The organism is Emticicia fontis, assembly GCF_054779675.1.
This window is the reverse complement of the sequence record NZ_BAAGXU010000007.1, coordinates 1-57,671: the sequence shown is the minus strand read 5'-3', so window position 1 is coordinate 57,671 and position 57,671 is coordinate 1. Positions and strand designations below refer to the sequence as shown.

51 protein-coding genes (1 of these 51 running past the window's edge) are annotated in these 57,671 nt (G+C 39.9%); 27 read left to right on the top strand and 24 right to left on the bottom strand.

Going from position 1 to position 57,671, the window contains the following annotated elements; genetic code table 11:
* The 3 genes in view from mgtE to ACYVFA_RS05555 are tightly spaced (at most 38 nt apart) and all read left to right on the top strand, a layout consistent with a single transcriptional unit that may run on beyond the window.
* Nucleotides 1-228, top strand: partial view of a magnesium transporter gene (gene mgtE / locus ACYVFA_RS05565; protein ID WP_460470818.1) — the 3' portion only. 1,128 nt of this gene lie to the left of the window's left edge; only the last 228 of its 1,356 coding nucleotides appear in the window; its start codon lies off the left edge, out of view; the stop codon is at nt 226-228.
* 5 nt (nt 229-233) lie between these two features.
* The gene (gene dtd, locus ACYVFA_RS05560; protein ID WP_460470817.1) at nt 234-686 is read left to right on the top strand and encodes a D-aminoacyl-tRNA deacylase; all 453 of its coding nucleotides are present in this window, start codon (nt 234-236) and stop codon (nt 684-686) included.
* 38 nt (nt 687-724) lie between these two features.
* Entirely contained in the window at nt 725-1,351 is a 627-nt protein-coding gene (locus ACYVFA_RS05555; RefSeq protein ID WP_460470816.1) for a hypothetical protein, read from the top strand.
* Here ACYVFA_RS05555 and ACYVFA_RS05550 read toward each other — a convergent pair whose 3' ends face one another.
* Together ACYVFA_RS05550 and ACYVFA_RS05545 are read right to left on the bottom strand one after the other, a co-directional pair.
* Nucleotides 1,352-2,716, bottom strand: coding sequence for an aldehyde dehydrogenase family protein (locus tag ACYVFA_RS05550; RefSeq protein ID WP_460470815.1), 1,365 nt, complete (start codon nt 2,714-2,716; stop codon nt 1,352-1,354).
* A gap of 146 nt (nt 2,717-2,862) precedes the next feature.
* Nucleotides 2,863-3,468: an FMN-dependent NADH-azoreductase gene (locus tag ACYVFA_RS05545; RefSeq protein ID WP_460470814.1), complete on the bottom strand. Its 606-nt coding sequence runs from the start codon at nt 3,466-3,468 to the stop codon at nt 2,863-2,865.
* 124 nt (nt 3,469-3,592) lie between these two features.
* Between ACYVFA_RS05545 and ACYVFA_RS05540 the strand changes: the two genes are divergently transcribed.
* The 3 genes from ACYVFA_RS05540 (at nt 3,593) to scpA (ending at nt 6,911) form a co-directional block, all read left to right on the top strand.
* The gene (locus ACYVFA_RS05540) at nt 3,593-3,964 is read left to right on the top strand and encodes a winged helix-turn-helix transcriptional regulator (RefSeq protein ID WP_460470813.1); all 372 of its coding nucleotides are present in this window, start codon (nt 3,593-3,595) and stop codon (nt 3,962-3,964) included.
* Between the two features lie 318 nt (nt 3,965-4,282).
* Nucleotides 4,283-4,582: a COG3415 family protein gene (locus ACYVFA_RS05535; protein WP_460470812.1), complete on the top strand. Its 300-nt coding sequence runs from the start codon at nt 4,283-4,285 to the stop codon at nt 4,580-4,582.
* 187 nt (nt 4,583-4,769) lie between these two features.
* On the top strand, nt 4,770-6,911 hold the full coding sequence (gene scpA / locus ACYVFA_RS05530; RefSeq protein WP_460470811.1) for a methylmalonyl-CoA mutase: 2,142 nt from the start codon (nt 4,770-4,772) through the stop codon (nt 6,909-6,911).
* 179 nt (nt 6,912-7,090) lie between these two features.
* On the opposite strand, the gene ACYVFA_RS05525 is transcribed toward scpA, so the two are convergent.
* The gene (locus ACYVFA_RS05525; RefSeq protein ID WP_460470810.1) at nt 7,091-8,395 is read right to left on the bottom strand and encodes a TolC family protein; all 1,305 of its coding nucleotides are present in this window, start codon (nt 8,393-8,395) and stop codon (nt 7,091-7,093) included.
* Between the two features lie 377 nt (nt 8,396-8,772).
* Between ACYVFA_RS05525 and ACYVFA_RS05520 the strand changes: the two genes are divergently transcribed.
* The 4 genes from ACYVFA_RS05520 (at nt 8,773) to ACYVFA_RS05505 (ending at nt 12,021) form a co-directional block, all read left to right on the top strand.
* Complete coding sequence (locus ACYVFA_RS05520; RefSeq protein ID WP_460470809.1) at nt 8,773-9,183, top strand: hypothetical protein; 411 nt, start codon at nt 8,773-8,775, stop codon at nt 9,181-9,183.
* Nucleotides 9,184-9,396: 213 nt separating this feature from the next.
* Entirely contained in the window at nt 9,397-10,266 is an 870-nt protein-coding gene (locus ACYVFA_RS05515) for an aldose 1-epimerase family protein (protein WP_460470808.1), read from the top strand.
* Nucleotides 10,267-10,402: 136 nt separating this feature from the next.
* On the top strand, nt 10,403-11,167 hold the full coding sequence (locus tag ACYVFA_RS05510) for an alpha/beta fold hydrolase (RefSeq protein WP_460470807.1): 765 nt from the start codon (nt 10,403-10,405) through the stop codon (nt 11,165-11,167).
* A 116-nt stretch (nt 11,168-11,283) separates the two neighbouring features.
* Nucleotides 11,284-12,021: a PP2C family serine/threonine-protein phosphatase gene (locus ACYVFA_RS05505; protein ID WP_460470806.1), complete on the top strand. Its 738-nt coding sequence runs from the start codon at nt 11,284-11,286 to the stop codon at nt 12,019-12,021.
* A 36-nt stretch (nt 12,022-12,057) separates the two neighbouring features.
* Here the strand turns inward: ACYVFA_RS05505 and crtD are convergent, their stop codons facing one another.
* On the bottom strand, nt 12,058-13,542 hold the full coding sequence (gene crtD, locus ACYVFA_RS05500) for a 1-hydroxycarotenoid 3,4-desaturase CrtD (RefSeq protein ID WP_460470805.1): 1,485 nt from the start codon (nt 13,540-13,542) through the stop codon (nt 12,058-12,060).
* A gap of 212 nt (nt 13,543-13,754) precedes the next feature.
* Between crtD and ACYVFA_RS05495 the strand changes: the two genes are divergently transcribed.
* The 3 genes from ACYVFA_RS05495 (at nt 13,755) to lpdA (ending at nt 18,121) form a co-directional block, all read left to right on the top strand.
* Nucleotides 13,755-14,918 (top strand): sigma-54-dependent transcriptional regulator, encoded by a 1,164-nt coding sequence (locus ACYVFA_RS05495; RefSeq protein ID WP_460470804.1) that lies wholly within the window; start codon nt 13,755-13,757, stop codon nt 14,916-14,918.
* Nucleotides 14,919-14,999: 81 nt separating this feature from the next.
* Nucleotides 15,000-16,685: a hypothetical protein gene (locus ACYVFA_RS05490; protein WP_460470803.1), complete on the top strand. Its 1,686-nt coding sequence runs from the start codon at nt 15,000-15,002 to the stop codon at nt 16,683-16,685.
* 35 nt (nt 16,686-16,720) lie between these two features.
* Entirely contained in the window at nt 16,721-18,121 is a 1,401-nt protein-coding gene (gene lpdA, locus ACYVFA_RS05485) for a dihydrolipoyl dehydrogenase family protein (protein WP_460470802.1), read from the top strand.
* Between the two features lie 156 nt (nt 18,122-18,277).
* On the opposite strand, the gene ACYVFA_RS05480 is transcribed toward lpdA, so the two are convergent.
* Both ACYVFA_RS05480 and ACYVFA_RS05475 read right to left on the bottom strand, forming a co-directional pair.
* The gene (locus ACYVFA_RS05480; protein WP_460470801.1) at nt 18,278-18,991 is read right to left on the bottom strand and encodes a hypothetical protein; all 714 of its coding nucleotides are present in this window, start codon (nt 18,989-18,991) and stop codon (nt 18,278-18,280) included.
* Between the two features lie 61 nt (nt 18,992-19,052).
* Nucleotides 19,053-20,780 (bottom strand): IlvD/Edd family dehydratase, encoded by a 1,728-nt coding sequence (locus tag ACYVFA_RS05475; RefSeq protein ID WP_460470800.1) that lies wholly within the window; start codon nt 20,778-20,780, stop codon nt 19,053-19,055.
* 119 nt (nt 20,781-20,899) lie between these two features.
* Here ACYVFA_RS05475 and ACYVFA_RS05470 point away from each other — a divergent pair, with 119 nt between their 5' ends.
* Nucleotides 20,900-22,201: a DUF937 domain-containing protein gene (locus ACYVFA_RS05470; RefSeq protein ID WP_460470799.1), complete on the top strand. Its 1,302-nt coding sequence runs from the start codon at nt 20,900-20,902 to the stop codon at nt 22,199-22,201.
* A gap of 188 nt (nt 22,202-22,389) precedes the next feature.
* Here ACYVFA_RS05470 and ffh read toward each other — a convergent pair whose 3' ends face one another.
* Complete coding sequence (ffh, locus tag ACYVFA_RS05465; protein WP_460470798.1) at nt 22,390-23,706, bottom strand: signal recognition particle protein; 1,317 nt, start codon at nt 23,704-23,706, stop codon at nt 22,390-22,392.
* A 184-nt stretch (nt 23,707-23,890) separates the two neighbouring features.
* Here ffh and ACYVFA_RS05460 point away from each other — a divergent pair, with 184 nt between their 5' ends.
* On the top strand, nt 23,891-24,427 hold the full coding sequence (locus ACYVFA_RS05460; protein ID WP_460470797.1) for a P-loop NTPase family protein: 537 nt from the start codon (nt 23,891-23,893) through the stop codon (nt 24,425-24,427).
* A gap of 250 nt (nt 24,428-24,677) precedes the next feature.
* Here ACYVFA_RS05460 and ACYVFA_RS05455 read toward each other — a convergent pair whose 3' ends face one another.
* The 3 genes from ACYVFA_RS05455 to ACYVFA_RS05445 all read right to left on the bottom strand — a co-directional run bounded on the left by ACYVFA_RS05455 (nt 24,678) and on the right by ACYVFA_RS05445 (nt 26,570).
* Complete coding sequence (locus ACYVFA_RS05455) at nt 24,678-25,676, bottom strand: permease prefix domain 2-containing transporter (RefSeq protein ID WP_460470796.1); 999 nt, start codon at nt 25,674-25,676, stop codon at nt 24,678-24,680.
* The gene (locus ACYVFA_RS05450) at nt 25,664-26,002 is read right to left on the bottom strand and encodes a PadR family transcriptional regulator (RefSeq protein ID WP_460470844.1); all 339 of its coding nucleotides are present in this window, start codon (nt 26,000-26,002) and stop codon (nt 25,664-25,666) included. Before ACYVFA_RS05450 ends, ACYVFA_RS05455 begins: the two co-directional genes overlap by 13 nt.
* A gap of 193 nt (nt 26,003-26,195) precedes the next feature.
* Nucleotides 26,196-26,570: a winged helix-turn-helix transcriptional regulator gene (locus ACYVFA_RS05445; RefSeq protein WP_460470795.1), complete on the bottom strand. Its 375-nt coding sequence runs from the start codon at nt 26,568-26,570 to the stop codon at nt 26,196-26,198.
* A 288-nt stretch (nt 26,571-26,858) separates the two neighbouring features.
* Between ACYVFA_RS05445 and ACYVFA_RS05440 the strand changes: the two genes are divergently transcribed.
* A complete protein-coding gene (locus tag ACYVFA_RS05440; protein WP_460470794.1) occupies nt 26,859-27,212 on the top strand; it encodes a DoxX family protein in 354 nt (117 codons plus the stop codon).
* 151 nt (nt 27,213-27,363) lie between these two features.
* On the opposite strand, the gene ACYVFA_RS05435 is transcribed toward ACYVFA_RS05440, so the two are convergent.
* The 6 genes from ACYVFA_RS05435 to ACYVFA_RS05410 all read right to left on the bottom strand — a co-directional run bounded on the left by ACYVFA_RS05435 (nt 27,364) and on the right by ACYVFA_RS05410 (nt 38,784).
* The gene (locus tag ACYVFA_RS05435) at nt 27,364-29,049 is read right to left on the bottom strand and encodes a RagB/SusD family nutrient uptake outer membrane protein (protein WP_460470793.1); all 1,686 of its coding nucleotides are present in this window, start codon (nt 29,047-29,049) and stop codon (nt 27,364-27,366) included.
* A gap of 12 nt (nt 29,050-29,061) precedes the next feature.
* Entirely contained in the window at nt 29,062-32,109 is a 3,048-nt protein-coding gene (locus ACYVFA_RS05430; RefSeq protein ID WP_460470792.1) for a SusC/RagA family TonB-linked outer membrane protein, read from the bottom strand.
* Nucleotides 32,110-33,047: 938 nt separating this feature from the next.
* Entirely contained in the window at nt 33,048-35,375 is a 2,328-nt protein-coding gene (locus ACYVFA_RS05425) for a penicillin-binding protein 1A (RefSeq protein WP_460470791.1), read from the bottom strand.
* 381 nt (nt 35,376-35,756) lie between these two features.
* Entirely contained in the window at nt 35,757-37,055 is a 1,299-nt protein-coding gene (locus ACYVFA_RS05420; RefSeq protein WP_460470790.1) for a zinc-binding metallopeptidase family protein, read from the bottom strand.
* A 21-nt stretch (nt 37,056-37,076) separates the two neighbouring features.
* Complete coding sequence (locus ACYVFA_RS05415; protein WP_460470789.1) at nt 37,077-38,042, bottom strand: glycosyltransferase family 2 protein; 966 nt, start codon at nt 38,040-38,042, stop codon at nt 37,077-37,079.
* 13 nt (nt 38,043-38,055) lie between these two features.
* Nucleotides 38,056-38,784: a tRNA1(Val) (adenine(37)-N6)-methyltransferase gene (locus ACYVFA_RS05410; protein ID WP_460470788.1), complete on the bottom strand. Its 729-nt coding sequence runs from the start codon at nt 38,782-38,784 to the stop codon at nt 38,056-38,058.
* 190 nt (nt 38,785-38,974) lie between these two features.
* Between ACYVFA_RS05410 and ACYVFA_RS05405 the strand changes: the two genes are divergently transcribed.
* Both ACYVFA_RS05405 and ACYVFA_RS05400 read left to right on the top strand, forming a co-directional pair.
* Nucleotides 38,975-39,715, top strand: a complete 741-nt coding sequence (locus tag ACYVFA_RS05405) for a hypothetical protein (protein ID WP_460470787.1) — start codon at nt 38,975-38,977, stop codon at nt 39,713-39,715.
* Between the two features lie 240 nt (nt 39,716-39,955).
* Nucleotides 39,956-40,240: a helix-turn-helix domain-containing protein gene (locus ACYVFA_RS05400; RefSeq protein ID WP_460470786.1), complete on the top strand. Its 285-nt coding sequence runs from the start codon at nt 39,956-39,958 to the stop codon at nt 40,238-40,240.
* A gap of 27 nt (nt 40,241-40,267) precedes the next feature.
* On the opposite strand, the gene ACYVFA_RS05395 is transcribed toward ACYVFA_RS05400, so the two are convergent.
* Both ACYVFA_RS05395 and ACYVFA_RS05390 read right to left on the bottom strand, forming a co-directional pair.
* Nucleotides 40,268-41,683 (bottom strand): pyridoxal phosphate-dependent decarboxylase family protein, encoded by a 1,416-nt coding sequence (locus ACYVFA_RS05395; protein ID WP_460470785.1) that lies wholly within the window; start codon nt 41,681-41,683, stop codon nt 40,268-40,270.
* A 22-nt stretch (nt 41,684-41,705) separates the two neighbouring features.
* On the bottom strand, nt 41,706-42,191 hold the full coding sequence (locus ACYVFA_RS05390) for a GNAT family N-acetyltransferase (RefSeq protein WP_460470784.1): 486 nt from the start codon (nt 42,189-42,191) through the stop codon (nt 41,706-41,708).
* A 103-nt stretch (nt 42,192-42,294) separates the two neighbouring features.
* On the opposite strand from ACYVFA_RS05390, the gene ACYVFA_RS05385 reads away from it, so the two are divergent.
* Both ACYVFA_RS05385 and ACYVFA_RS05380 read left to right on the top strand, forming a co-directional pair.
* On the top strand, nt 42,295-43,203 hold the full coding sequence (locus tag ACYVFA_RS05385; RefSeq protein WP_460470783.1) for a LysR family transcriptional regulator: 909 nt from the start codon (nt 42,295-42,297) through the stop codon (nt 43,201-43,203).
* Nucleotides 43,204-43,299: 96 nt separating this feature from the next.
* Nucleotides 43,300-43,542, top strand: a complete 243-nt coding sequence (locus tag ACYVFA_RS05380) for a hypothetical protein (RefSeq protein ID WP_460470782.1) — start codon at nt 43,300-43,302, stop codon at nt 43,540-43,542.
* Nucleotides 43,543-43,735: 193 nt separating this feature from the next.
* Here ACYVFA_RS05380 and ACYVFA_RS05375 read toward each other — a convergent pair whose 3' ends face one another.
* The gene (locus ACYVFA_RS05375; RefSeq protein WP_460470781.1) at nt 43,736-44,365 is read right to left on the bottom strand and encodes a hypothetical protein; all 630 of its coding nucleotides are present in this window, start codon (nt 44,363-44,365) and stop codon (nt 43,736-43,738) included.
* Between the two features lie 222 nt (nt 44,366-44,587).
* On the opposite strand from ACYVFA_RS05375, the gene aspS reads away from it, so the two are divergent.
* Both aspS and ACYVFA_RS05365 read left to right on the top strand, forming a co-directional pair.
* Nucleotides 44,588-46,339: an aspartate--tRNA ligase family protein gene (gene aspS / locus ACYVFA_RS05370; protein ID WP_460470780.1), complete on the top strand. Its 1,752-nt coding sequence runs from the start codon at nt 44,588-44,590 to the stop codon at nt 46,337-46,339.
* 101 nt (nt 46,340-46,440) lie between these two features.
* The gene (locus ACYVFA_RS05365; RefSeq protein WP_460470779.1) at nt 46,441-46,986 is read left to right on the top strand and encodes a hypothetical protein; all 546 of its coding nucleotides are present in this window, start codon (nt 46,441-46,443) and stop codon (nt 46,984-46,986) included.
* A 55-nt stretch (nt 46,987-47,041) separates the two neighbouring features.
* Here the strand turns inward: ACYVFA_RS05365 and ACYVFA_RS05360 are convergent, their stop codons facing one another.
* The 3 genes from ACYVFA_RS05360 to ACYVFA_RS05350 form a co-directional block, all read right to left on the bottom strand.
* Complete coding sequence (locus tag ACYVFA_RS05360; RefSeq protein WP_460470778.1) at nt 47,042-48,085, bottom strand: MlaD family protein; 1,044 nt, start codon at nt 48,083-48,085, stop codon at nt 47,042-47,044.
* A gap of 4 nt (nt 48,086-48,089) precedes the next feature.
* Nucleotides 48,090-48,845, bottom strand: a complete 756-nt coding sequence (locus ACYVFA_RS05355) for an ABC transporter ATP-binding protein (RefSeq protein WP_460470777.1) — start codon at nt 48,843-48,845, stop codon at nt 48,090-48,092.
* A gap of 168 nt (nt 48,846-49,013) precedes the next feature.
* On the bottom strand, nt 49,014-49,799 hold the full coding sequence (locus tag ACYVFA_RS05350) for an MlaE family ABC transporter permease (protein ID WP_460470776.1): 786 nt from the start codon (nt 49,797-49,799) through the stop codon (nt 49,014-49,016).
* Nucleotides 49,800-50,051: 252 nt separating this feature from the next.
* Here ACYVFA_RS05350 and ACYVFA_RS05345 point away from each other — a divergent pair, with 252 nt between their 5' ends.
* Together ACYVFA_RS05345 and ACYVFA_RS05340 are read left to right on the top strand one after the other, a co-directional pair.
* Complete coding sequence (locus ACYVFA_RS05345) at nt 50,052-50,513, top strand: (2Fe-2S)-binding protein (RefSeq protein ID WP_460470775.1); 462 nt, start codon at nt 50,052-50,054, stop codon at nt 50,511-50,513.
* 4 nt (nt 50,514-50,517) lie between these two features.
* On the top strand, nt 50,518-52,695 hold the full coding sequence (locus ACYVFA_RS05340; protein WP_460470774.1) for a xanthine dehydrogenase family protein molybdopterin-binding subunit: 2,178 nt from the start codon (nt 50,518-50,520) through the stop codon (nt 52,693-52,695).
* 113 nt (nt 52,696-52,808) lie between these two features.
* Here ACYVFA_RS05340 and ACYVFA_RS05335 read toward each other — a convergent pair whose 3' ends face one another.
* Together ACYVFA_RS05335 and ACYVFA_RS05330 are read right to left on the bottom strand one after the other, a co-directional pair.
* Nucleotides 52,809-53,180: a SnoaL-like domain-containing protein gene (locus ACYVFA_RS05335; protein WP_460470773.1), complete on the bottom strand. Its 372-nt coding sequence runs from the start codon at nt 53,178-53,180 to the stop codon at nt 52,809-52,811.
* 42 nt (nt 53,181-53,222) lie between these two features.
* On the bottom strand, nt 53,223-53,966 hold the full coding sequence (locus ACYVFA_RS05330) for an isocitrate lyase/PEP mutase family protein (RefSeq protein WP_460470772.1): 744 nt from the start codon (nt 53,964-53,966) through the stop codon (nt 53,223-53,225).
* Between the two features lie 200 nt (nt 53,967-54,166).
* On the opposite strand from ACYVFA_RS05330, the gene ACYVFA_RS05325 reads away from it, so the two are divergent.
* From ACYVFA_RS05325 to ACYVFA_RS05315, 3 genes are all read left to right on the top strand, one after another.
* Entirely contained in the window at nt 54,167-55,159 is a 993-nt protein-coding gene (locus tag ACYVFA_RS05325; RefSeq protein WP_460470771.1) for a GlxA family transcriptional regulator, read from the top strand.
* 407 nt (nt 55,160-55,566) lie between these two features.
* Entirely contained in the window at nt 55,567-56,628 is a 1,062-nt protein-coding gene (locus ACYVFA_RS05320) for a saccharopine dehydrogenase family protein (RefSeq protein WP_460470770.1), read from the top strand.
* A 1-nt stretch (nt 56,629) separates the two neighbouring features.
* Nucleotides 56,630-57,562, top strand: a complete 933-nt coding sequence (locus ACYVFA_RS05315; RefSeq protein WP_460470769.1) for a DUF1338 domain-containing protein — start codon at nt 56,630-56,632, stop codon at nt 57,560-57,562.
* Nucleotides 57,563-57,671 lie beyond the last annotated feature (109 nt).

Below are 57,671 nucleotides of genomic sequence, written 5' to 3'. Positions count from 1 at the left end.
GGAGCTTATATTTACCTGATTGGTGAGCCAAGACTTTTTCTGGTGGTTTGTTTCTCATTGATATCAGTGGTGGTACTTGCCTCATTTATGGGTACTGTTACGCCTCTTTTTTTAGATAAAATTGGGGTCAATCCGGCAGTAGCGTCCGGGCCATTTATCACTACCGCCAACGATATTATTGGCATTGGTACTTATTTACTAATCGCAAATTTATTGCTACACCTCTAAACCTTATGATTGCAGTTATACAACGCGTAAGCCAGGCATCAGTAACGATTGACCATGTGATAAAAGGACAAATTGGCATTGGCTTTATGATTTTACTAGGAATTACGCACACCGATACACAGGAAGATATTGAGTGGTTATCAAAGAAAATTGTGGGGCTACGGGTATTTGGTGATGCCGAGGGGAAAATGAATTTAGACATTTCAGCCGTTGACGGGAATATCTTATTGATTAGCCAGTTTACCTTACACGCCAGTACCAAAAAAGGTAATAGACCCTCATTTATTGAAGCGGCCCGCCCAGAAGTGGCCATTCCACTTTATGAAAAAATGATTGCGCAGTTGACACAAGATTCAGGCAAACCCATTGAAACCGGAGAGTTTGGGGCTGATATGAAAGTATCATTATTGAACGATGGCCCTGTGACGATAATTATTGATACGAAGAATAGGATTTGATTAGAATTCGTTAAATTTGATAATAATTAAGAAAGATAATGGTTGAGATTTCAGAAAAAACGAGGAGCAAAGCGAGCGGTATCAAGATACCTGCAATACTTGTGCGCGATGAAATCGATGGTAAAAAGTATTATCGGAAAGGTTATAAAGATGTTTTAGCTGGTACAAAGACAATTGATGATATTATGGGCGCTAGGGTATTTCAGGCATTTATTGTGAGTTTCATAGGTACTTATCTGAATGGCTTGCTTCCTAAAAACTGGTATGCGCTGACAGGAGAATCAGGTGTTAACTTATCTAAGAAAAACAACCTGTCTACCGATATTGCGATTGTAGATATTAATGAAATCGGGAATATATTCTCAACCAAATATCTGGATATTGCTCCTAAGGTAATTTTAGAAGTAGACGTAAAGATTGATTTGGAAAAAGGGAAAGATTATGATTATATACAGCGAAAAACCAAAAAACTATTAGAATTTGGCGTTGAAAAAGTATTCTGGATTCTTACTTCTCAACGGCAAGTGATTGTAGCCGAAAAAGAAAACCCAACCTGGAGTATCATTAACTGGCAAACAAAAATGGAGGTATTTGAAAATATTTCCTTTTCTATCGAACAAATTCTTGCTGAAAAAGGCTTTCAAATACCTCCTGTTGAGGAGTAATCATCCCCTCAAATGCCAGGCCTTAGGCTTCACAAACGCCCTGATACCAGCGTGTGAAAGCGTTGCACCAAAACCGGAATTCTTACGGCCACTCCATGGTAGGGGAGCTGATACACGGTCGCAGCAGTTCCAGTAGCCTGTTCCGGCGTTTACTTGTTTTAATATTTTTTCTGCGCGTTTTTTATCTGCTGTATACACTGCCGCTGTTAAACCATATTCAGTATCCTGCATCAGTTTGGTGGCCTCTTTGTCGTCCTTTACTTTCATGATACCAATGATTGGCCCGAAAGATTCATCTTTCATTACACTCATTTTATGATTCACGTCTGCCAGAACTGTCGGCTCAAAGAAATACCCTTGTCCGGTAATGCTTTTACCACCAACCAAGAGTTTTGCCCCTTTTTTCAAGGCATCCTGCACCTGATTTTCCAGAAATTCTAATTGTGAATGACGGCTCAAAGCACCAATATAAACTCCCTCTTCTTTCGGCTGACCAATCTTATAACCATTCACCTCTTTCACAAATTCTTCTACATATTGGTCATAGACTTTTTCATGCACATAAATCCGCTCAACGGCGCAGCAACTTTGTCCGTTATTATAAAAAGCGCCATCGGCTGTCCCCGCGGCTACTCCCTGAATATCTGCTACGTCATCCGCCACATACAATGGGTCTTTGCCACCTAATTCTAATTGACAAGGCACCATTTTATGGGCTACTTTTTCATAAATAGAAAGTCCGGTACGATAAGAGCCCGTAAAGAAATAGCCATCTAAAGGCATTTCTAATAATAGTTCGCCTACCTCTCTGGCTCCAATGGCCACCTGAAAAACATCTTCAGGTATACCTGCTTTTTTTAGATATTTCTCAATTTTTTGTCCGGTCAGGGTAGAAAATTCAGACGGTTTATAGAAAACAGCATTACCTCCGATTAAAGCAGGAATGAAAACATTGACACCTACCAGGAAGGGATAATTCCAGGCAGAAATATTGCAGATAACGCCTAATGGCTCATAAGAGATCCTTTCAGTGAGGTTATCCTGACGGGTAACTATTTCATCTTTCAGGTATTTCTGCGAATTTTCTACAAAATATTTTATTCTGGCTCTGGCACCATTCACCTCATTGCGGGCTTGTTGCAAGGGTTTGCCCATTTCAGAAGTAAGCGTGGCGGCTAGTTCTTCTATATTTTCAGCTAATAATTCAGAAAATTGCGCAATGATACTGATGCGTTTTTTGAGTGGCGTTCTCGCCCATGCTTTCTGTCCTTTTTGCAGGGTTTTTAGTTTTGCCTGAAGACTCTCAGCGTTATCTTCAACCAGAGTTGTAATAATTTCTTCGGTAGCCGGATTTATAATTTGCATATACTCTTATGAAACAAATGGATTGTGGGTGATATTAATGAAGCAAATCTACAAAATAATATTAAATGACCCTATGACTTGAGTAAGGCTTAATTTGGGTTTTGCCGCTTGAATATCCCACAAACCATATTGCTCCTCTATAATACCTAATCAATCGCTATACTTTCAACACCTTTGGCAAAAGCAGTTTCTTTGATGCCCTCAATTCTTAAACCTTCGGCACGAATAAAGGTAGTGTCTGTGATGCCCAGAAGCCCAAGTAAAAATTTCAGATAGGGACTCACAAAATCAAACGACTGAAACTCTCCGGCTGAATAAACACCACTGGATGAAGTGGCAATATATGCCTTTTTGTTTTTCAGGAAGCCTTCAGGTCTTCCCTGTTCATTATACCTGAAAGTAATTCCTGGTCTTACAATATGATCCAGATAGGCTTTTAGCGTGGAGGGAATGGCAAAATTATAGAAAGGTGCGCCAATTACATAGATATCTGCCTCCTGCATTTCAGCAATCGCTTCATCTGAAACTTTAATGGCCTCAGCTTGCTCAGGAGAATGGTTTGTAGCAGGCGTAAACCACGAACCTATTTGCATCTGGTCTAAATGCGGAAAAAGGTTTGTGGTCAGGTTTCGTTCCTTTATGATGCTATCAGGGTATTTTGCCTGAATTTTTTCGATGATGGCATTGCCTAATTTTTTGCTGACAGATGCTTCGCCCTGTGGGCTAGAGATAATGTGCAGTATTTTTTTCATGAGTTTTGTTTTCTTTGGTTTAAGAATAATTTTTTTGATGCCGCAAACTTATGTATATTTGCTAATAAAAAGTTAGTAGTAAACAAAAGGTTAGTAGTAATAATTTTATTAGTATTTCAGAAAAATGGGAGAATTATTAGCTAAAACAGTCGCATTTAGTGAACTGCAATGCGGTAAAAATCTGGATGCCGCAGAAGATGCCTTATATGTAGTTGGCGGAAAGTGGACATTGCGGATAATGATTGCTTTGTTAAGTGGGCACACAAGATTCAACGTTCTGCAACGCACGCTGAAAGGTATTTCGGCCAGAGTACTTTCTGGTGAATTGAAAGACCTGGAGATAAATGGTCTGGTGAAAAGAGTGGTTGACGCCAACCAAAAACCTGTGGTAGTAGAATATATCCCAACTGAGTATAGCACCTCGTTAAAAGAGATTATTTCTTCTTTAACAGATTGGGGAATCAAGCATAAAAAGAAAATTACTTCTGAGGAATAATCTGATTTTAAAATATGATAAAAAAGAAGGTTGTCTGACAACCTTCTTTTGTTTTTAATCGTATAGATTAGAATAATAATGGCTTGGTAATGAGTGTATTATGTATTCTAACAGCTACATCATTCAAAAAAACTCAAAATAAATTTTAACTATTTTTAACAATCTCACAGCGTTCGTAAACTTTTAACCGTCTTATGTTTTAAAGAGTCTGCCGCAGTTTGGTTGTGGCTTGTGAAGAACAGGAAGGAAGACGAGTGTGGCAGATTTTACCTAAGAAAAAGCAATACTTCATTTAACCACAAACTAAACGTTTTGCTTATGCGATACGTAAGAAAAATAACTCCCGATCAGGTGGAGTTCTTGAGAGAAGTGTCTCGTCGGAGTAGAAATTACCGGGAACGTGAGCGGGCAAAAGCCATACTTTTAAGTTTTAAAGGGTACAACGTAACGACATTGTCAGACATTTTTGAGGTAAGCCGGGCAACCATCACAAATTGGTTGGACGCTTGGGAAGCAAGAGGAACGAAAGGTTTGAAAGATTTACCCAAGCAATCGCATAGTGTTCCTTTAGGGGAGGTGAGTAGAGCAGCAAGAACGAAGGAGCTTATTTATCATTGAGAAACTTTTGAAACAAATCTACTTCTATTTTATTAAAGTTTGTTCCTATTAGGGGCAAACTTTTTTTGTTTTCTAAGGCTTCGAATTCAATAAATTCTATTGTTTTATTTTCAAAAATGGGGATATTTACCAGACAATTGTATCCATTCTATGGCGGCACAATTTTTTAAATTGTATTCAACAAACTATGAAACCTGATTTTTCCAAAATCAATCTTTTTGAAAAAAAGGAAACAACTCCCGAACCAATCGGGACTAATACCCCCGTTTTCAAAACAGCCGAAGGGATAGCTATTAAGCCAAGGTTTACGGCCGCAGATATTCAGAATGCTGAACATCTGCATTTTTCGGCCGGAATACCTCCATTCTTAAGAGGACCATACAGCACCATGTATGTGATGCAGCCCTGGACAATCCGCCAGTATGCAGGTTTTTCAACAGCTGAGGAATCGAACGCTTTTTATCGCAGAAATCTGGCTGGGGGACAAAAAGGTTTATCAGTCGCCTTTGATTTAGCTACGCACAGAGGCTATGATTCAGACCACCCGCGAGTAGTGGGGGATGTTGGAAAAGCAGGGGTTGCTATTGATTCGGTGGAAGATATGAAGATACTCTTCGACCAGATTCCACTCAATGAAATGTCAGTTTCCATGACCATGAATGGAGCGGTGCTTCCTATCATGGCCTTTTATATTGTAGCGGCTGAGGAGCACGGGGTAAAGCCCGAACAACTCTCAGGCACTATTCAGAATGATATTCTGAAAGAGTTTATGGTGCGTAATACGTATATCTATCCGCCGGAGTTTTCGATGCGCATTGTGGGAGATATTTTCTCTTATACTTCGCAGTTCATGCCTAAATTCAATTCTATTTCTATATCAGGCTATCATATTCATGAAGCAGGCGCACCTGCTCACCTGGAATTGGCTTATACACTCGCTGATGGTCTCGAATATATTCGCACAGGCATTGCCGCCGGAATGGATATTGACGATTTTGCGCCGAGGCTATCCTTCTTCTGGGGCATAGGCATGAATCATTTCATGGAAATTGCCAAGATGCGTGCAGGCCGATTACTATGGGCAAAAATCGTGAAGCAATTTAATCCGAAAAATGCTAAATCTTTAGCCTTACGCACCCATTGTCAGACTTCCGGTTGGTCTTTAACCGAGCAAGACCCTTTTAATAATGTAGCAAGAACGGTCATTGAAGCAATGGCAGCTGCTTTGGGGCATACACAATCTTTACACACCAATTCATTGGACGAAGCCATTGCGTTACCGACTGATTTCTCGGCACGTATTGCCCGTAATACGCAATTATATATTCAGCATGAGACGGAAATCTGTCGGGTAGTTGATCCTTGGGGAGGTTCCTATTATGTTGAATACCTGACCAAAGAACTGGTAGAAAAAGCGTGGGCTTTGATTGAAGAAGTAGAAGCATTAGGCGGCATGACCAAAGCCATTGAGACTGGATTACCCAAAATGCGTATTGAGGAAGCGGCAGCCCGAAAGCAGGCCAGAATTGATTCGGGTAAAGATGTGATTGTGGGGGTAAACAAATATAAAACCGATACCGAAACGGATATTGAATTGCTGGAAGTAGATAATCAGAGTGTAAGACAAAAGCAGATAGAAAGGTTGGATAGAATAAAAAGAGAACGAAATAACGAGGAGGTAGAACAGATTTTAAATAAAATTACAGAGGTAACAGCCAATGCAACCGCAACAAAAGAAGATAATTTGCTGGCGTTGGCAGTAGATGCAGCTCGTAAACGTGCTACTCTGGGCGAAATATCTTATGCTATGGAAAAAATTGTGGGTCGTCATAAAGCCACTATCCGCTCTATTGCGGGGGTGTATCAGTCGGAGGTTTCTGATGATGAGAATTTCAGAATTGCCAAAGAAATGGCTGATAAATTTGCTGAACTGGAAGGCCGCAGACCAAGAATCATGGTAGCAAAAATGGGACAGGATGGCCACGACAGAGGTGCCAAGGTAATAGCCACCAGCTTTGCCGATTTAGGTTTCGATGTAGACATTGGCCCTTTATTCCAGACCCCACAGGAAACAGCCCAACAAGCGGCCGAAAACGATGTGCATATTGTAGGAGCATCCAGCCTGGCTGCGGGGCATAAAACCTTAGTGCCTCAACTGATAGAGGAACTCAAAAAACTAGGCAGAGAAGATATTATGGTAATAGCCGGAGGGGTGATTCCCCCACAGGATTATCAGTTTCTCTATGATGCAGGTGTAAAAGGTGTTTTCGGCCCTGGTACCGTTATCTCTATTGCTGCGCAGAAGATTTTGAAGGAGTTGATGGAATAATGAATAGTCATTCCATATTTCTAGCCTCATTTTATTTAGATTCATAAAATAAACGTTCTATGGAATGCCTGAATTGGTAGAGACAGGGACTGGGCGTCTCCGCATTGCCCTGTCTCTATTTTTGTAGGTCTTTAGAAGTAGTTTTAGAAACGATTGCCTAATAATGATGTGAAAAACTTCTACAAATTCCCACTAGCTTTCTTATACCGCACACTGGCAATCAGAAAATTGTAAATACTTGATAAGTATTGATTCTCAGCGCTTTGGAGGGCGTATTCGGTGTTTTTCAGGTCTGATAAGAGAATGACCCCTTTTTCGAAACGGAATTTGTCCGTTTCTAAAATCCTTTGGGCCAACGCTATATTTTTTCTGGCTTCTTCCAGATTTAGTTTTGATTGCTGTAAAGTATTCCACGTACTTTTCGATTCATAACTGAAATCGTTTCTCAATCGCTCTGCATTCAATGTATTGATCTGCTGACGTACTTTAAAATCGTTGGCCGCTAATCGGGCTTGGCGGCCGTCGAAAATCGGAACATTGATACGGATGCCTATATAATTGGCTGGGAACCAGGTGTCTTTCTCGAAAGGATTAAACGCCTCTGATAACTGGAAATAAGAATAGTTGGCATAGGCCGAGACACTTGGTTTATTTCTTGCCAGTTGCTTTTGCACATTCAGTTGATTTAATCGCAGATTCAGTTCTTCGGCCTTTATCTCTGTGCGTTTCTCAATATTCGATTGATTTTCAATGATTTGTGAATAGTTGAAGATAGCTTGTAAATCTTCTATGGGTTCAACCTTATCTGTTGTGTTTAATTGATATTGCAGGGCAATTAAGGCAAGGTCATAGTCCTGCTGATTTTTTGTCTGAGCCAGTTTGGCATTGCTGACATCTAATTCCAGTTTATCCAGGTCATTTTTCAGAATAGCTCCCTGATCAAAACGCGCCTGACCTACCTCAAAATAACTATTGGCTCTTTGCAAGGCTAATACTGAGAGATTGAGCCTTTCTTTGGCAAATACACCGTTATAATAAGATTCAGTAATGGCCTGTTTCACATTTACGCGTATTTGCTCCAAGGTATTTTTCTGCACCTCTATCTGCGTATCATTTACGGCACGGTCAACCTTACGATTGGCATCATACACTTTCTGGTCAGCTTGCAGGATGAATGTATTGTTGAATGGGCGACCTAATTTTATTTCAGTCTGGGCTTCGCCCGAGCCCGGTAGGGCAAAGGGTAATACGGTTGTCTGCAATTGGGTGTTCCAGCGTATATCGGCATTGCCGCTTACTTGTGGCAGCCAACGGGCTTTCACCTTTTCGTTTTCGGTAGAAGCAATCTGTAAATTCAGATTCTGAGATTTTAATTCTATGCGATTTTCTAGTCCTCGCTGAACGGCCTGTTCAAGCGTAAGGCTTTGAGCGAATACCGCTGATATAGGGAAACAAAGTATAAGAGATAGAATAGCTCGTGTCATAAGATCAATTTTTTTCAAAGGTATATACTTATCAAAAGGGGCGTATAAATATTTTGATAAGACGGAAAAAAAGAACTATTAAATCACTTGATTCAATATTGAGATTTCGCTGGATAATTAATTCGAAGAAATAAATCTTTATTATTTGCTCACATCGAATTCAAAAATAATAGACAGCCAGATTAAACCAAACCCCAAAAAAACACTCTTTTAATTAATTTTAATCTTTTTATAGATGCGTAAATCGCTTATTAACAGACGCTTAAAATCCTTTAACGAATCATTAACAAATTGACGATAAACCCAAGGGCATCCTTTTACATCTAAGAATCAAATAAGTTTAAAAATTAGAAATTAACAATAACCTGAAATTCACAATGAAAAAATTAATGATGATAGCAATGTTGGTGGCAGGAGCCATCGCTGCTAATGCGCAAAGAGGATATGACAGACGTGACAGCCGATATGGAAGAAACGATAATATAGTAGATAGCTATCAGATTCAGGCTCGCAATGAAATTGCACAAGGTATTAAAACTGGTAGAATTACATCAAGAGAAGCAAAACCGTTGTTACGTGAGGCAGAAAGAATTGAGGTGAAAGAAAACCGTTTCAAACGTGATGGTAGAATAGATAATTTTGAACGTCGTGAATTAGAGCAGGATTTAGCTGTATTGCATAGCTGGATTGCCCGTGAAAAACGCGACAGAGACCATGTTACATACGATGAATATAGCAGAGGATATGCCAATGGCCGTTATAACGACCGTTACGGCAAAAGATTCTAAGAGATAGTAGATGGAATTAATAAATGAGTTTTATTAATAATGCTTTTTCGTAAAGACAGGGTAAGGTACTAACCTTACCCATTGTTTTTTTATAAGCACCCAATCTTAAACAATCGTTTGTTCTGAGAGTTGAATTATAAATAATCTGTTTCTTTTATATAAGAATTAGCCAGGATATGTATCTTGCAGACAGATTATTCCTGATTCAATTACATGATAACGATTAAAAATGCTGTCATCAGCGCCACTATCAATCCGAAAGGGGCAGAATTAACAAGCCTTGTTCATCAAGCCTCGCAAATAGACTATATGTGGTCGGCTGACCCTGCTTTCTGGGGTAAATCTTCTCCTGTGTTGTTCCCGATTGTGGGGTCTGTAAAAGACGACACGTTTATTTATAGGGGTATAGCCTACAATTTACCTCGACATGGCTTTGCCCGTGAGCGTGTGTTTGAAATAGAAAATCAAACTGAAGATAGGGTTACTTTTCTATTGAAATCTGACGAAGCCTCATTAAAAGTTTTTCCTTTTATTTTTGAATTGCGCTTACAATACAGCGTTGAGGGAAATCAGTTGCTTGTAACTTATCAAATAACAAATACTGGCGATACAGAAATGTTCTTCTCCGTGGGTGGTCACCCGGCCTTTAAAGTGCCATTGCTGGATGGAACAAACTACGAAGATTATTATCTGGAATTTAATACTTCGGAAGATTTGCTTCGTTGGCCTTTAACCAATAAGGGTTTAATTGAAGCAGCGCCGGAAAAACTTCCTTTAGCTGATGGTCGATTGCCATTAAGCAAAGAATTATTCTATAAGGATGCCCTTGTCTTTAAACATTTACAATCAGATAGTGTTACTTTGAAATCAGATAAAACAGTACATCAATTACGGTTTGATTTCAAAGGCTTCCCGTTTCTGGGTATATGGGCAGCTAAAAATGCTGATTTTGTGTGTATTGAGCCCTGGTGCGGCATTGCAGACAGTGCCAATCACAACCAGCAACTAACAGAAAAAGAAGGCATCAATCAATTGAATGCCAATGAAATATTTGAAAGAACGTGGACAGTAGGGATTGAGTGAATGAGTGATTGAGCGATTTAGTGATTAGTTTTTGAACATTTTTCAGTAATTAGACTTAATCACTCAATCACTTATTCACTCATTCACTCAATAATTTTTACCTTTGCCAGCAAATTAGCTTAACTATAACCAACAGATGAAACTTTTCTTTAGAAAAACAGGCGAAGGACAGCCTGTATTAATTCTTCATGGCGTTTTTGGCTCTTCCGACAACTGGTTTACGATTAGTAAAATGATTGCCGATAAGGGCTTTGCTGTTTATGCTTTAGATGCCCGTAATCATGGACAGTCGCCACGTAGTGAAGAATTCAGTTATGAACTCATGGCCGAGGATCTGAACGAATTTATTGACGAACATCAATTGGATAAACCGATTATTATCGGGCATTCGATGGGAGGGAAGACGGTGATGCACTTTGCCATGAAGCATGAAGGGAAGTTCAGTAAGCTGATTATCGTAGATATTGCCCCTAAATATTATCCTTCTCACCATGGGCATATCATTCAGGGATTGAACTCGATTGATTTAGATAAACTTACCAATAGAAAAGAAGCTGAGCTACAATTAGACCGTTATGTAACGAGTGTAGGCGAGCGCCAGTTTTTGTTGAAAAACCTCTACCGCAATGATTTAGGTAAATTCGACTGGCGGATTAATGTGCCCGTGCTAAGTCGTGAAATCTACCAGATTGGTGGTGATTTTACTGATACCCACGAAATCTCGGAGCCTGTTTTGTTCATCCGTGGCGGTGAGTCAGGCTATATTTATGACGAAGATATTCCGGCTATCAAAAAAATCTTCCCGAATGCTACTGTAGAAACTATCGAAGGCGCAGGCCACTGGATTCAGGCTGATAAACCGAATGAGTTTGTGGAGATGGTTGTTGGGTTTATTGGGTAGATAGGTCGTTTTAAAAACGGCTGACATGGCGATTGATAATTACATTAGTTATTAGAACTCAATCAAACAGAGACTTTTAAATATCCGACTTGTGACTATCTTTGCCTTACAAGAAAATGATTATATATACAGCATTACAAAAAGGCGAGCATCATCCGGATTATTGCGAAGACTATTATTTTGTCGGAGAGCCTGGCAATGATACAGTTTTATGTGCTGTGATGGATGGCTGTACCATGGCAACCGATAGTTATTTCGCTTCTACATTGGTTGGCAAGCTATTACGGAAAATCGCCAAAGAAAAATCCTACAAGGCATTGTATGGTTTAGAAACCTATGCTACGCTGGAGTCTCAATTAAAAGATATATTAGCTGAGCTATTCAAAGAGCTGAACCTGGTAGAAAATCAACTCATGCTTGATAAAACAGAGCTGCTTACCACACTCATCATTATGCTGATTGATAAAAAAGCAGAAGAGGGTATTATATTGGCTATAGGCGATGGCGTGGTGAGTGTTAATGGCAAAGTAACAGAATTTGACCACAACAATATACCTGATTATATCGGGTATCATCTGCACGAAGATTTTGAAGAATGGTATGAAGCACAAAAACAAAAAATCTACTTCCATCAAATAAAAGATATAAGCCTATCAACCGATGGTATTTTTACGTTTATGCCTACTACTAAAAATATCAGCACAGAACATATCAATCCGGTTGATTTTATGCTTTTCGATAAAATGCAAATGCAGAATAGCAAAATGCTGAACTGGCAATTGAAACACCTTGAACTAGACCACGGCTTAAAACCAGCCGATGATTTTGCGATGGTGAGGGTTATTGCGGGGTGATTTAGAGCAAAAAAGTATGGTTTTAAGTATTCAAAATTAAACTCCTTTTACCATCCCCCCAACAATCTTAGCCGAAGAAAGTGCTAAAGGTATCCCGCCGCCGGGATGCACACTTCCCCCAACAAAGTATAAGTCCTTAATGCGAGACGAGAAATTGGCATGGCGCAGAAATGCCGCAAATTTATTGTTGGAACTATTGCCATACAGAGCCCCTTGCACCGAAGAAGTTTTCATTTCTATACTCCGGGGGTCAAGAATGCTTTCTGATTCTATTAATGGGGCAATATCTGTTTTCAGGTTTCTGCTGAGTTTGGTTATTACGTTTTGTCTGGCTTCTGTAATGAGTTTATCCCAGTCTTGTCCGGCATTGGCAGGGGCATTCAGTAAGATAAACCAGTTTTCGCAATCTGCCGGCGCATCGTCTTTTTTGTATTTGGAAGTGATATTCAAATAAATCGTTGGGTCGTGGTAAATGGTTTTCTTCTGAAACTGGTGTTCAAATTCTGCTTTGTAGTTATCAGAAAAGAAAATATTATGCAAGCCTAACTCCGGAAATTCTTTCTTTAACCCCCAATAAAAAATTAATCCCGAACCGCTTTTAGGTTGGTTCAATAGTTTTTCGGGGTGTATGGCATTGGGTAAGAGTTTGCGGTAAGTAGGGGTAATATCCATATTACTTACTACTATATCAAAACTTCGAAAATCTTCTGTTTTGTTATCATCTGCTTGCTTAATCTTTAATCCTTTTACTTTTTTGCCCTCTACAATTATCTCTTTTACCCGGGTACTGAAATGAAACTTCACGCCTAAATCTTTAGCTAGAGCCACCAGACTTTCGGTGATGCCATACATGCCATGTTTCGGAAAAAATGCCCCGACATTGTATTCCAGATGGGGGATAATATTCATCGTAGCAGGAGTCTGATAGGGGTCAGAACCATTGTAGGTGGCATAACGATTAAATAATTGTACGGCTTTGGGCGTAGAAAAAAACTGCTCATTGGCGGCATTCATGGTATTGAAAATGCCTAATTTATGTAGATTCAGATAACCTTTTAATGCCTTTGCTGATGTCCAGGTAGAGATTTTATGCAGCGAATCTTCCAGAAAAAGACCGCTCAATACTTCATATTTGAAAGCACTGTCTTTCAGCATTCTGGTGATTTTTTCGGCTGGTTCGCCTAATTGTTTCTCGGCTTCTTTGGCAAATGCCTCAGTATCTGCTGATACATTCAGGCGGGTGCCATCTTCCCAGAAGTACCGACATATTTCAGGTAGCCGGATATACTCAAAATAATCATTGACAGACTTACCAGATAATTCAAATAATTCCTCAACCAATTGCGGCATCGTGAATAAAGAAGGCCCTGCATCAAAACGATAGTTGCCTTGTTCAAAACTACTGAGTTTACCCCCTGCATAACTATTGGCTTCAAATACTTCTACCTCATAACCTTTATTGCGTAAACGAATCGCCGTAGCAATGCCACCAATACCTGCACCAATAATGCCTGCTTTCATAGAGTCGGGTTTGTAATCAAAAATACTTAACATTTATTAACAATAGACCACACTTATTTGTTACTATTATAGCGTTGATTAAACGGCATTAAGATAGATTAAAATCTATTTTAAAAGAATTTTCTAAAGAATTTTGTTATTTTTTCATTATTTTGCGTCATAAAAGACACGAACCTTATTTACTTAATTATACACTCTCCTTAATAACCCAGATGGCTAAATTATTAATAGTTGATGATGAAAAAAGTATTCGGGATGCATTAAGAGACATCTTAGAATATGAAGAATACGAAGTAGATGAGGCAAAAGATGGTGAAGAAGGACTAGAAATGGTACTGAAAACCCATTATGATGTAGCTTTGTGCGATATAAAAATGCCCAAACTCGATGGACTTGAAATGCTGCTGAAAGCAAAGGAAGAGGGCGTAATGACCCAATTTGTGATGATTTCAGCCTTCGGGAATGTCGAAAATGCTGTTGAAGCCACCAAACGTGGTGCCTTTGACTTTATCACCAAACCACCAGATCTGAATCGTTTGCTCGTAACCGTGCGTAATGCCATAGAAAAGAGCAAAGACGTAGAGGTGATTAAAACACTGAAACGCAGAATCTACAAAATCAATGAGATTGTCGGGGAGTCAGACCTTATCAAAAAAGTAAAAGATACTATCGACCGCGTAGCACCTACCGAAGCCCGTGTACTGATTACAGGGCCGAATGGATCGGGTAAAGAAATGGTTGCCAAACAGATTCATGAGAAAAGCAACCGTTGCAATCAGCCTTCTGTTGAAGTAAACTGTGCCGCTATTCCTTCTGAATTGATAGAAAGTGAGCTTTTCGGTCACGAAAAGGGTGCCTTTACTTCGGCTATCAAGCAAAGAATCGGTAAATTTGAGCAGGCTGATGGCGGAACTTTATTCCTTGATGAAATTGGTGATATGAGCCTTTCGGCACAGGCCAAAGTGCTAAGAGCCTTGCAGGAAAGCAAGATTACACGTGTAGGTGGCGACAAAGAAATAAAAGTAAACGTACGTGTGATTGCGGCTACAAACAAAGACCTGAAAAAAGAGATAGCTGAAGGAAACTTCCGTGAAGACTTATACCATCGTCTGAACGTTATTCCGATTCATGTACCCGCTCTTACCGACCGCAAAACCGATATTCCGCTATTGGCAGATAAATTCTTACATGATGTAGCCGATGAATACGGCGATGCTGTAAAAGATTTTGAACCAGATGCAATGGAGTATATGAAGAGCCTTCCGTGGACTGGTAACGTGCGTGAATTACGCAACGTAGTAGAGCGTCTTGTAATTATGTGTGGACCAACCATTACACTCGATGATGTAAAATTATACGCCGGCATAGGTTTTTAATACATGATGAATAATACTATAAATCCAGTAGGTGAGAGTCGGTTCCGATTCTCATCTACTGGATTTTATCTGTAAATTTATATGACCCGATTTTTTACTATCCTCTCCCGATTTCAGAATTTCGCCGTCCTGATTGGTATTCTTCCTGTCTTGTTTTATTGTTACGTTATCTTTCATTTTTCTTCTAATGTGCCTTTCTATGATGATTTTTTCTGGGGCTTCGATTACCTCGAAACTTACTTTCAGAAAAGCACAGTGGCAGATAAAATCAGAATGTTGCTCGTGCAGCATAACCAGCATCGTTTTGTTTATTTCAGAACTGTGATGTTGGGTTTATTTCAGTTAGAGGGTAATATTAATTTCAAGCATCTGATAATCATTGGGAATATAAGCCTTTTCGGAATGTTTGGGGTATATGCATTGGCTTTCAAGCGTACTGCTCTTTCATGGCTTTACTTCCTGCCGATTCCGTTTTTATTGTTTCAATACCAGTTCATGTACAATAGCATTGTCAGTTATGGGGTGCCTAATATGAGCATTATCTTTCTGGCTATCCTGACTTTCTATTTTGCCTGTTTTGCATCGCCCAAGCATAGCTATCTGATATGGATTGCGGGTTTTATGGCCACTTTTTCAAATGGCAATGGTATTATGGTATTCTTTGTGGCTATCATCCTGTTATTGCTCCGGCAAAGATTCCGTCAGGCTATTTATACAGCTATTGTTTATGGGCTTAGCTTAGCTATTTATTTCACCGGGTTCCAGATGAATTCGGGAGAGGCTAAACTCAATGGCAATACTTTCTTGTATGCTTTTCGCTTTCTGGGTGCTGCCTTTCTGACTGAGATTAATTCTATATCTGTTGCTTTTGGCATCATTGCCGTAATCGGGATTGTTAGCTATTTCGGGTATTTTTTCTTTAAACTCATACAAACAAGATTCAAGCCTGTTGAGAATAAAGTACTCTTGTTTTGTCTGGGTGTATTTCTGTTTCTGGCCGGAACCGCTATGATGACTGCCATCGTGCGGGCTATTCATAAGGTTGAAATACCAGATTGGTATAAAAACTATTCGATTCTGTTTATTACCACAATTTATCTGTTTCTGATACACTTTAAAGCGAGCAAGTATCTGCGATGGACTGCTTTAGGGGTATTTGCTTTATATAGTGTCGGCATCTGGTATAAATCGGCAGAGAGAAATCTGATAAGTTATCAATTGCTCAAGTCGACTTTTGAGGCTGATGTGGTTAATTTTAAACAACATCAGAACTGGTCTTTTCTGACGGCACAAGAGGGCTTTGCTTTTTATGAAAGGCATAATGCCCAGACACGCCAGTTTATTAACAAAGGCTGGTATGTACTACCTGATACACCATTAAGCAATCAGGTTTTTGATAAAAGTAAATGCGAAAAGACTACTTTTACAATCGAGAAATCTGCTGAGCATTTTGCTACCTTGATGTTATATAATCCTGAAAATCCGAAAGCGAGTGATAGAAAATATAAAGAGCGCTATGGCTTTATTATGAGTGATTCTACCAATCAGGTATATTTCTTTGGCGCTACGCCCACATTTAACGGTATCAGAGGACTCATTACGCATCAAAGTTTGTTTTATGACAGAACCGGCTTTGGCGTAAAGTATGATTATTTTAAAAGCGCTATTCCTGCCGGAGAGTATCGTGTCGGAATAGTCTTTATCGATGCCAATAAACAGCCTGAATGGAAAATTTCAGACCAGACTATCAGAGTTAATAATTATTAAGCATACATTTGACCATAGAACAAATACACAAACTAATGCAATACGACGTTACGGTGATTGGCTCCGGCCCCGGAGGATATGTGGCAGCTATTAGAGCCGCCCAGCTAGGTATGAAAACCGCCATTATTGAAAAATACAATGTTTTAGGAGGCACTTGTCTGAACGTGGGCTGTATTCCTTCAAAAGCATTGCTTGATTCGTCAGAGCATTTTTATAATGCTGCTCATCACTTTGCCGAGCATGGTATTGAGATACCTGCGCCTAAGGTAAATCTGGAACAAATGATGGCCCGTAAGAAAGGGGTAGTAGAGAAGATGAACAACGGGATTAACTTCCTGATGAAAAAGAATAAAATTACGGTTTATAATGGTTTCGGGTCTTTTGTTGATAAAAACAACATCAAAATCAAAAAGGCTGATGGTTCAGAAGAGCAGATAAGCACCGAGAAGGTGATTATTGCCACAGGTTCAAAACCAACGATTCTGCCTTTTATGAATTATGATAAAAAGCGGATCATTACCAGCACAGAAGCTTTAAATCTTCCTGAAATCCCTAAACACCTGATTGTGATTGGTGCAGGGGTAATTGGTGCGGAATTAGGCTCGGTTTATGCCCGCTTAGGCTCAAAAGTGACATTTGTAGAATTTGCCGATTCAATGATTCCGACGATGGATAAGACGATGGGTAAAGAATTACAAAAATCAGTAAAGAAACTGGGTACTGATTTTTATTTCAATACAAAAGTGACCAAAATTGAGAATTTAGGTGAAGAAGTATTGGTATCAGCCGATGGAGCAGATGGCAAACCTGTGGAAATCAAAGGCGATTATTGTCTGGTATGTATTGGTAGAAGAGCTTATGTTGATGGCTTGAATCTGGAAGCCGCAGGAGTAACAACTGATAGAGGCAAAGTAGTAGTTGACGAACATACGCTTGAAACAAACGTAAAAGGCATCTACGCCATTGGTGACGTGATACGTGGAGCCATGCTGGCACATAAAGCCGAAGAAGAAGGTGTATTGGTAGCTGAAACCATGAATGGACAAAAGCCACATATCAACTATAACCTGATTCCGGGTGTGGTGTATACCTGGCCTGAGGTAGCTTCTGTCGGACAAACGGAAGAAGAACTGAAAGCAAAGGGCGTTAACTATAAATCAGGCCAATTCCCATTCAAAGCCTTAGGTCGTGCCACTGCCAGTGGAGATACCGATGGTTTGGTGAAGATTTTAGCTAATAAAGATACAGACGAGGTTCTGGGTGTACACATCATAGGTGCCAGAGCGGCAGATATGATTGCCGAAGCCGTAATGGCGATGGAGTTCAGAGCGAGTGCAGAAGATATTGCCCGTACCTCTCATGCGCACCCAACCTATATGGAGGCTGTAAAAGAAGCGGCGCTTGCGGCAACTGATAACAGACCGATACATACATAGGAGAATTGAATTTTGTCTTGAACTTTGATTTAGCTGATTAACCTGATTGCACTGATTTATTAATTGATTATTAGATTTGTAAACCTGAAATCATAAAAATCATTCAATCAGCGGATGCCGCGTGGGTAAATCATAGTTCAAGACAATATCACTCACTCAAGAAACAGCTCCCTGCACAGGAGTCGTCTGTTTAGAAGAAAAATAATCAATCATACTCACTATCAGAATACAACGGGCTACTACTACAAGGGTTCTCGGGATAAAGCCTATCCAAGGAAGCTGCTCAATAAAGATGCCATAGAAAACCAAAAAATTGGCGAATGCCTTTAAGATTATTCCCCAGCTAATCCAGAATTTATTTGATTCATTGATTGGTAAAAATGAAGCTAGTGTATTTGTATACAGATAAATAGCAGAATAGCTTAAAAGAAGTATTTTGTCAATGGTAGGCACAACAGCGTGCAAGGAAAATATATAGAATAAAATTGGTATCAAAGCATAGATAGGCACAATCTTCAGCATTTTAGTAGAGATGCTTTTGATAGGTATTTTAGAACCCATTAATTTAAAAATAACTATCCAGACGCAGGAAATAGCTGCATGGATAATCAGATTAAAATTTTTGCCGAGAGGCGGATAGAACATCACACTTAAAGAAATCAGAATCGGTAAGAGAAGTGTCAGAAAAAAAAGCTTATCAATAAGCGTGGGGATGGGTTTGCGGACTTTATAATACCAGATGCTGAGGATGATAGCAGCAAAAATTCTTACAACGGCTGTCCAGAAAACGCTATCCTGAGGGGGTAGTTCAAGCAGAAAAAATTCTGAAACCAGTAAAAGTAAGGTAGCAGTTATGTATCTTGTATTCATTACAAAGTTTAGGTTGAGCCTATATATTTCGTATAGGCTCAATTATAATATATGCGTTTGACTAATGCGATTCCCGATTCACCTGATGGCCGGATCCTCCTGTCAGAAAGTCTAAATCTGCGCCTTTGTCGGCCTGTGTAACTGTATTGATGTATAGCTGAACATAGCCACGATTATAGCCTAAATCAACAGGTTTCCAGTTTTTACGTCTTTCTGCCAGTTCTTCATCCGATACATGCAGATGTATTTTACGATTATGTACGTCTACCTCTATCAAATCTCCATTTTGTACCAAGCCAAGATTTCCGCCCACTGCCGATTCCGGTGATGCATGCAGAAAAACTGTTCCATAGGCTGTACCACTCATGCGTGCATCAGAGATACGCACCATGTCTGTTACACCTTTCTCCAGTATCTTCTTCGGTAATTGCATATTGCCTACTTCCGGCATTCCAGGGTAACCTTTCGGGCCAACGTTTTTCAGGACTAATACGCAAGTTTCGTCCACTTCCAGATCCGGGTCGTCTATACGTGCATGGTAATCTTCAATGGTTTCAAAAACCACGGCTTTTCCCGTGTGTTGCATTAAGTGTGCAGAAGCAGCCGAAGGCTTGATTACAGCCCCGTTTTGGCAGAGATTTCCTTTTACAACAGCAATTCCTCCTTCGCGCAGAATAGGGTTTTCGGCAGTTGCAATCACGTCTTCATTCCAGATTTTAGCACCTTTCGAATTATCAATCAGACTTTTACCATTTACAGTAACAGCTGTTTTGTGCAAAAAGCCCGACATTTCTTTAATAACCGCCGGAAGCCCGCCTGCGTAGTAGAAATCTTCCATCAGGTATTTGCCCGATGGCATCAGGTTCAGCAGGAACGGCATTTTGCTGCCTATTTTATCAAAATCCTCTAAATCAACATCCACACCTATTCTACCAGCTATAGCAAGCAAATGTAGTACCAAGTTTGTTGAGCCGCCTACGGCTGCATTCATCATGATGGCATTTTCAAAAGCCTCGCGGGTCAATACTGACGATAAAAGCATATTTTCTTTCACCATTTCCACGATTCTCATGCCCGACATATGTGCTAATACCTTTTTGCGTGAGTCTGCCGCCGGGATAGCCGATGCTCCAGGTAGTGTTAGTCCAAGGGCTTCTACCATTACTGCCATTGTTGAGGCTGTACCCATAGTAGAACAGTGGCCGATACTTCTACTCATACAGGCTTCGGCATCTTCAAACTCTTCGAGGGTCATTTTACCTGTCTTCACATCATCGGCAAAACGCCATACGTCTGTGCCTGAGCCAATGGCTTTGCCCTGAAAACGCCCGCTTAGCATAGGGCCGCCCGGTACTACTATAGTTGGCAAATCTACACTGGCTGCTCCCATTACGAGCGACGGCGTGGTTTTATCACAACCCGTCAGCAATACTATGGCATCAAAAGGATTTCCTCTGATACTTTCTTCTACTGTCATGGCTGCCAGATTTCTGTAAAGCATCGCTGTGGGACGAATAAGGGTTTCGCCTAAGGACATCACCGGGAATTCTAAAGGAAAACCGCCGGCTTCGTAAACCCCATTTTTAACCGATTGTGCTAATTCGCGGAAATGCCCGTTGCAGGGAGTTACTTCCGACCAGGTATTGCAGATTCCTATAACAGGTTTTCCTTTAAACTGATGTGCAGGGTAGCCCTGATTCTTGATCCAGCTTCTGTAAATGAAGCCGTCTTTTCCTTCTTTTCCGAACCAATCCTGGCTACGTAGTTTCGTTGTATTTTCAGAGGTCATAATTTAAGTTAGAGAAAAACGCAAAAAAATTTATCAATAATCCTTATTTTTGTGTTGTTTTGCAACCAAATTAAGAAATTTGTTGGAATTAATCGAGAATGATTTAAAAATTAAAGATTATGAACTTATTTGATACGTTGAACGAGGCAATGACTGATGAAGTTGTATCAAAAATTGCCAAGTTGACTGACGAAGAGCCTACGAAAACTAAGAAAGCAATTGATGGGATATTCTGCACACTTATTGCAGGATTAGTAAGAAGAACCGGGAGTACCATGAGCGTGAATATGCTTTACAATCAGGTACAGAAAGGGAACCAAGGGGGCGAGCTCATAGGAGACATTATGTCTTACCTGAACAAGAAGGATAAATTAGATGCGATATTAAAGACTGGTGATAGCTTAATAAGTCAGGTTTTTCCTGCGTATAAAAGCCCGCTCATCAGTATGATAGGGACGTATGCCGGAATCAAGAAGAATTCATCAACCATGTATTCGAGCTTGGCTACTCCGATTTTAATTGATGCTTTAGGCAGAGAGATTAGCAATAACAAAATGGATGTTGATAACTTGACTACTTATTTAGCCGATCATCACGAGCCATTATTCAAAAAAACGCCTGAGGAATTAATTGAAAAAATGATTCCGCAACTAGGTCTGCAGGAATTGCTTTCACCTAAATTTGCCTCCAACTCAACTAATAAACGGGTGATTGCGCCTAAACCAGCTTCGGTAAAACCTAAGTCGGTTACTGGTACACCAACCAGCACGCCACAGGTAATTGAAACCGAAGAGGAAGAAGAATCAAGCGAGAGTTCGGCATTTCCGGTGAAATGGTTGCTTATTTTTCTGGTAGTGATAGCCGTAGCAGCAGGTGGATACTATTATTATGAAAATTATTATAAGCCATCACAAGCCGCCACAACGCCAGAAGAAACCACTATTATGGATTCAACTACTATCAGCCCTGATACCTCAAACTCGGCGGCGATAGATTCTGTTGCTTTGAAAGATAGTGCTAAAGCAGGCTCTACAACGCCAGCTGCCACTACTGCGTCAACGGGCGGTGGTTCTCTGACAAAAGAATTAGATCCATATCTTGCTGATAAAACCAAACCAGTAGGACAGATATTTACAATGAAAGATGTGGCATTTGTGAAGGGTTCTCAGGCATTAACTGATAATTCTTCAGCCTCAATTAATGAATTGGCAGAATTATTGAAGAAGTATCCTAAGATGCAAATCAGAATTCAAGGCCACTCAACAGATGCAGTGGGTATTGATAATAAATCTATGGCAACTAAAAGAGCTTTTGCTATCAAGAAAAGATTATTGGTAGCAGGTATCATCGACACCCGTATTGACGCCATTGGTATTCAGGGTGGAGGAGATAAAGCTGATTTAAAAATTGTGACAAAATAAGTAAACAGTATTATAGTTTTCCAACATATAAAAAAATACCTCGTCGTCTGACGAGGTATTTTTTATTGTTTTACACCAAAATAAAAAAGGCGTTTGTTGCTCAAACTATTTGACTAAAGCAAATAAGTATAAAATTCTTAATTATCTCCAGCTAGCCAGAGACAGTTTATTTAGTAATTATCTGCGAATTATTTAAAACTCTTCATCTTACCGCCAGTCTGCATCTGATTCACTTTCTTCATCATTGAGCGCATCTGGTCGAATTGTTTCAGGAGATTATTTACCTGCAAAATCTGGGTTCCGCTACCGGTAGCAATTCTTTTCTTGCGGCTACCGTCAATAATATCCGGTTTTTCGCGCTCTTTTGGTGTCATTGAGCGGATGATGGCTTCAATTGGTTTGAAAGAATCATTGCTGATGTCAAGGTCTTTGATTTGTGATCCAACACCCGGAATCATCCCCATCAGATCTTTGATATTACCCATTTTCTTGATTTGCTCCAATTGCGTCAGGAAGTCGTTCAGGTCGAACTTGTTCTCGCGCATTTTCTTGTTCAGGCGTTTGGCTTCGTCTTCGTCAAAGGCTTGTTGTGCACGCTCTACCAAGGATATTACGTCACCCATGCCTAAGATACGGCTCGCCATACGATCCGGGTAGAACACATCCAAGGCTTCCATTTTCTCACCTGTCGAAATAAACTTGATTGGTTTATTTACCACGGTTTTGATTGAAAGCGCAGCACCACCACGGGCATCACCATCTAGTTTGGTTAAGACTACGCCATCAAAATCCAGACGGTCGTTGAAAGTCTTGGCCGTGTTCACTGCATCCTGACCAGTCATGGAGTCAACCACGAACAGGATTTCGCTTGGTGTAACGGCTTTCTTGATGTTTTCAACCTCTTTCATCATCACCTCGTCAACAGCCAAACGTCCGGCTGTATCTATGATGACTATATTTTTTCCTTTGCTTTTACCATAAGCAACGGCATTTTTCGCAATTTCAACGGCATCTTTGCTTTCAGGTTCGGCATATACTTCAACACCAATCTGCTCGCCTAATACCTGTAGCTGAGTAATCGCCGCAGGACGGTAAATATCACAGGCTACTAATAATATCTGACGACCTTGTTTTTTAAGGTAATTGGCGAATTTACCTGAGAAAGTAGTTTTACCTGACCCTTGTAAACCCGCAATCAAAACAATGGCAGGAGAACCTTTCAGGTTAGCACTCTGGGCTTGTCCGCCCATCAACTCAGTTAATTCTTCCTGAATAATTTTAACGAATAACTGACCCGGCTCAACGGCAATCATCACCTTGCGGTCGATGGCTTTTTCGCGCACACGGTCGGTTACATCTTTCGCAACTTTATAGTTCACGTCAGCATCCATCAAAGCACGGCGTACTTCTTTGATTGTCGCAGCAATGTTAATATCAGAGATTCTCCCTTGCCCCTTCAGGGTTTTGACGGCTTTATTGAGTTTATCGCTTAAATTTTCAAACATCTTTCAGATTGTTAATAATTATTCCCCGGTGAACATCGGATACCAAAGGAACAGAATGCGTAATAATTTGCAAAGGTACGATTTTAGCAATAAAAGCGTAATAGTTTTTTTCAAGGTTTAGTTCAAAATCTGTAAGATTAATCTGTCCTATTTATATTTGTACCCTAAGCACTTAACACAATTGATGAAACTGCATATTCTGGGAGCATCCTGTAGTGGTACCACAACTTTAGGAGAAGCATTGACCAATCATCTGAATATCCCATATTTTGATAGTGACGCTTACTTCTGGGAAAAAACGAGTCCACCTTTTACTACCCGAAGAGACCCTGCTCTACGGAATCAGACGCTTATGGATGATATTCGCAAACACGATAGCTGGATAATAGGCGGCTCATTATTGAAATGGAACTTAGTACTTGATTTCGACCTGATTGTATTCTTATATATCCCACATGAAGTACGAATGGAGCGGCTGAAAAAGCGAGAGCTTGAACGCTATGGAGATATTATTTTGACTGACCCTATCAGGAATAAGCAATATCTGGATTTTATGGAATGGGCCAGGGGATATGATGATAATACTACAAATGGCAGGACATTGGCTGCGCATGAAAGTTGGCTGGCTGAACAAACTTGTCCGGTTCTGGAGATTAGGGGGGATTATAGTGTGGAGGAGCGGGTGGGGATGGTTTTAGAGAGGCTGAAATCAATTGGCTAGGTTGCTAGTGAGTGAATATTTACTTATTCAAGAAAATCAAATAATTGGAGCCAAGCCCGGCGCCTGAGCGTAGTCGAAGGCCGCGGTCTAGCCAAACTTGTTAGTGATACTTTGTCGTCGAAATTACATTGCTGTAAAATATTCTCTTATAAATTAATTTTATTATAGGGTGTCGGGATTTTATGATGTTTTCGCAAAATTCTTTTAAATTTAATAAGAAAAGCGAGAAATAGTACTACATTCCTATGGCCTACCTATACATATTGCAAATCATGACCTGGCTCGAACGATTTAAATTATCCCAACTATTCAGGGTTATCTCGCGTTGAAGAAAACTGGCTGGGATGGTAGTATAAGAAATCCATTGGCTGAAATTATAATCACTGTTGCCTGTCCAATCGGCCACGATGCCTGTTACTCTGACCATTAGCGAATCCTGATAAGTGATAGTCCTGCCAATAACTTTGTTCGGGTCGAGGTCGCCGAAGTATTTTTTTGCCCTTTCGGCAGTGAGCACGACCGAATTGGGCATGGAAAGGGAGGTTACGGCACTTCCGCTTAGCCATTGGTATCGAAAAATATCAAAGTATTGCGGCTCTACGATAGCAAGGCTGCCGTCGTCATCGAAATGTTTCGATTTCTCCTCTTTGTCGCCTGGAATTGTCACACTGGCACTATAAGTCTGATAGGCAGCCACGGTCTGAATGCCAGTCATTTCCTGACGCATAGCGGCCGGCATAGGGCCGGGCACGCAATTCCAATGACCACCAAACACCACAGCGTCTACACAATAGATGCGGTCGCGATCCTGATGAAAATTATCAAAACTGAATTCGTATTGCGTAATCAGATAAATGACCAGACAGGTACAAATACCCAAGGTTAAACCCAGCACGTTGATGAAGGAATAAAGCTTGTTGCGCGTCAGTTTGCGAACGGCAATTTTGAGATAGTTTGGTAGCATAGCCGGTTGAAATATAAAGGTGGTCTGAGTATAATCATTATTTTGTCTGGCTTTGGACCATGTAAAAGGGCGAATCAATCGTAAAACCGCTAATATGTATCGCCAGCGGGCTTTTGATACGCCTACGGTTTTCAGCCAGTATGTATACATTTCCTGCAAATCGCCTTGTAGTTCGTCTTCTAATCCGTCCGGACAGAAGTGGGTCAATAGCCAGACAGCCCAAAGGGGCGGCCGGGAATTCCGAGACTCAGAAAAACGTTCGTCATGGTTGTTTAGGCTCCCCATAGCTGTGTGATTGAGATTGGAATCTGATCCCATAATTGCGCACGAACTGACTTACATTCCACCAAAGCGCGTTGACCTTCTGTCGTGACGGTGAACAGACGTTTCTGACGGCCTCCTCGCTCGGCAGTGGCTCCACCCATCAGGGAGGTGACAAAGCCTTTTTCTTCCAACCGTTGCAGGGTGCTATGGACAGTAGGAAAGCTGATGCTACGGCCCATTTGCTGATCAATGGTTTGTGTGATGGAAGCACAGTAGGCTGATTCCTGTAGCGCAGCTACCGTCAATAAGACAACTTCTTCCAGTTCCCCCAAAAATGCTCGTTTCATAATAAAAGCAAATATTATTTTATTTGTATAGGTTTTGCCGAACAAATACTTTGCCAAATTTTAAACATTGATTGATTGGGCTAAAAAGGGCTGTTTTTATGAATAAATAGGGGATAGCTTGTCCAGAAATGGACAGATTCAAGTACGGAAACGGACGGGAAAATATCTTGGTTTACCGATTTAAGAAGAAGTTTTACTTGCTGAAAATCCGTTTCCGATGTTCGGCGCCCCAGGTGGCAATTGAGCCGATTACTGCTTTTAAAGTATGGCCGTATTCGGTTAGTTCGTATTCAACTGTTACGGGTTTTGTATCGAAAACTGTTCGTTTTACTAAATCGTTGTCTTCCAGGTCTTTTAGTTCTTTTGAGAGCATTTTTGCGCCTATGCCATTCACTTCACGAATCAATTCCATGAAACGCTTTTTCCCAAAGCTTAATGAGCCTATAATCATAATCTTCCATTTGCCACTCAAAATATCCATCGCATCCTGCACAGCCATCAGGTGTTGGCCGCATTGGGTTGGATTGTGTTCTTGTGGTTCTATGGTTTCAGCAACTTTTGTCGTCATAATTTTAAAATCATCAAATCTGAGGGCAAAACTATGCCTTGTCAGTATCGTAGTAAGATAGAAGAGTTAACAAATATAGCTACAAATTCTATCAGATAACATTATCTGGTGTATATCTAATTCCTTGCGGTTATTACTATAACAAATTCTTTACAGATTTTGATTGAATAGATAGTTTCTTAAAGGAAACTACTTTCTAAAAGAAATTAACTTCCAATCATAAACTTATTTTTTCTGCGAATTGTATTTAGATAGACTTTATTTCTAAATACTTAAAACTGAAACATCATGTCGAACAAGACGCAAAAAATTCTGGCCATTATCTTTATGGCGCTTCCATCAATCATGCTTGTTATGAGCGGTGTAATGAAAATCATGGGCGGAGAACAAGTAGTTACCGGCCTTACTAAAGCAGGTTATGGCCCCTACATTAAAATCTTCGGAATAGCCGAACTCGTTTTCGTAGCACTTTTCTGGATTCCTAAAACTTATAAAATAGGTTTCTATTTTATCCTGTCTTATCTGGGTGGCGCAGCTGCTGCCGAAATTGCCGGAGGCGCAAACCCTATGGCATTGGCGCTAATAGCCCTTACCTGGATTGGATTCTACTTGAAGGATAAGAGTAATTTTGTGGTGGGGTAGGGCACTGATTGTGTATTTTAAAAATTTCTCTTCCTTGAAAAGGAGGAGAAATTGAAAAAACAAAATGTGAGCAAATAACAAAACAGAAAACACAAAAAAGCCCTGTCTCCATCTGGAAACAGGGCTGTGTAAAGAATAGGTAAGTTAGCGATTAATATCCGTCGTTTTGTTTTAAATAACCCGGGATATTAGACGCTCCATCAATAGCTGTCTGAGGAATCGGGAAGATTCTTTTCTTTACGTCATTATTGCTTTTCTCTGTCCACGTTCCTTCGTATTTACCGAAACGGATCATATCCGGACGACGTACCATCTCCCAATAGAATTCGAAACCACGCTCACGGAACAATAAGTCTAATGACATGCTATTTAAGGCCGGAGGAGGCGTAGTGATATTTCTTGCGGCTCTCACGGTGTTCACATCAGCCAATGCACTTGCTGCATCATTGCTTTTACGCAATTTAGCTTCTGCGCGCATCAAGTAGATATCAGCCAGACGGGTGATTACGATATCTGCATCACCGAAGTTTCTACCACTGGTCGATTTTTTGCTGAACTGATATTTTTCAACACGAAAACCGGTATTGTAGTTACTACCTTCTACTGTAAAGTCAACTTTTTCTGTGAAATCAACATTCAGATTTGGTTTATTACGGGTATCGTAAACCAATTTACCAACTTTGAAATTTCCGTTAGAACATTTCACGAAAACCCCATTTTTTCTGATCAAGCCATATTGTTGGCCACGTAAGATACCACGGTCGATATTGAAACTCTCACCCACTACACAAGAGTCAGCAGGGTTGGTATAGATAGAGATATTCTGTTTGTAGAAACGTGGGTCAACTTTTGGATCCTGGTCGCCATAAGCACCTACCCATGTACGATAGAAATCAGACGTAATGGCTGGACCATCAGTACCATTGGCTGCAGGGAAATTATACAATGGGAACTGATCACCTGAGATAGAGAAGTAAGCCATACGGTTGTGACCATTCAATTCAGCTCTTTGGTCAACTGCAAAAATCAACTCTTTGTTATCATGGTTATCATCATTGAAGATTGAGAAATAATCTCTTGATAACTGATATTGACCAGAGTTAATGATTTTATCGCAATATTCAACTACTTTATCCATATCTTCTGGTTTGAAGGTGAATTGTGTAGCGTATCTGTCACGATACACAGCAGCATTCAGGTACAAACGAGCTAATAAAGACCATACACCGCCCTTAGTTAAACGACCCGGGCCAACATTAGTTTCAAGGTTTGGTTCAACAGCCAGCAATTCGCTTTTGATATACTCGTATGCTTCTTCGCCTCTGATGATTTTTGAAGTTTCGCCCACATTGTTTTTAACGAAAACCAAACCAAACAAATCTAAACTAAGCATAGAGTAATAGGCTCTCATCCCTCTGGCTTCAGCTAAAAATGTTTTGGCGGTTGGGTCGCTCATAGTTGGCAAGGTATTGATAGCGGTGATAGATCTTGACATCCCTTGCAGAATCAGGTTCCAGGTATTACGGATGTTCGGATCATTGGCACCGTGTGTATGGGCGTGCATGGCCAGATAAATACCATTGTCACCCCAGTCAGTACCACCACGATATGGAAGAATTGCTTCGTCAGTCGAAATCTCCTGTAAAGCAAAATAGTTTGTGTGTAAAAAGATGTCGGGAAGGCGGGCATACACCGGCGCAATAATTCCCTCTACCGCTTGTTTATCCGTCAGGTTTGAGCCGAATGTTTCATCCAGAATGATTTCATTCAGGTCTGTACAACTGCCCAAAGCAAACATGCTGGCAAGCGCTACTATTGTATATATTTTCTTTTTCATGTTTCTGAAATTTTATAAGGTTACGTTCAGGCCGAATACCACTGAACGGGCTTTAGGATAACTTAAATAATCAATACCATAAGAAGTGATACCACCGATCGTTCTGTCGATGTTTACTTCAGGATCGAAACCATCATATTTGGTGATTACAAACAGGTTTTGTCCGGTTACAGACAATCTCAAACCATTCACCCATTTGCCTAAACCAATGGCTTTGGTGTTTACATTATACCCTAAAGACAAGTTATTCAATCTGAAGAACGCACCATCTTTCAGGAATCGGGTAGAAACCGGAGCCGAGTTATTGATTGACTCGTTAGGGTTAGCGATAGCCTCAGGAGTTGTATTTAAGCTTTTCGATAATCTCAATTTATAGAAGTTAGCATTGGCTGTATTATCATAGATTTTGTTTCCTGATACACCATTGAAATTCACTGATAAATCGAAACCTTTGAAAGCGATATTACCATTGATATTGTATTGTTTGGTTGGCAAGGCGCTACCTGCTGCAATACGGTCGTTGTCGCCAACTACACCATCACCGTTTACATCTCTGTATGTGCTGATGCCTTTATCATCAAAGCCTGTAAATTCTTTCAGGAAGAATGTACCGATAGGCTGGCCGCTTACATAACCGTTGATTGTTGCTGAAGTTAAACCAGAACCAGAAGCACTACCCGATGGAATAACCGAATAAGGAGAGTTTTTAACGATATTTTTGATGAATGTTACGTTACCACCAATATCAAATCTCAAACCGTTTCCGGCTGAATAACGATAGTTTAATTCAATTTCAAGACCTTTGTTAGAGATTTTCATATCCTTCACGTTTGTCCAGAAAGTACCTGCCGGTTGAACAGGGTCAGCAGGGATAACCTCTAATAGAATATTGTTAGAGATCTTATCGAAGTAATCAACTGATCCTGTCAAAGCACCACGGAATAAACCGAAATCCAAACCTACGTTTGTTTGTGTCGAAACCTCCCACTGAATATCAGGGTTAGCTAAACGCGTATAAGACGTTCCGGCAGGGAAAGCACCTGTTGGATATAATGGGTAACTCGTTGATGATGATACCACAGAGGTAAACAAGGCCTGCGTGATTTTTGCAGGAATCTCCTGGTTACCTGTTTGTCCCCAACCTGCTCTCAGTTTCAAATCTGAGAAACCAGCCGATTTCATAAATTCTTCTTCAGAGATTCTCCAACCTAATGAGAACGATGGGAAAACACCATATTTATTATTAGCACCGAATTTAGATGAACCATCGGCACGAACAGTAGCAGTAGCTAAATATTTGTCTTTGTACTGGTAGTTTACACGACCGAAGAATGATTGTAGCTCGTTGATCAAAGCATAACCACCTGGTTTGTTATTTGCCAAAGTTAATTCTTGTCCTAAACCTGGGTTATAAATTGGCTCAATATCTGTAATCGGGAATTTGTTGATGCTTGTATTACGACCTTGTACGAATATTTTCTGATATGAATGACCCACCAAGGCTGTCATATTGTGCGCACCTGTATTCAATGTATAAGTCAGGTAGTTTTCAATCAACTTATTTCTGTTCCAGGTATTATAAGTTTCTAATCTACCATCCTGTTGTGGCTCTAAGTTGGCCAATGATTGAATATCACGTACACCTGATGAGTTATCAATACCGAAGTTCAGTTTATACACTAAATCTTTAGTGATTTTGAACGAAGGAGAGATATTACCAATTACACGGTTGATAGTAGAGGCATCTTTTTGTAATCTGAGCGTGATCAAAGGATTGGTAAAGCTTGGATAATTTTTTGGCATTCCTTTATCATCGTAAGCCGGATAAGTTGGGTTTGCCGAGATAGAACCACCAATCAAGCTCTCGGTCGGAGGACGAGAGTTGGTTGTATAAGTAGCATTCAGGTTTACATCAACTGTCAGGCGGTCGTCAAGGAATTTCTGAGAAACGTTGATACGACCTGTATAACGGTTAAGGTTAGAGTTTTTCAGGATACCTTCCTGATTCTGGATACCAAATGAACCATAGTAAGTCAATTTATCAGCACCGCCGCCAAACGAAACATTATGGTTTTGTGTAATGGCTGTTTGCATTACTTCTTTTTGCCAGTCGGTATTGCCACCTAAATCGTCTAATGTACCACCAATTGCTTTTACCTGAGTTCTGAACTCATCGGCTGTAAATACAGGTAATGCTCTGGCTACTTTTGAAATACCTACGCTTCCTGAATAAGTTAAAGTTCCGAAACCGGCTTTACCCTTTTTAGTAGTGATTAACACAACTCCGTTAGCTCCACGAGAACCGTAGATAGCCGTAGCAGAAGCATCTTTCAATACGTCGATAGATTCGATATCCTGTGGGTTCAGGAATGTCAATGGGTTTGTTGCACCACCTGTGCTTGAGTTATCCAGCGCCATACCGTCAAGGATAAACAAAGGTGTACTACCTGTACGAAGACCACCCGGACCACGGATCGTGATACTTTGAGAGGCACCCGGCTCTCCACTGGCAGAAGTAACGTTTACACCCGCTACTTTACCTTGCAATAATTGCTCAGGAGAGTTGATGATACCTTTATTGAATTCGGTGCTTTTCAATGATTTAACCGCACCTGTCATATCTTTTTTAGTAGCAGTACCATAACCGATTACTACCACCTGTGCTAAATCAGCAGCTTCTGATTTTAGTTGTACATCAAGTGTAGATTGGTTACCAACAGTAATTTCCTGTTTGGTGTAGCCAATAAATCCAAATACGAGTACCGATTTTTCGTCCGGAACCGAAATAGAATAGTTACCATTGGCATCTGTACTTGTTCCTTTTTGAGTGCCTTTCAGAATAACACTACAACCTACCAGAGCTTCGCCTGTTGTGGCATCTGTTACACGACCTTTTACTGTAGTTTCGACAATTTTACTGTCAAGTTTGCTGGCGCTGCGTGCGTCTTTCACACTGGCGAAAATTGCTTTTTGCGCGTATGTTTGCGGCATACATACAATAGCTAACATAAATACCCCCAATAGGAATTTCAAGGGGGGAGAAGTAGCGAGGTGTTTCATGATGAGTTGGTTAAATAAACAATTCGATGTTTTAAAAGTGTTGTTACAAAGGGTGAGGTATTTTAATAAATAATAGTGAATACATAATTGGAGAACAAAGGCGACGTGTCGGGTAAGCATTATCAGCTATCAATGAATGCTTCTCGTGGGGTAGCCTATGAATCTTCAGATTATTGGTGTTAATTGCTAAATTCTCGAAATCTGTTGCATTTTAACAATAAAAAATATTATTATTTTTAAGTTATTTAATGCAAACGTTTTAAATCGTTCTGCAAACGTTTTAAATTTTTTGAGAAATTGTACCAAAAAATGAGAAAAATAGACAATTAGAAGATTGACACTATTAGCCGATGAAATTTCCTGCACGATGCTCTGTAATACCTTTATTTTATTAATTTTCAGCCGCAAAAGTAGGCTTTTACTATTCCGCAAATGTTATCGGTATATTAAGCAATTGTTAAAGAAGTGAGAATTCAGCCATTAAATAAGGATATATTTCTAGTAAATCTGGGCTTCGGTAGTGCAGTCAAAGCAATATCCCTTGCGCAGTCGAAGGCCGCGGCTTGGCAAAATACATAAAACTATAAATAAGAAGATTTAATAAAATAGCCCAAAAAAGCCTGAAAGATGAGGATTATTTTCCTCATCTTTCAGGCTTTTCGTATATGGTGGCTATGGCATAGAATTTTGGTTTTATGGATTATACCATGAAACTAATAATTGTATGTCACATTTTTTCGTTATACTAATCCAAATTCCGTATATCATACTGAGTTTAGTCTGCGGAATCAGTGTTGTGATTTCAAACTGGAATGAATTCGCAGCTAAGAGAAAACAAACTAAGACCGCTTATATGGTCGTTGAATCTACCGAGGTAGAAGCAATACCAGCTATGGACTTAGTGCCAATGGCCGCGTAAAACTTAAAGTTCTACGCCACTATAATTGGTCATCATCTGCTGGTTTTGCTGTTGGCGGAGTATACTTTTGAGTCGAATCAATGTGATACCCTTCCCCAGCCGCAAATACACAGTCACCGGATACTGAAACAGTAGAGGGCTTCAGGAAGGAGCCCTTTTTGTATTCCAGGGTTTTATCAGCATATACCCGCTGGAAGAATCCTCCCCAGGTAGGTAGTGATACTCTCGCTCCTTGTCCCAAGGCAATTGTCCGGAAGTGAATTGTTGGGTCATCTCCACCAGTCCATCCACCAGCTACCAGTGTAGGGGTGATACCCATAAACCAGCCATCAGAATAGTTGGAGGTTGTACCTGTTTTGGCGGCTACTTCATTGCCTTCTAATACACCGTATCTTGAAAGTCCACCAAAAGCGGTACCACCCGGTTGAGTTGCCCCACGCATGAGGTGAATCATCTTATAGGCAGTTTCCTGACTGATTACTTCTTTACTATCTGAATAAAATTCCTTTATTAATTCTCCGTTTTTATCTTCAATCCGCGTCACAAAAATAGGCTCGGTATATTTGCCCGAGTTGGCAAATACACAATAGCCTGCCATCAATTCATAGAGAGAAACATTACTGATACCCAAGCAGAGTGCAGGCACTTCGTCCAGTTTACTCTTGATGCCCAGTTTATGCGCATAATTTATCACATTACCAGCCTTAAACTGGTTTATGAGATAAGCACTCACAGTATTAATCGATTGCCCTAAGGCTTGTCGCAAGGTAAGAGACCTGTAACTATAAACTCCATCGGAGTTTTTAGGAGTCCAGCTTCCGCCCGGTACTTGTATTGTAATCGGTTGGTCAACTACGTGCTCACAGGTTGAGAAGCCATTATCTATGGCTGTTACGTATACAAATGGTTTGAATGTTGAGCCAGGCTGGCGTTTCCCTTGTTTTACGTGGTCGTATTTGAAGTATTTATAATTGATACCACCTACCCAGGCTTTAATCTGCCCGTTACGAGGATCCATCGCTAAGAAACTTGAATGCAGATAGAATTTATAGTATCTGATTGAATCCATCGACGACATCACTGTATCTCTTTCTCCATTCCATGAGAAAACACGCATCTTGGTCGGGCGATTCATTTCTTTCCAGACCTTATCCATATCACCATTATATTCCTCTTTCAATTCACGGTAGCGAGGGGTAGTTTTAGCAATGTTCTGGATAAAATTAGGGATTTCCTGATAAGTGCCTGTTGTACCTTTTTCTATCGTCCATGGGTTACGGCCTTTCCAGTGCTCGTAGAATTTCTTCTGCTGGTCTTTCATATTCTCTCTCAATGCTTCTTCGGCATATACCTGCATCCGGGAATCTATGGTTGTATATATCTTGAAACCCTTGGTATAGATATCGTCAGGGTCATAACCTTCTTTGGCAATTTCTTCTTTCAGCCATCCTTTCAGGAATTCTCTGAAATAAGGCGCAGGGCCTGTATTATGGCTTTCAGGCTGATAATTAAGTGTAATGGGTAAGGTTTTCAGCGATTCTGCTTTATTAGGAGATAGCTTATCGTATTTCACCATCTGGTCGAAAACGATATTTCGACGGTTTTTTGAGGCTTGCGGGTGAAACTTCGGATTGAAACGCGAAGGGTTCTGAATCATACCTACTAGCACGGCTGCTTCTTCCAGCGTTACTTCGCTTGGCTCTTTCTTGAAATAGGTTTTAGTAGCAGAACGGATACCAAAAGCACCACTACTGAATTCGATGGTGTTGAGGTATTTTTCCATTATCTCCTGCTTGGTATACCGGCGCTCCAGTTTAATGGCTGTTATCCATTCTTTGGTCTTGATAATGATTTGTCTGATAACCGGAACCGAATATAACGGGCCTTTGTAATAATCAATCTCACGGAGTTTGAAGAGGTTCTTGGCCAACTGTTGTGAAATAGTACTACCACCCCCTTTGCTCTGACCTGAAAAAAGACCAGTTACTACGCGCAAAGTACTGCGGGCATCGATACCCGAATGCACCGTAAAACGGGCATCTTCAGTAGCTATCAAGGCATTGATGATATTGGGAGAGAGTTCGCTGAACTCGATTGGACTACGGTTTTCGTACAAAAACTTACCAATTACCTTTCCATCAGAAGAAATAATTTCAGACGCTACATCACTTTTCGGGTTTTCGATTTCTTCGGGGCTTGGCATTTTACCGAACAACCAGAACAAATTGAAACTTACGGCTATCAGATATACCACAAAGGCAAGCGCCATAAATCCTGTAACCTTCCAGATTCTTGAAATTAACTTTTTAAATCTACCTGCTTCTAATTCCGGGAATGTAAACTTCATCTTGGTGAGAGAAAGGGTGTTATATTAAAGCAAACGTAAGCATTTTTGTCTATTGATGCAAAAGGTTAAGGGGTTAAAATGTCATTTTCTATCCCTATAACCTGTGTCAATGGTACCTATGATACGAAAGATTTGCTTAATTATTGTATGGATTTGCATGACATTAATTTTCGAATGAAATGTCCAAATGTTTTGCTTGATGGCTAAATTAGCTAAAGAAACATTTGGCTAAAGCCCATAAGGATTTTGTTTTTCATTTTATCCCCATTTAAAAATGGGGCTATTGAATTAATTGCCTCCAGCTTTAGCTGGAGGATTACAAAATTATATGACCTAATTGGCTTTAGCCAAATTTAATATGTCCGATAGTAGATGATATTATTACTTCACCGTACTCTTATCAATACGCGTTGGCGTATCAATACCAGCCACAATCGTCTGAGAACTTAGAGCAATGGCTCTGATAGTAGCAACGATATTCTGAATATCTAATGATTCTACTTCGTCGTTGACAGTGTGATACAATTTATCTGAATCAATCTGGTCGGTTGAAATGGTATGTGCCGGAACTCCCTGACGAGCCAGAGCCGCGTTATCTGAACGGTAAAAAAGGTTTTGTTGCGGATAAGGGTCAGGATTGAAGGTAAAGGCAGTGCCTTTTAGGTTTTTTTGTAGGATTGTCCCGAAATCAGAGCGTTCGAAACCTGTAATAAAGGCCGAATTCATGCCCCATTTAGAAGCTTTGCCAATCATTTCGATATTAAACATCGCCACTACTTTATCTGCATTCAATTGTTCGGTAAAATATCTTGCGCCAAAACCACCAATTTCTTCTGCCGTAAAGGCTACAAATATCAAGGTTCTTTCGTTGTTTTTTAGCTTTTTGAAATAGTTGGCCAGGGTAATAACCGCTGTGGTTCCTGAGGCATCATCATCGGCACCATTGGCAATTGAATCGCCTTCAACGGCTTTCTGGATGCCCAGGTGGTCGTAGTGGCCTGAGAAAACCACCATTTCATCCGGTTTACTTTTACCCGGCAGCACGCCCACCACATTAGCCATTTTAAACGCTTCTTTGCGTTGTTTGATTTTTACTGAATAATTTTCTACCGAACTGATACCTGTTACAAACAGAATATTACCTGCGATTTTCGGATAAGGCTTAGACAGTAACCGGGTGCGGCCCATAAAACGTTTAATACCCGCCAGTTTAGATTCATGGACTGCATCTACTATCACAATTTTGCTGGTAGAATCGCTCATGTATTGATTCGGCGAGAAAGAATCTCCTGCGCCAACAATCACTACCGGAATATTAGAAGTCCAGTTGATTTCTTCACTATCCGACATCAGAATAAACTTATCTTTCGGAATTACCTGACCGTTAATCATCACCTCTGCACTGACAAATCCATCAATTTTTGTAATCGGGAATTCCTGTCTGTAGCCGGTTAAACCTTTCAAGGGTTGTAAACCGATTTTCTTGAATTCGTCAGCAATAAAAGCGGTGGCTTTTTCAATCTGTTGGGGTTGCATGGCGCTTCTGCCCATCATATCGTCAGAAGCTAAAGTGCTGATGATGCGTTTTACTTCGTCGTCTTTGATGAGTTTATTAACTTTTTGCGCCTGTGAAACGAAGGTGATACAAAAGAGGATAAAGGTCAGTTTGATGATTTGCATATAGTCTGTTGGTTAGTTAGTTTATTCTCCTATTTTTTCTTCTATTAAGTATTCGTCTTTTTTAAAGGTTTGTTTCACAAATAGTTCGCCGATATAGCCTGCCAGAAATAGCTGTGAACCGATAATAATGGCCACTAAAGCTAAAAAGAAAAAAGGATTATCGGTTACATTGCGGTAGCGGAGCCCTTGATTGATATTATACAGTTTTTCGAAAAGCAGATACAGGGCCATCAGGCTACCTATCATAAACGAAAGCACGCCCATGGTACCAAAAAAGTGCATCGGGCGGCGGCCGAATTTATTGACAAAGGCAACTGTCAGTAAATCAAGAAAGCCAAATATGAAACGCTCTAAACCAAATTTGGTGCTGCCGTATTTTCGTGGGCGATGCTGTACTACTTTTTCGCCGATTTTCTTGAAACCATTCCATTTGGCGATAATGGGGATATTCCTGTGCATTTCGCCATAGATTGTAATGTTTTTAATAACTCTCGATTGATAGGCTTTCAACCCACAATTGAAATCGTGTAAATAAACACCTGATACCCACCGAGATACCGCATTGAATAGTTTGGTCGGAAGTGTTTTGGTAATTGGGTCGTAACGTTTCTTTTTCCAGCCGGATACCAAATCATATTTCTCTTCGGTAATCATGCGGTATAGCTCAGGAATTTCATCCGGGCTATCCTGTAAGTCAGCATCCATCGTAATGACTACATGGCCTCTCGCTTGTACAAAAGCCGTTTGCAGGGCTGCAGTTTTACCATAGTTACGCACAAATTTAAAACCTCTGACTTTCGGGTTCTGATGGCCAAGATTCTGAATGACTTCCCATGAATCATCGCTACTGCCATCGTCAACAAAAAGAATTTCGTAGGTAAAGTTATTTTCCTGCATTACCCTCACAATCCAGTCGTGTAGTTCGGGTAAAGATTCTGCCTCGTTATACAAAGGTATAACGACTGATATTTGAAGTGTTTGAGTCATTAGGAGCAAAGTTCTAAAAAATCGTGTAATAATCGCTCAACAGTTGTCGGAATTTATCCGAATAATCATTCGAATTTTCCGGATGAATCATTAACGTATCTGCCGTGTATGCTGATATAGGCACCTGGCTAAAGCTGAGAATATGCCTGAATACGGCTTTCTGAGGATTATGTTGTATCAGCAATTTACTCCACAAATATAAGCCTTTTTTCTGAGCTACCGTCAATAATTGCTGTGCCTCAAAGGGCGGCAACAAGACAATAAACCTGCCATCTGCTCTTAGTAGATGAATAACCGCATCAATCAGTTCGTCAAAAGTAAGGGTAGTGGCGTGTAAGGCTTTATTGGTTTGTGAGTCTGGTGATTGCAGAGAATTCTGATAAAAGGGGGGATTTGAAATAATTAAATCGTATTGATGGTTTTCAGCCTCTGAATGTTGCAGGCTAAAATTCTGAATAGATTGGTGATGTAGATTGATTTTATCGGCGAAAGGGCTTTGGGCAATATTGACTTTTGCCTGTGCGTAGGCATCATCATCTATTTCAACGGCATCAATTTTAGTTTCACTTCTTTGTGCCAACATCATGGATAATAGCCCTGTTCCGGTGCCAATATCCAGTATGCTCTTCACATGCTTTACCTCAGCATACGCCCCTAAAATACAGGCATCTGTGCATACTTTCATCGCACATTTGTCCTGATGAACGGTGAATTGTTTGAACTGGAAATATGATTTTGGCATAAAATCCTTTGAAAAGTTTTATTAGGGTTAGAATTTAAAATTTAATAATTATTTAAATAAGCGATATCCTAATCTCACAATATAGAAAAATATTCTTTTAAGATGTATTTTTTTTAAATTATACAATTTCTACTTGTATTTTCCTTTTTAATACTTACCTTTGTTTCATAACTTTATATGAGTGTATAAGATGAAAGTGAGCAATAGCAATAAAATAAAGAGTAAAATTATTAAAAAATGGTTCTATGACATTGATTCGTCTGAAATCAGGGAAGAAATGTTTTCCATTGATCCTACCCTTAACAATAATTTTAAAGAAGAAGACTCATCAACTATTTTAAATGAATTTTTCGATTCAACCATTTTAGATTATCAAACTTCTCTCCATCCCAATGCCGAGGAAGATAAAATGTGTTTTTCCAAGGCTAATTTTTATGCATTTTTTGATAAAAATAAAGAGAATGAAAAGTCTATAATCATAAAAGCGTGGCCTATAAATAGAAAGTTATTAACAGATAGGCTCGAATTAATTACTGTCAATACAAAGCCTGAAGTTTATATAGATTCAATATTTGATGCAATTAAAGACAAATTTGATGAGGCTCAATTAGCAAAGGTATCTGTTTACCTAAGGAATAAAGGGAAAAGATTTGCTTGTGATTTTGTAGACTGGTTGAAAATTGAACAAAATAGGAGAGAAGTCTTGTCTTTGGGCCAAGAAATAAAACGGTTTGCAAATATCTTTTTCGCCCAACTCAGAAATATTTTAAAAAGACTTTTACTAAAAGCTACTCGAAAGCCGAAATTTAGGCCCCAAGTGGTTGGGTTTAGTTTTAAAAATATAATTACTGAAACTTTATTTTATTGTTTTAATTCTGAGGAAGATAATAAGTTATACCTAAGAAATTTTCAGGTACCTTATTATTCATGACAGTTAAAGGTACCTATTTACAAATTATCAAATGTATAGTTTAATAGGTATAAGATGAAAAATTATAATAATCTAATAGAAATTGTAAAAAAAAGTAATTTATCTACAAAAGAGAAAGAAGAGTTAATTTCTTTCATTCAAGAGAATCAAGGGCTAAGTTTTGACAACTTCTTAGTAAAGTTTTTAAGACTATTGCAACTTGCAGACTTGCTAGATAAGTTTCTGTAAAATATAGATAAAATGGAAATAGGAGCGGCAATTAAAACTTTGAGGAGTAAAAAAGGCTTATCGCAAAAAGACTTGGCGGTGAAAATGGGGATTTCTACTAATGCCTTATGTCAGATTGAGAAGAATAATAGCTTCCCTCAAAAAAGCACAATTGCAAAAATCTGTGAAATTTTTAATATACCTTCATCATACTTATTGTTACTTTCAATAAATGATGCGGATATTCCAATAGAAAAGAAGCAGATGTTTAATACAATTAGTAATGCTCTTAAAGAAATGATTGTTCAGGAAGTATAAGTGTAAAATTGGGTAGATATTATTATTCTACCCAATTTTTGCCAATCTCTGCACTTCATCCAATAAAGCCACCAAGTCTGCCTCTGTCGTAAGCGGATTCATTAAGGATACTCTCAGATAAAGTTTATCACCTAGCGTAGTTTGAACAATGTAGAATTTACCTTCTTCCAATAACCTCTTTCTGATGCTGGCATTTAAATCATTTACTGAACCGGATTCGTTTTTCAGGCGGAAGCAGACAATATTGCTTTCTGGCTCTAAGGCTAATTCAAAATTGGGGCGAGCTTTTACGAGTGCGGCGAATGTTTTGCCTAAATCATAGAGATAGTCTACATTATCTGTAAAAATCTGCTCGCCATGAGCTTTGAGTATGGCGTATACTTTTATACTCATCATCAATTTGGTACATTCAAAGGTACGTTTGCCCGAATTAAACCAGTCTTTTGAGTGTTGGTTTGCCCATAAGTATTGTGCTTTTTGCTGAAAAGTCTTGAAGGCATCAGCGTTTCGTTTAAAAATCACGGCTGTAATCAGAGCAGGAGCCATCAGCATTTTATGCCAGTCTATCACCACCGAATCTGCCAGATGTAAGCCTTTTACCAGATGTTTGTATTTATCAGAAAACACCACTGCGCCACCATGTGCGCCATCGGCATGAAACCAGAGGTCATGTTTCTGAGCAAAAGCGGCAATCGCTTCCAGATCATCATAACTTCCGGTAGAGGTGGAGCAGGCGCTGCCGATAATGGCTATGATACGTAAGCCTTTGTCGGTTGCTTCCTGATAATATTGCTCCAATAAATCGGTTCTGATTTGTAAATGCGCATTAGTAGGCACTTTAATAATTCCCTCGCTACCCATGCCCATAATGCGTGCTGCTCGGTCTATACAATAATGTGCCTCTTCTGATACCATTACCGCCAGTTTCTCAGTATTACCCTCTTCCCATACATCGGTTCTGGCGGCTCTTGCGGCTAAAAGTGCCGTCAGGTTAGCCAATGTACCTCCCGAAGTTAATAGGCCACTGGCATTGGAATCAAATCCTATCTTTTTTGCTAATAATTCTGAAAGGATACGTTCTAAAGGATTAGAAACCAGCCCCATTTCATAGACAGCCATCCCATTATTAAGCATACTGCTGAGCATTCCTGCCAAGGCTGAAATGGGTACAGGTGGCGTAACCTGATGCCCCATATAACGTGGATGGTGCAGATGATTGGAGTGTTGGATAGTTTTGCTGAAAAACTCAGCCACGTCACCTTGTCCTTGCTGATAATCTTCCTGCCAGAAAGCCAGACTTTCTTCCGGGTCTTTGTAGGGCAAAACTGTCTCTAATGAGCCGTTTTGTGTTTGTTCAAGATAATCAGCCAGTGTATCCACCAGACTATGTGCCTGTTGGCGGAAAAGGTCTGCAGAAAATGCTTTTTGTAGGAGAGATTGCATGATACTATTGTAATTTGTTGTACTAAGCCTGCCAGAAATAATAATAATTCTGCTCACGAACCCAACCCAGGCGCTCGTATAAACTTTGGGCTTTGGTATTATCTGGTGTGGTTTCTAATAATAAACCTTTATGGCCTTGTTGGATTATGAAATTCTGGGCAGCGGCAAGTAATGCTTTGCCTATGCCTCTGCTTCTGATATTTTCTTTTACGAATAAATCATTCAATGTCCAGGAACGGCGCATGGAAACTGACGAAAACATAGGATATAATTGGGTAAAACCCAAAGGTTGGTTGTCTTCTAGTGCCAGAAAAATAACTGATTCTTTATTGGTTATTCTTTCTGCCAAAAACTGTCTGGCTCCTTCAATATCTGATGTTTGCCCGTAATATTGGCGATAAGCATCAAATACTTCTGCTACTGCATCCACGTGGGATAATTCGGCCTGAATTAGCTGGATATTTTCTGGTAGAGTAATAACAGGAATTGCAGATAATAGCTCACTCATAATTAATCAGGTTTATAAATGCAAAGCAAGGAATTATTTATGATAACAAAAAATACTTAATTTTGATTAATTGATGCAATTCTGGCATCAATTGTATTTATGAATGCTAACACAATCATTGATGGATTTAAGAACCCTTGAGAATTTTCTGAAACTGACGGAAAGACTCAACTACCGTAAAACAGCTGAGGATATTTATATTGCTCAACCTGCTTTGAGCCGCCAGATTATGCAGTTGGAAGAAGAACTGGGCGTGCAATTATTCAATCGCCATAAAAGAAAGGTAGAACTGACCGAAGCGGGTATTTATTTTAAGGATGAAGCCAAAAGAATTATTGAAGATTTTGAAAGGGTTTGCCAACGCACAGCACAGATTCATAGGGGAGAGGGCGGGGAGATTCGGATAGCGCATTCAAGCTCATTGATGCAGTTTTTATTGCCTGCTATTCTGGCCAAGATTCAGAAAGAAATCCCCTCGATGCAAACGGTGCTGATAGAGTCAACGAATGTTTATGAAATCAATGCTTTGCTCAACCGGACAATAGATGTAGGTTTCGGGCCGAATATAATTGTACCGAAAGAAATTAATGCCCAAACACTTTATGCCGAAAACTTTGTGGTACTCCTGCCCCAAAATCATCAGTTAAACATTGAAAATTTCCATTCACTCGCCCAATTGGCTGACGAAAATTTTATTCTTCCCTCAAGAAGCGAAAGCTCGGGCTATGTAGAAAGTATAGAGGCACTTTGCCAGAACTATGGGTTTATTCCAAAAGTGGCTTATCAATCGGGCAATACCAATACGGTTTTGCGTTTGGTAGAAGCGGGGGTTGGAATTTCGATAGAGCCGAAGTCGGCATTAAGCGGGCAGAATATGAATGTAAAGCATATTGAACTGACCAGTATCAGTGCCAAATCTGAAATGCGGATGGTCTGGTTGCGTGGCCGGGAAAAAGAATTGAGCCGTTTTTTTGATATTGTGAATAAAATTGTAGAGCAGAAGGAACCTTAGAATAAGATTGTTTAGAAAATCAAAATTATTGTTTATTTTTGTTAAACAATTTCGATATAGCCCGAGTTTACGTATATACTAAAGAATCCCAAATTAATGCCAAATCCCTACAAACAAACTGGAGGTAATGTGTTAACATTGCCCTCACAAAAACTGCTATTGAGCCTGTCCATAGATGATCTGGGAAAATTTGTATGCAGCCTGGATATGGAAGAACTCATCGAACTATTGCACTTCTACGAGGCAAAAGAGTATTTTGAAGCCTGTATCGTTGTCAGAAATTATATTAAAACTGAACGTAAGAGAATGGCTGAACAGACCTCTCTGGTTTTCTGCTGATGAATGGGTGATGTCACGCAAAAAAATAAAAGCCGCTCAATGAGCAGCCCTATTCCAAAATGTTTTGCTGTGACTAAAAAGGAAAGTTACTACTTATATTTTTAATAGGCAAAAAAAAAGTGCCATCTGTAGATTATTTACACAAATTTATTCGACTACCTTCCTGATTTGATAGATTCTACCAAATCGAGACTTACAGGTATGAGTAGAACAGAATTACGTGTACCAAAGACATATTTTCAATTTTAGAATCCCAGATACCATTATCTGTCCCACCCGGAACAGGTCTCGCCTGTAAATAATAACTGAATTTGGCATAGTCAAAAACCTGGTCTACTTCTTTATCAAAACAACGGTATTTCGGGTCTGAACCTGAAGAAGCAACGGTAGTTAAAGTTGTGAGGGTAAGAACGGTAAGGCTTGGGTCTGGATATACCTGAAATAAATCTACCTGCAGATTGGAGGAGATATTATCTTTCAGGCAAACCCGCATTTTATTTACTTTCACTATATAGGGCAGGTATCCCGCCGGGGCTATCAAACGCATATTGCTACCTCCGGTTCCGGCAATCTCACCAATTGTAAAATTAACAGGCCCCTGATCATCAATACTACGAAAGTCTGCTGCCGGAATAGAAAGAAATAGTTCATTGCCTGATGACTGGTTAATCAGAACACCATCTGGGTCTGAGAAAACTGGTCTTTTGCCAACGCCGCTTAAAGTTGTGGCTTTCAGTGTACCGGGAAGGGCTTCTGCATGTTGGGCAATGGTGTAAGTGCTTGCTATCAGGCAAATAGCAAAAAGGGTAAAGATTTTTTTCATGGTATAAAATTAGTTTAGAAGACTTTGAGAACGCTAAATAAATTAATTCAGAAGCTGATTGAAAGCATGAATGAGTATTTGGTTATCTGTGTGAGTAGCTGGTAGGATTTGGGTGAAATTCGGTATTTTGATAAAAGCCATAATTTTTAGGAGGGGTCTAAGACCTTTGCTTTAAAATGCTTACTTTTGCAAAAAAATTGCTCAACATAATTCTTTAGACTAATGTTAAGAACTCATACCTGCGGCCAATTGCGTATCGCAGATGTAAATCAGACAGTTACCTTATGCGGGTGGGTACAAGTTGTTCGTGATAAAGGTGGTATTATTTATATTGACCTTCGTGACCGCTATGGTATCACACAATTAATATTAAATGAAAATAGCAGCGATACCGACGTAATAGCTTTGGCTCGTACATTGAGCCGTGAATTTGTGATTCAGGCAACGGGTGAGGTGATTGAGCGTGTATCAAAAAATGATAAAATTCCGACGGGTGATGTAGAGATTAAAGTTTCGGCTTTAGAGATTCTAAACCCTGCCAAATTACCTCCGTTCCTGATTCAGGACGAAACTGACGGTGGCGACGATATTCGTATGAAATACCGTTACTTGGATTTACGCCGTAATGCCGTTCGTCAGAACTTGCAATTGCGCCACAAAATGGCTCAGCAAACCCGTAATTATCTGGACGGACAGGAATTTATTGAGGTAGAAACACCGGTATTGATTAAATCTACTCCAGAAGGGGCAAGAGACTTTGTAGTGCCGAGCCGTATGAATCCGGGTGAGTTTTATGCTTTACCACAATCGCCACAGACGTTTAAGCAATTGTTGATGGTTTCGGGTTTTGACCGTTATTATCAGATTGTGAAATGTTTCCGTGACGAAGACTTACGTGCTGACCGCCAACCGGAATTTACACAGATAGACTGCGAGATGTCTTTTGTGAAACAAGAGGATATTTTGCAAATGTTTGAAGGCTTAATTCGCCATTTGTTCAAAACAGTGAAAAACATTGATATGCCGGAGGTGCCACGTATGACTTATGCTGATGCCATGCGTTTATATGGTTCGGATAAGCCTGATACACGTTTCGGAATGGAGTTTGTAGAATTGAACGATGTGGTGAAAGGGAAAGATTTTGTGGTGTTCGATTCTGCTGAACTGGTTGTCGGTATCAATGCTTCGGGTTGTGCCGAATATACCCGTAAGCAAATCGACGAAATAACTGAGTGGGTGAAACGTCCACAGGTAGGAGCGAAAGGGTTAGCCTATATCAGATTCAATGCGGATGGTACTTTGAAATCGTCATTCGATAAGTTCTTTGATGAAGCAGCCTTGAAACAAATCGCTGAGAAATTCGATGCAAAACCTGGCGATTTAATCTTTATTCTGGCAGGAGAGGCTAACAAAACACGCAAACAATTAAACGAATTACGTCTGGAAATGGGTAGCCGTTTAGGTTTACGTAAACCGGATGAATTTAAGGCGTTGTGGGTATTAGACTTTCCGTTATTAGAATACGGCGAAGAAGAAAACCGTTGGTTTGCAATGCACCATCCGTTCACTAGTCCGAAACCGGAAGATATTCCGTTGTTGGAAACCGAAGATTTAGGCAGTGTTAGAGCCAATGCCTATGACATGGTAATTAACGGTACAGAAGTAGGAGGGGGCTCGGTGCGTATTTTCCAGAGACCATTGCAACAGAAGATGTTTGGTATTTTAGGTTTCACTGAGGAAGAAGCTAAAAAACAATTTGGCTTCCTGATGGATGCTTTTGAATTTGGTGCACCTCCACACGCAGGTATCGCCTTTGGGTTCGACCGCCTTTGTTCAATCTTCGGTGGAGCTGATTCAATCCGTGACTTCATTGCCTTCCCTAAAAACAATTCAGGACGTGATATGATGATTGATTCACCATCAACCATCGACCAGAAACAAATGGATGAATTGAAGATTAAGACAGTATTGTAGGATTTTTCTTTGAATTTGCCGAGAAATAAAAGAGAGCTCTTTGTGGGCTCTCTTTTATTTTATAATTTAATGCTTTTATAACTATTTTAAATTTTAACAAAATGCACAAAACAATTACCAGGCTGTTACTGATTTTAATTGCTGGACTATTAATTATCAGCTGCGACAAAAAGAACGAAGAAGTTACCCCTGCAAGCCAGATGGCATACAATGGGAAAACGTATGATTTAACACAAGGACTCTGGTCATCGGAAGTTTATGATGACGAGAATATAGAAGAACTCAGTTTGATTCTTGCAACATCTGACTTGAAAATAAAATATGTAAATGGGGATTTTGATTCAGCTGATGGAAAGATCACCGGACTTGTTTTATATATTTATATGAAAAAAGGTACTAAAGGATTAGATGCAGGAGAGTATACAAGTGATATAAATGATGAGGGTAAACCTAATACATTTTATGGCGGTGTCATCGTTAATGCAGACTTAAGCACTTTAGACAGTGACGACGAAGCTACTATAGAGTTTGGAAAACTTACCGTAAAAAAGAATGGCAGTATTTACGAAATAACTTTGGATGGTAAGGATGAAGACGGAAAGGCGGTTAAAGGATTTTATAAAGGCGAACTGAAAAGTATTGAATAAAATATTCTTCAATTTAGTGCCTTTATTGATAAAATAAAGGCACTAAATTTATCTATCACTTCGGATTTGCTGTCTGTAACTTCTGCTCTTCTTCTTTTTTCTTCTCGTCTTCTTTCGCTTTATTTCTGAAATATCTTCTGAACAAGAAGTTGTGCTTCAAGGCTTCCAGATTCTGGTCTAGTTTTGCACTGCTGCTTTCCAGATTGCTGATGGTTTCTCTGATATTATTGGCCGCTTTGGGGTCATGCAATAAAACACCAATGGTATTATTCGGATTATTCAATAATGCATTGGTTGTTTGCTCTAGGTTACCCACTGTTTTCTGGGCAGACATCGTCGTTTCTTTCAAAGTCTGTGAGGTGCTTTGCAATGAAGCCACCGTATTTTTGATAGATGGATAAATCTCTTTATCGGTTGCCAATGAGTTGATAAAGTTTCCTTCGGCATTTAATTTATCAGTTAAGGTGGCTAATGAAGACGCTCCTTTTTTCAAATCTCTGGTGGCAGCTTCAACGGTTGACATACTTTTTGAGATACTGGCATAAAGCGCCTCGTCTTTCATCAATTTGCCTAATGAACCTTGCCCTGCACGAATATCAGCCGTTAAGCCTTTTAAATCGCTGGTGATAGACAGGATATTTTTATTGTTGGCTTGCAGTGTAGAGAGCATTTCCTGTTGTGTTACATCTGCTTCTGCCTTAAAAGTATGCCCATCCTGAATCATAGGGATGTTTGGTGAGCCTCCTGAAATCAGGATGATTGGGTTTCCGATTAAACCGTCAGAGCTTACTCTTACGGTGGCATCCTGTTTGATGAATTTCTGAGATTTGTCTTCGATGCTGAATAATACCCGCACTTTTGAGTCGGGGGTAAAGGCTATCTCCTGGACTGTGCCTACTTTTACCCCGGCAAACCATACGTTATTTCCTTTGGTAAGACCATTGACACTATTGAACGTAGCCGTAGCATCAATGCGTGTGATGAACGATTTACGCATGGTTCCGAGTGTCAGGATAGCAGCAGCTAATATAATAACACCTATTAATATAAATAAACCAACTTTCGCTGCTATTTTTTGTGAAGATTCGGGGGTCGCCATATACCTATTTCTTTTGATTTTCTATAAAATTGTAATCGTAAAAATTCTTGATTCTTGGGTCAGGGTCTTTGAATACCTCATCAAATGTCCCCTGAAACTTAAAGTTGCCGTCGAATAAAACTGCCACACGGTCGCCTGTTTCTTTAGCACAGGTCAAATCATGCGTAATGATAATAGAAGTTGTCTTATAGTTTTCTTTTACTTCGTTTATCAACTGATTGATTTCCATACATGTAATCGGATCAAGACCAGCGGTAGGCTCATCATACAACATAATGGTTGGATTCATGATGAGGGTGCGGGCAATACCTATCCGTTTCTTTTGTCCGCCTGATAATTCGGCAGGCATCTGGTCAATAGATTTCAATAAGCCAACCGAGTCTAATACCTGGTGCACTGCCTTATTAATCTGACCCCGGCTCATATTCTTTACATTTCTTACCAATGGAAATTCCAGATTCTCCCTTACAGTCATACTATCATACAAGGCACTGTTCTGAAACGAAAAGCCTATTTTCAGGCGCAATTCGTTCATAGCTTTTTTGTCCAGTTCTGTTACTTCCTGTCCCAATACCTTTACACTTCCTTTGTCGGCAGGCAATAATCCGGCAATGATTTTAATCAGGACCGATTTCCCGGTGCCCGACCTACCCAGAACCACCATGTTTTCGCTCTCATAGACATCCAGATTGGCATCTATCAAAACCTTCCTGTCGCCAAATGCCTTATACAGATGTTCTATTTGTATTACTTTGTTCATGTTGTCTATTGAGTGAATCTTCTAATCGTGAATGGCGAATTGTGAATTAGTGAATAATTAAAAAATAGAGAAATTAACTTTATCACAATTTACCCAAAAATAGTTGGAGTTTCCAGACTAAATAGTACAATTATTCGCTAATTCGCCATTCACTAATTCACAATTTTATCATCTAAACCAATTTGTTACCTGTACGATAAATACTTCTTCAATAAATATCAAAAACATCGACATTACCACCGATGAATTGGCGGCTTTACCTACACCCAATGTGCCGTTGGTAGCATTGTATCCTTTATAACAACCCACTATACCAATAGTAAAACCATAGGCCACCGATTTAATAACGGCTGTCCATAAGTCGAGATAAACAATACTATTGAATGCCTGCTCAAGAAAAGCCGGAAAACTGGTATCTTCGTTGGTTGTTACATTCAGAAATACCCCCGTCATAGCCATCAAGCCGCAATAAAATGATAAGATCGGGATAGTAATTGTGGTAGCCAGCACTCTTGTCACCACTAAAAACTTAATCGGGTTAACGGCTGATACTTCCATGGCATCTACCTGCTCGGTTACTTTCATTGAGCCCAACTCTGCACCAATGCTTGAGCCTACCTTACCCGCACATATCAAAGAAGTAACCAATGGGGCTAAGGCTCTGATGATGGCAATAGTTACCAGTGAAGGTAGCCAGGAAGTAGCCCCGAAACTCTCTAATGATGGACGCGATTGCTTGGTAAATACAAAACCTGTAACAAAACCTGTGAGCGAGATGAGCAGCAACGAACTATTACCTATACGATAGCATTGATTGACGAACTCTTTAAATTCAAAATTTCCACTAAGTGCTTCTTTAAAGAATAACAACAGGAAGTCGGCACCATCTTTAAATCCAATCAGCCAGTTGTCTATTTTCTCGGAGAACAAATTTTTTCTTGTATGTGAACTCATATTTTCATGCATTAGTGGAGATACGGCGCCTCAAAGTTATTAAAGTAAATTTAGTAAATTAGTAATCCATCTACGTTTTTACGGAATTTATATACGTATGTGGAAAAAAATGCTCAAAATGTGGTATGCAAATTAGGGCAATTAGTCTACTTTTTCCATCTAACAAAATAATTCGTATCAAAATTCTTTCCAATGTGTAAGTATTTTAATTAATTTTGGTTAAAATACTGTCTATCAACAAAATATACTACGATGGCAATTTACAACCTTAACATTAACGGGAAAGTCTACAAAACAGACATAGCTCCCGATACACCTCTGCTATGGGTTTTGCGTGATCATTTAGGACTGTTAGGTACCAAATATGGCTGTGGAATGGCTATGTGTGGAGCGTGTACAGTACACATTAATGGTGAAGCAACCCGTACTTGTATCTTACCGGTTTCGACAGTGAGCGAAGCCAAAATAACTACCATTGAAGGACTATCAGAGAAAGGTGACCATCCTGTTCAAAAGGCATGGCATGAAGTAGATGTTCCTCAATGCGGATATTGCCAGGCCGGGCAAATCATGACAGCCGCTGCGTTTTTGAAAAGCAACCCTAAACCGACTACGGAAGAGATAGAGACTGCGATGTCAAACAATATATGTCGTTGCGGTACTTACCACCGTATCAGAGAAGCCGTTCAGTTAGCAGCCACCAAAATGAAATAAGCATATGGAAAACACAAACAACAGCCGTAGAGATTTTTTGAAATCGGCCGCGCTTGCCGGTGGTGGTTTCATGTTAAGTTTTAGTTGGTTTGGTAAGGAGGCTTTTGCTGCCGACGCTGCCACAATGGATATTGCCGCAACTGATATTGCCTCAAAAGCATTAGCAGGAGACTTTGCACCCAATGCCTATTTATCGATTCATCCTGATGGAATCGTCAGTATATTTTCACCGAACCCAGAAATCGGACAAGGGATAAAAACTGCCTTCCCGATTATTGTAGCTGAAGAACTGGATGTGGATTGGGCAAATGTGAAAGTAATACAGGCGCCTTTGGACACCAAGAAATTTGAGCGCCAGGTTGCCGGAGGAAGCGGGTCTATCCCTCACTCATGGCAACGCCTCCGCAAAGCCGGGGCCACTGCCCGCCAGATGTTGGTAGAAGCCGCCGCTAAAAAATGGAATGTATCGGCCACCGAGTGCAAAACCGAAAAAGGTTTTGTGATACATACCACCTCAAACAAGAGACTGAGTTATGGTGAATTAGCAACGGATGCGGCTCAGATTACACCGCCAACAGATGTAAAACTGAAAGACCTGAAAGATTTTAAGTTGATAGGCTCAACTGTTAAAAATGTTGATAATAAGCCTATTATTACAGGCCAGCCACTTTTTGGAATCGACTTTTATCGGGAAGGAATGCTTTTCTCGATGATTCAACGCCCGCCAGCTTTTGGGTTGAAACTGAAATCACTTGATGCCACGGCGGCTAAAGCCATGCCGGGTATTGTTGATGTGGTTTCGTTTAAAAACAAGGTAGCAGTAGTTGGTAAATCGACATGGGAAGTGAAAAAGGCGAAGGATGCTTTGAAAATTGAATGGGAAAAAGACGGAAATCTTGAAAGTACCGACGACCATAATAAACTTTTCAAGGAATTACTGGATTCGCCAAAAACAGAAGTCAGAAGAAAAGAGGGGAATGTTGAAGAGGCATTTAAAAATGCTGCGAAAATAGTTGAGTCTGAATATCAATGCCCGTTTCTGCCGCATAACCCAATGGAGCCGATGAACTTCTTTGCCCATGTAAGAGAAGACGGCGTAGAATTGGTTGGCCCAACCCAAACCCCACAGGCAGCACAAGGACAAACTGCCAAATTGCTGAATATCGCTCCTGAAAAAGTAACGGTTGAGTTAACACGTATGGGAGGTGGTTTTGGCCGCCGTTTAGGTACTGATTATGTATTGGAAGCCGTTGAAGTATCTAATTTAGTTAAAGCCCCTGTAAAGGTTATCTGGACACGTGAAGACGATATGACGGGTGGTAGCTACCGTCCGGCGGTGCGTTACCGTTTCCGTGCGGCGTTAGATAAACAAGGCAATATGATAGGCTATTCGCTTCGTGGGGTAGGTATCAATGCCGGAAATCCTACGCGTGAAAATAACTTTCCGTCGGGTGCCGTACCGAATTTATTGATTGATTCAGTAGAACATAAATCGCCAATCACTACTGGCCCTTGGAGAGCACCAATCACTAACTTCCTGGCCTTTGCTGAGCAATCATTTATTGATGAAGTAGCAATAGCCGCAGGGAAAGATGCTGTGCAATTCAGACTTGAATTGTTAGAGAAAGCTAAAACAGCACCAATCGGCCCTGTTCGCTACGACATTGACCGGATGAAAGCGGTCATTGAATTAGCCGCAGAAAAATCGGGTTGGAACAAAAAACGCAAAGGCGTAAGCCTTGGTTTCAGTGTCTATTTCTCTCATGCTTCTTATGTGGCACAGGTAGGTGAAGTGGTAATGAAAAAAGGCAAACCTGTCTTGCAGAAAATATATGCAGCCGTTGACTGTGGTATAGTAATCAACCAGAGTGGTGCGCGAAACCAGATAGTAGGAGGGATAGTTGACGGTATGGGGCATGCCATGTATGGTAACCTGACCTTTACCGAAGGTAAACCTAACCAAAGCAATTTCAATACTTTCCGTCTGATTAAGATGAACGAGATTCCGGCCATAGATGTACACTTTGTTGATAATGGCATTGATCCTACTGGTTTAGGAGAGCCAGCCTTGCCACCAACCGGAGCATCCATTGCCAATGCTATCTTTAAGGCTACCGGTAAACGTCTGAAAAACCAGCCGTTTATTGAGCAGGAAGAAAAATTGCTGGATAGTATCTCATAATGGCCCATTACGATTCCTTACCCATACATGAGCCATCTTCTTAGGAGGATGGTTCTTTTTTTATGGCGAGAGCCCGAAGCGCCCGACGCCCGGCTCTCGCCAACATATATTTATCAATAAAAAAACTGCTCCAATACAATCTTCCCATCCTTCACCTCATATAATATTATTTCATTGATATGAACCCTGCCTAATTCATTAACTTCTATATCAAACTCTCTGCCTATGGCAAAATGATTACCTGCTACCACAGGTTGGGTAGTAGCCAGTTTGTAGGCGGCTGTTATTCTTTTTACCCAGTTTTCTCCTTTTTCTCTGACTAATGCTTTGCCTTCAGCGTCTTTCAGATAAGGGGCGTTTGTGGGTTCAATGCTTCTCACATTTTCTGCAAATAGTTCGTCTTGTATTTCAAACCATTTTTCTTGTTGAGCTAATTCGTTAAATCTCGCCGCCACTGCTTGTGTTGGTAATGGGTTGTGTTGCATATAGGATGATTGTTGCTATTAGTTACTGATTGAAACGATTAATTAATGTAAGGGAGCAAATGATTGTTTAGCCAGAATTGTTTGCGCAATGTTTTCCAGAAGATTATAAGTTGCTCTATAAAGAAAAGCAGCCATACTGATTCTCTTTACACCATTTTCGGCTAATGATTGAATGGATGAAAGTTTTGGTACACCAACTACATTGAGCGGAAGTGCAATAGAGGTAGCAATTTCTTTGATTAATTCAATATCGCTTATAGCCGTAACAAAAAGCCCATTAGCTCCAGCCTCTTCATATAGCTTTGCTCTTCTGATAACTGTTTCAATCGGTGAAGGAAGTTTTAGCAAAAAAGCGTCTGTTCGGGCATTGATAAAAAGTCGTTGATTTGTCTTTTCAAGGTAGTTTTTTATACTGGTCAGTTTTCTTAAATATATTTCTTCTCCTTCGGCATCTTCTATGTTTATTCCTACTACTCCAGTATCAATTAATTGCTGAATATTACCGTTTAAAGTATTTAAATCTTTGGTATACCCTCTTTCCAGATCGACCGATAGTGGCAGAGTTGTGCCTGATTTTATTCTTTTTACTATATAGAGTAATTCTTCAAACGGTATTACTTCTCCATCTTTATAGCCTAGCGAATCGGCAATTGCACCACTTGAGGTAGCGATGGCCTTATAACCACTTTTTTCGATAATCTGTGCACTTTTTACATTCCATGCATTAGCTACTATTAAAGGTTCAGATTGATGATGCAAGTCTAAAAAATGTTCATAATTATTCATGTTCTATAAGTTTATTCGATGATTCTCTTAATTTCTATTGTTTTTGCAAAACCGTCTTAGAACTATCCTTATCAGATAATCTGAATTTTACTTTGCAAAAGTATCAGCTAAATTTTACTTTAAGAGGGTGTGAAATAGACATTCTGACGGGTTGATTTAGACAGTCAGGTTTCACTATATTTGTAGAAAAATATTTTGTTATGAAGCATATCTCTATCATTGCACCAGATGGTCAGGGCAACCTTAGCAGTGTAGCCTGCATTGTAGGCTCATATGAAATTCTTTTACAGGCCGGAGAACATTGGCAGAGCATGGGGAATAAAGAATTGTATACTGTTCAGATTGTGGGTATTTCTGAAAGAACAGAATTTGATAATGGGTTATTCAGTATAAGGCCACACGCTACCATTGAGCAGGTGAAAAGAACAAACTTAATTATCATTCCATCTCTTGCTAGAGATTATCAGAAAGCTCTGGGAGGAAATAAGTTTCTGACTGACTGGATTACACAACAATATAAACAAGGAGCAGAAGTAGCTACTATGTGCAGTGGTGCATTTATGCTGGCTGCAACAGGCTTGTTGGATGGAAAAAATTGCTCTACGCATTGGTCTTCTGAAAATACATTCAAGAGTCTATTCCCGGAAGTTCATTTGCATGTCCATAAATTGATAACTGATGAAAATGGGATTTATACGAATGGAGGAGCCTATTCATTTCTTAATTTGCTCATTTACTTAATTGAGAAATATTACAATAGAGAAACGGCCATCTACTGTTCTAAAGTTTTCCAGATTGAAGTTGACCGTCAACACCAATCAATATTCAGTATTTTTAGTGGACAGAAACTGCATGAAGACGAAGAAGTGAAACAGGCACAGCAATATATTGAAAGTAAAATAGACGAAAAAATCTCTATTGAAGAATTATCAGCTAAACTAGCCTTAGGACGACGAAACTTCGACCGGAGATTCATAAAGGCAACTGGTAACACCCCATTAGAATATGCGCAAAGAGTAAAAATTGAAGCCGCCAAGAAAAGCTTTGAAACTACCCGGAAAACCATCAATGAAGTAATGTATGAGGTAGGCTATTCTGATATTAAGGCATTCAGAGAAGTTTTTAGAAAAATCACAGGCATGTCGCCGTTGGAGTATAGAAGTCGATATAATAAGGATGCGATGGTGGTCTAGTTGTTGAGTGATTGAGCCTACGCGGCCCGGTGATGAGCGATTTAGTGATTAGAAAGTCAGTTATTTAGAGATTTTATTCAATAAAAATTTCTTGCAAATTATATTCAATTGCCTACATTTGTCGAAAAAATAAATCTTCCACTTGTTCAAAGACCTTAAATATCATTTAGCACGCCTCGCCTATCTTCGTAGTGCCTGCTCATTTGTTCCTGATGTGTGTCAGGGGTCTTAATCAATCTTTATCATTTATTGCCAAATAACTCTACTAAATGATTTTCATAGGGCGTAGCTTGCTATTGAACTGAATAACTTTATTTCAGTATTATAGTTTATGTGTCCATAGGAAAGAGTTTACTCGCGTTGTTTGTTATTGCTAGTTTCATCATAAACTTTATTTCAAACCAGACATGAAAAACGTACTTGTGATTGGTATGGGCAAAGTGGGTTCGTTGGTGGGCGTATTGCTTGCTAAACGCTTTGCCGTGATGGGTATGGATAAACGCCACCCAAATACCCAACTACCCTTCGACATCATTTTAGGTGATGTAAACGACATCAGTTTCTTAGAAAAAACTATCCCGAGTTTTGATGCTGTCGTATCGGCGATGCCCTATAATCTGAACTTGCCTATTGCACAAACTGCCCATAAATTTGGTATCCACTATTTTGATCTGACGGAAGACGTACCGACGACAACAGCTATCAGAGAAATGGCTAAAACTTCTAAGTCAGTAATGGCTCCACAATGTGGACTCGCACCGGGTCTGATTGGAATAGTCGGAGCAGATTTGGCTAAACGTTTCACCAAATTGCGTGATATTGAGCTGCGCGTAGGGGCATTACCTCGCTATCCGAATGGTTTAATGGGCTATTCTTTTACCTGGTCTCCGGCTGGGGTAATCAACGAATATATCAACGATGCTGAGGTTATTCATAATGGGACAAAGAAAATGGTGCCTTCTTTGGATGGTATCGAGCATATCCAGATTGAAGGTCAGGAGTTTGAAGCATTCAGTACTTCGGGTGGATTGGGTACAATGTGTGAAACCTACGAAGGTAAAGTGGATACACTCAACTATAAAACCATCCGTTATCCGGGTCATGCCAAGCTGATGAAGTTTTTGTTATATGAATTAATCCTGAAAGATAAACGTGAACTGGTAGAGCAGATTCTGACAGAAGCCAAACCACCTGTACAGGATGACGTAGTGTATGTATATGCCGTTGTAGAGGGCTGGAAAGGCGAGGAACTGGCACGTGAAGAGTTCTACGAAGCGTATCACCCGATTGAAATTGATGGCAAACACTGGAGAGCTATATCCTGGACAACAGCAGCATCTATTGCGGCAGTAGTAGAAATGGTAGCCGATGGTAAATTGCCACAGAAAGGATTTATTAAACAAGAAGACATTCCGTTAGACGCGTATCTGGAAACTACTAACGGACAATTTTTTAAAGTACAAGAATAAAATGGAAGATAAAACAGCAACTTTAGTATACGTTTTGAATGGATTAATGCGCCGATACCGTGAGCGCGTGCCTGATGTAGAAAAGGTATCGAACGCCATGATTGCCGAAGGTATTATTGCCAATGCCAGTGAAATTGAAAACGACCATATAGCTTTTCGCACAATGGGTGTGCCTCAGTTGGGGATTCAATCGTTTGAGAAGATTTTTCTTCATTTGGGCTATGAAAAACGTGATTACTTTTATTTTGAAGGTAAAAAACTGGATGCGTATTGGTTTTCGCCGCCAAAGCCTGAGTATCCAAGAATATTTGTGAGTGAGTTGCGTGTAAAAGATTTACCGCAAAATATTCAGGATATTATCAGAAGCTATACAGATGAGGTAAAATCTGACCCAGTAGATAGTCTGGATTTGAATGATGGCGTGGCAATAGATGAGTTTTTGCACAGACCACTGTGGAGTATGCCGACGTGGGAAGATTATTCGACCTTATTGAAAGAAAGCGAATATGCGGCATGGGTAATCTATAACCGCTATTACCTGAATCATTATACCATCAGCGTGCATAACCTGAAAGAGGGCTATAATACCATTCAGGAATTTAATGCATTTCTGGAAAAAACAGGTATTAAACTGAATGATGCAGGTGGAAAAATCAAGATTAGTCCTGATGGTGGATTGTTGCAGAGCTCAACAGTGGCCGAAATCATTGACGCTGAATTTAATGGAGGAGAAACTCACCCGATTTCGGGCAGTTATGTAGAATTTGCCGAGCGCAAGGTTTTACCACAATTTCAGCACCTGAAACCTGCTGAAATCAAAAGAGAACATCGCCGTGAGGGTTTTGAAACCGGTAATGCTGATAAAATCTTTGAAAGCACCTTTACCAGCCAGACCGTGAAAAGGAAGGAGAAAACAGAAATAAATGAGAAATAGAGGCAAATTTAATGGAAATATTAGTATACGGGCATCTGAATTAAAATCCCGGGTTGTAGATTCAAATGTATGATGAGTTGAATAAATAAAACAAGGGAGCGAACTTTGC

Bases quoted from the DNA above. Each gene is read 5' to 3' on its own strand.
- ACYVFA_RS05345 (WP_460470775.1), top strand. From the start codon at position 50,052: ATGGCAATTTACAACCTTAACATTAACGGGAAAGTCTACAAAACAGAC.
- ACYVFA_RS05405 (WP_460470787.1), top strand. From the start codon at position 38,975: ATGAAAGTGAGCAATAGCAATAAAATAAAGAGTAAAATTATTAAAAAA.
- ACYVFA_RS05420 (WP_460470790.1), bottom strand. From the start codon at position 37,055: ATGCAAATCATCAAACTGACCTTTATCCTCTTTTGTATCACCTTCGTT.
- ACYVFA_RS05430 (WP_460470792.1), bottom strand. From the start codon at position 32,109: ATGAAACACCTCGCTACTTCTCCCCCCTTGAAATTCCTATTGGGGGTA.
- ACYVFA_RS05375 (WP_460470781.1), bottom strand. From the start codon at position 44,365: ATGAAAAAAATCTTTACCCTTTTTGCTATTTGCCTGATAGCAAGCACT.
- ACYVFA_RS05390 (WP_460470784.1), bottom strand. From the start codon at position 42,191: ATGAGTGAGCTATTATCTGCAATTCCTGTTATTACTCTACCAGAAAAT.
- ACYVFA_RS05480 (WP_460470801.1), bottom strand. From the start codon at position 18,991: ATGAATACAAGATACATAACTGCTACCTTACTTTTACTGGTTTCAGAA.
- ACYVFA_RS05535 (WP_460470812.1), top strand. From the start codon at position 4,283: ATGCGATACGTAAGAAAAATAACTCCCGATCAGGTGGAGTTCTTGAGA.
- scpA (WP_460470811.1), top strand. From the start codon at position 4,770: ATGAAACCTGATTTTTCCAAAATCAATCTTTTTGAAAAAAAGGAAACA.
- dtd (WP_460470817.1), top strand. From the start codon at position 234: ATGATTGCAGTTATACAACGCGTAAGCCAGGCATCAGTAACGATTGAC.
- ACYVFA_RS05425 (WP_460470791.1), bottom strand. From the start codon at position 35,375: ATGAAGTTTACATTCCCGGAATTAGAAGCAGGTAGATTTAAAAAGTTA.
- ACYVFA_RS05450 (WP_460470844.1), bottom strand. From the start codon at position 26,002: ATGAAACGAGCATTTTTGGGGGAACTGGAAGAAGTTGTCTTATTGACG.
- ACYVFA_RS05410 (WP_460470788.1), bottom strand. From the start codon at position 38,784: ATGCCAAAATCATATTTCCAGTTCAAACAATTCACCGTTCATCAGGAC.
- ACYVFA_RS05555 (WP_460470816.1), top strand. From the start codon at position 725: ATGGTTGAGATTTCAGAAAAAACGAGGAGCAAAGCGAGCGGTATCAAG.
- ACYVFA_RS05400 (WP_460470786.1), top strand. From the start codon at position 39,956: ATGGAAATAGGAGCGGCAATTAAAACTTTGAGGAGTAAAAAAGGCTTA.
- ACYVFA_RS05520 (WP_460470809.1), top strand. From the start codon at position 8,773: ATGAAAAAATTAATGATGATAGCAATGTTGGTGGCAGGAGCCATCGCT.
- ffh (WP_460470798.1), bottom strand. From the start codon at position 23,706: ATGTTTGAAAATTTAAGCGATAAACTCAATAAAGCCGTCAAAACCCTG.
- ACYVFA_RS05335 (WP_460470773.1), bottom strand. From the start codon at position 53,180: ATGCAACACAACCCATTACCAACACAAGCAGTGGCGGCGAGATTTAAC.
- ACYVFA_RS05460 (WP_460470797.1), top strand. From the start codon at position 23,891: ATGAAACTGCATATTCTGGGAGCATCCTGTAGTGGTACCACAACTTTA.
- ACYVFA_RS05340 (WP_460470774.1), top strand. From the start codon at position 50,518: ATGGAAAACACAAACAACAGCCGTAGAGATTTTTTGAAATCGGCCGCG.
- ACYVFA_RS05475 (WP_460470800.1), bottom strand. From the start codon at position 20,780: ATGACCTCTGAAAATACAACGAAACTACGTAGCCAGGATTGGTTCGGA.
- crtD (WP_460470805.1), bottom strand. From the start codon at position 13,542: ATGAAAGCAGGCATTATTGGTGCAGGTATTGGTGGCATTGCTACGGCG.
- ACYVFA_RS05445 (WP_460470795.1), bottom strand. From the start codon at position 26,570: ATGACGACAAAAGTTGCTGAAACCATAGAACCACAAGAACACAATCCA.
- lpdA (WP_460470802.1), top strand. From the start codon at position 16,721: ATGCAATACGACGTTACGGTGATTGGCTCCGGCCCCGGAGGATATGTG.
- ACYVFA_RS05495 (WP_460470804.1), top strand. From the start codon at position 13,755: ATGGCTAAATTATTAATAGTTGATGATGAAAAAAGTATTCGGGATGCA.
- ACYVFA_RS05470 (WP_460470799.1), top strand. From the start codon at position 20,900: ATGAACTTATTTGATACGTTGAACGAGGCAATGACTGATGAAGTTGTA.
- ACYVFA_RS05525 (WP_460470810.1), bottom strand. From the start codon at position 8,395: ATGACACGAGCTATTCTATCTCTTATACTTTGTTTCCCTATATCAGCG.
- ACYVFA_RS05315 (WP_460470769.1), top strand. From the start codon at position 56,630: ATGGAAGATAAAACAGCAACTTTAGTATACGTTTTGAATGGATTAATG.
- ACYVFA_RS05490 (WP_460470803.1), top strand. From the start codon at position 15,000: ATGACCCGATTTTTTACTATCCTCTCCCGATTTCAGAATTTCGCCGTC.
- ACYVFA_RS05350 (WP_460470776.1), bottom strand. From the start codon at position 49,799: ATGAGTTCACATACAAGAAAAAATTTGTTCTCCGAGAAAATAGACAAC.
- ACYVFA_RS05330 (WP_460470772.1), bottom strand. From the start codon at position 53,966: ATGAATAATTATGAACATTTTTTAGACTTGCATCATCAATCTGAACCT.
- ACYVFA_RS05380 (WP_460470782.1), top strand. From the start codon at position 43,300: ATGCCAAATCCCTACAAACAAACTGGAGGTAATGTGTTAACATTGCCC.
- ACYVFA_RS05325 (WP_460470771.1), top strand. From the start codon at position 54,167: ATGAAGCATATCTCTATCATTGCACCAGATGGTCAGGGCAACCTTAGC.
- ACYVFA_RS05415 (WP_460470789.1), bottom strand. From the start codon at position 38,042: ATGACTCAAACACTTCAAATATCAGTCGTTATACCTTTGTATAACGAG.
- ACYVFA_RS05515 (WP_460470808.1), top strand. From the start codon at position 9,397: ATGATAACGATTAAAAATGCTGTCATCAGCGCCACTATCAATCCGAAA.
- ACYVFA_RS05435 (WP_460470793.1), bottom strand. From the start codon at position 29,049: ATGAAAAAGAAAATATATACAATAGTAGCGCTTGCCAGCATGTTTGCT.
- ACYVFA_RS05365 (WP_460470779.1), top strand. From the start codon at position 46,441: ATGCACAAAACAATTACCAGGCTGTTACTGATTTTAATTGCTGGACTA.
- ACYVFA_RS05395 (WP_460470785.1), bottom strand. From the start codon at position 41,683: ATGCAATCTCTCCTACAAAAAGCATTTTCTGCAGACCTTTTCCGCCAA.
- ACYVFA_RS05510 (WP_460470807.1), top strand. From the start codon at position 10,403: ATGAAACTTTTCTTTAGAAAAACAGGCGAAGGACAGCCTGTATTAATT.
- ACYVFA_RS05545 (WP_460470814.1), bottom strand. From the start codon at position 3,468: ATGAAAAAAATACTGCACATTATCTCTAGCCCACAGGGCGAAGCATCT.
- ACYVFA_RS05320 (WP_460470770.1), top strand. From the start codon at position 55,567: ATGAAAAACGTACTTGTGATTGGTATGGGCAAAGTGGGTTCGTTGGTG.
- ACYVFA_RS05455 (WP_460470796.1), bottom strand. From the start codon at position 25,676: ATGGGGAGCCTAAACAACCATGACGAACGTTTTTCTGAGTCTCGGAAT.
- ACYVFA_RS05355 (WP_460470777.1), bottom strand. From the start codon at position 48,845: ATGAACAAAGTAATACAAATAGAACATCTGTATAAGGCATTTGGCGAC.
- ACYVFA_RS05505 (WP_460470806.1), top strand. From the start codon at position 11,284: ATGATTATATATACAGCATTACAAAAAGGCGAGCATCATCCGGATTAT.
- ACYVFA_RS05540 (WP_460470813.1), top strand. From the start codon at position 3,593: ATGGGAGAATTATTAGCTAAAACAGTCGCATTTAGTGAACTGCAATGC.
- ACYVFA_RS05360 (WP_460470778.1), bottom strand. From the start codon at position 48,085: ATGGCGACCCCCGAATCTTCACAAAAAATAGCAGCGAAAGTTGGTTTA.
- ACYVFA_RS05440 (WP_460470794.1), top strand. From the start codon at position 26,859: ATGTCGAACAAGACGCAAAAAATTCTGGCCATTATCTTTATGGCGCTT.
- ACYVFA_RS05385 (WP_460470783.1), top strand. From the start codon at position 42,295: ATGCTAACACAATCATTGATGGATTTAAGAACCCTTGAGAATTTTCTG.
- aspS (WP_460470780.1), top strand. From the start codon at position 44,588: ATGTTAAGAACTCATACCTGCGGCCAATTGCGTATCGCAGATGTAAAT.
- ACYVFA_RS05550 (WP_460470815.1), bottom strand. From the start codon at position 2,716: ATGCAAATTATAAATCCGGCTACCGAAGAAATTATTACAACTCTGGTT.